Annotated in this window: 50 protein-coding genes and 1 pseudogene (1 of these 51 only partly in view); 21 read left to right on the plus strand and 30 right to left on the minus strand. The window is 60.5% G+C overall.

Translation table 11 applies throughout. From position 1 onward, the window contains the following. Positions 1–109 (minus strand): annotated as a pseudogene (locus PMI11_RS38070) (LysR family transcriptional regulator); the annotation flags it as partial. A gap of 97 nt (positions 110–206) precedes the next feature. On the opposite strand from PMI11_RS38070, the gene PMI11_RS13660 reads away from it, so the two are divergent. Further along, positions 207–416, plus strand: a complete 210-nt coding sequence (locus tag PMI11_RS13660) for a tautomerase family protein (RefSeq protein ID WP_007817881.1) — start codon at positions 207–209, stop codon at positions 414–416. 52 nt (positions 417–468) lie between these two features. On the opposite strand, the gene glyS is transcribed toward PMI11_RS13660, so the two are convergent. Then, on the minus strand, positions 469–2,646 hold the full coding sequence (gene glyS / locus PMI11_RS13665; protein WP_007817883.1) for a glycine--tRNA ligase subunit beta: 2,178 nt from the start codon (positions 2,644–2,646) through the stop codon (positions 469–471). 238 nt (positions 2,647–2,884) lie between these two features. Between glyS and PMI11_RS13675 the strand changes: the two genes are divergently transcribed. From PMI11_RS13675 to PMI11_RS13690, 4 genes are all read left to right on the plus strand, one after another. Continuing rightward, the gene (locus tag PMI11_RS13675; protein ID WP_007817884.1) at positions 2,885–5,194 is read left to right on the plus strand and encodes a Tex family protein; all 2,310 of its coding nucleotides are present in this window, start codon (positions 2,885–2,887) and stop codon (positions 5,192–5,194) included. A gap of 132 nt (positions 5,195–5,326) precedes the next feature. Continuing rightward, complete coding sequence (locus PMI11_RS13680) at positions 5,327–6,586, plus strand: class I SAM-dependent methyltransferase (protein ID WP_007817886.1); 1,260 nt, start codon at positions 5,327–5,329, stop codon at positions 6,584–6,586. A 47-nt stretch (positions 6,587–6,633) separates the two neighbouring features. Then, entirely contained in the window at positions 6,634–7,212 is a 579-nt protein-coding gene (locus PMI11_RS13685) for a histidine phosphatase family protein (RefSeq protein WP_007817888.1), read from the plus strand. A 117-nt stretch (positions 7,213–7,329) separates the two neighbouring features. Continuing rightward, positions 7,330–8,139 (plus strand): MipA/OmpV family protein, encoded by an 810-nt coding sequence (locus tag PMI11_RS13690; RefSeq protein ID WP_007817890.1) that lies wholly within the window; start codon positions 7,330–7,332, stop codon positions 8,137–8,139. 24 nt (positions 8,140–8,163) lie between these two features. Here the strand turns inward: PMI11_RS13690 and PMI11_RS13695 are convergent, their stop codons facing one another. Together PMI11_RS13695 and PMI11_RS35990 are read right to left on the minus strand one after the other, a co-directional pair. Next, a complete protein-coding gene (locus tag PMI11_RS13695) occupies positions 8,164–8,955 on the minus strand; it encodes an SDR family NAD(P)-dependent oxidoreductase (protein WP_007817891.1) in 792 nt (263 codons plus the stop codon). 159 nt (positions 8,956–9,114) lie between these two features. Further along, positions 9,115–11,016, minus strand: a complete 1,902-nt coding sequence (locus PMI11_RS35990) for an autotransporter outer membrane beta-barrel domain-containing protein (protein WP_007817893.1) — start codon at positions 11,014–11,016, stop codon at positions 9,115–9,117. Positions 11,017–11,547: 531 nt separating this feature from the next. Here PMI11_RS35990 and PMI11_RS13705 point away from each other — a divergent pair. Together PMI11_RS13705 and ubiA are read left to right on the plus strand one after the other, a co-directional pair. Next, positions 11,548–12,252: a FadR/GntR family transcriptional regulator gene (locus PMI11_RS13705; RefSeq protein WP_244430570.1), complete on the plus strand. Its 705-nt coding sequence runs from the start codon at positions 11,548–11,550 to the stop codon at positions 12,250–12,252. A 152-nt stretch (positions 12,253–12,404) separates the two neighbouring features. Further along, a complete protein-coding gene (ubiA, locus tag PMI11_RS13710) occupies positions 12,405–13,364 on the plus strand; it encodes a 4-hydroxybenzoate octaprenyltransferase (protein WP_007817897.1) in 960 nt (319 codons plus the stop codon). Positions 13,365–13,541: 177 nt separating this feature from the next. On the opposite strand, the gene PMI11_RS13715 is transcribed toward ubiA, so the two are convergent. Beyond that, a complete protein-coding gene (locus tag PMI11_RS13715) occupies positions 13,542–14,108 on the minus strand; it encodes a DUF6101 family protein (protein ID WP_007817899.1) in 567 nt (188 codons plus the stop codon). Positions 14,109–14,408: 300 nt separating this feature from the next. On the opposite strand from PMI11_RS13715, the gene PMI11_RS13720 reads away from it, so the two are divergent. Further along, the gene (locus PMI11_RS13720) at positions 14,409–18,113 is read left to right on the plus strand and encodes a DUF1217 domain-containing protein (RefSeq protein WP_007817901.1); all 3,705 of its coding nucleotides are present in this window, start codon (positions 14,409–14,411) and stop codon (positions 18,111–18,113) included. A 53-nt stretch (positions 18,114–18,166) separates the two neighbouring features. On the opposite strand, the gene PMI11_RS13725 is transcribed toward PMI11_RS13720, so the two are convergent. The 3 genes from PMI11_RS13725 to PMI11_RS13735 form a co-directional block, all read right to left on the minus strand. Beyond that, on the minus strand, positions 18,167–19,597 hold the full coding sequence (locus tag PMI11_RS13725) for an FAD-binding oxidoreductase (protein ID WP_007817903.1): 1,431 nt from the start codon (positions 19,595–19,597) through the stop codon (positions 18,167–18,169). Positions 19,598–19,616: 19 nt separating this feature from the next. Beyond that, a complete protein-coding gene (locus PMI11_RS13730) occupies positions 19,617–20,591 on the minus strand; it encodes an L-threonylcarbamoyladenylate synthase (protein WP_007817905.1) in 975 nt (324 codons plus the stop codon). Positions 20,592–20,681: 90 nt separating this feature from the next. After that, positions 20,682–21,290 (minus strand): DUF6656 family protein, encoded by a 609-nt coding sequence (locus PMI11_RS13735; protein ID WP_007817908.1) that lies wholly within the window; start codon positions 21,288–21,290, stop codon positions 20,682–20,684. Positions 21,291–21,684: 394 nt separating this feature from the next. Between PMI11_RS13735 and PMI11_RS13740 the strand changes: the two genes are divergently transcribed. Both PMI11_RS13740 and PMI11_RS13745 read left to right on the plus strand, forming a co-directional pair. After that, entirely contained in the window at positions 21,685–22,929 is a 1,245-nt protein-coding gene (locus PMI11_RS13740; protein ID WP_007817910.1) for an aromatic ring-hydroxylating oxygenase subunit alpha, read from the plus strand. A gap of 144 nt (positions 22,930–23,073) precedes the next feature. Further along, on the plus strand, positions 23,074–23,559 hold the full coding sequence (locus tag PMI11_RS13745) for a BA14K family protein (RefSeq protein WP_007817912.1): 486 nt from the start codon (positions 23,074–23,076) through the stop codon (positions 23,557–23,559). 52 nt (positions 23,560–23,611) lie between these two features. On the opposite strand, the gene PMI11_RS13750 is transcribed toward PMI11_RS13745, so the two are convergent. Next, on the minus strand, positions 23,612–24,604 hold the full coding sequence (locus PMI11_RS13750) for a transporter (RefSeq protein ID WP_007817914.1): 993 nt from the start codon (positions 24,602–24,604) through the stop codon (positions 23,612–23,614). Positions 24,605–24,915: 311 nt separating this feature from the next. Between PMI11_RS13750 and PMI11_RS13755 the strand changes: the two genes are divergently transcribed. Both PMI11_RS13755 and PMI11_RS13760 read left to right on the plus strand, forming a co-directional pair. Next, positions 24,916–26,694: an acyl-CoA dehydrogenase gene (locus tag PMI11_RS13755; RefSeq protein ID WP_007817917.1), complete on the plus strand. Its 1,779-nt coding sequence runs from the start codon at positions 24,916–24,918 to the stop codon at positions 26,692–26,694. Positions 26,695–26,704: 10 nt separating this feature from the next. Beyond that, entirely contained in the window at positions 26,705–27,457 is a 753-nt protein-coding gene (locus tag PMI11_RS13760) for a crotonase/enoyl-CoA hydratase family protein (protein ID WP_007817919.1), read from the plus strand. A 226-nt stretch (positions 27,458–27,683) separates the two neighbouring features. Here PMI11_RS13760 and PMI11_RS13765 read toward each other — a convergent pair whose 3' ends face one another. After that, on the minus strand, positions 27,684–28,934 hold the full coding sequence (locus PMI11_RS13765; protein WP_007817922.1) for a class I SAM-dependent RNA methyltransferase: 1,251 nt from the start codon (positions 28,932–28,934) through the stop codon (positions 27,684–27,686). Then, on the minus strand, positions 28,931–29,677 hold the full coding sequence (locus tag PMI11_RS13770; RefSeq protein WP_037071324.1) for a TlyA family RNA methyltransferase: 747 nt from the start codon (positions 29,675–29,677) through the stop codon (positions 28,931–28,933). The genes PMI11_RS13765 and PMI11_RS13770 overlap by 4 nt, the downstream gene beginning before the upstream one ends. A 313-nt stretch (positions 29,678–29,990) precedes the next feature. On the opposite strand from PMI11_RS13770, the gene PMI11_RS13775 reads away from it, so the two are divergent. Continuing rightward, on the plus strand, positions 29,991–31,934 hold the full coding sequence (locus PMI11_RS13775; protein WP_007817926.1) for a methyl-accepting chemotaxis protein: 1,944 nt from the start codon (positions 29,991–29,993) through the stop codon (positions 31,932–31,934). A gap of 64 nt (positions 31,935–31,998) precedes the next feature. Here the strand turns inward: PMI11_RS13775 and PMI11_RS13780 are convergent, their stop codons facing one another. After that, entirely contained in the window at positions 31,999–32,874 is an 876-nt protein-coding gene (locus PMI11_RS13780) for an AraC family transcriptional regulator (protein WP_037071325.1), read from the minus strand. 175 nt (positions 32,875–33,049) lie between these two features. On the opposite strand from PMI11_RS13780, the gene PMI11_RS13785 reads away from it, so the two are divergent. Together PMI11_RS13785 and PMI11_RS13790 are read left to right on the plus strand one after the other, a co-directional pair. Then, on the plus strand, positions 33,050–33,787 hold the full coding sequence (locus PMI11_RS13785) for an SDR family oxidoreductase (protein ID WP_007817929.1): 738 nt from the start codon (positions 33,050–33,052) through the stop codon (positions 33,785–33,787). A gap of 71 nt (positions 33,788–33,858) precedes the next feature. After that, complete coding sequence (locus tag PMI11_RS13790; RefSeq protein ID WP_081493244.1) at positions 33,859–34,116, plus strand: Atu4866 domain-containing protein; 258 nt, start codon at positions 33,859–33,861, stop codon at positions 34,114–34,116. A 22-nt stretch (positions 34,117–34,138) separates the two neighbouring features. On the opposite strand, the gene dxs is transcribed toward PMI11_RS13790, so the two are convergent. From dxs to PMI11_RS13815, 5 genes are all read right to left on the minus strand, one after another. Further along, positions 34,139–36,055, minus strand: a complete 1,917-nt coding sequence (dxs, locus tag PMI11_RS13795) for a 1-deoxy-D-xylulose-5-phosphate synthase (RefSeq protein WP_007817931.1) — start codon at positions 36,053–36,055, stop codon at positions 34,139–34,141. Between the two features lie 102 nt (positions 36,056–36,157). Next, positions 36,158–37,081 carry a pirin family protein gene (locus PMI11_RS13800; RefSeq protein WP_007817933.1) on the minus strand — a complete coding sequence of 308 codons (924 nt, stop codon included), beginning with the start codon at positions 37,079–37,081 and terminating at the stop codon, positions 36,158–36,160. An 88-nt stretch (positions 37,082–37,169) separates the two neighbouring features. Then, positions 37,170–37,937, minus strand: coding sequence for an SDR family NAD(P)-dependent oxidoreductase (locus PMI11_RS13805; protein WP_007817935.1), 768 nt, complete (start codon positions 37,935–37,937; stop codon positions 37,170–37,172). Positions 37,938–38,026: 89 nt separating this feature from the next. Continuing rightward, positions 38,027–38,278: an exodeoxyribonuclease VII small subunit gene (locus PMI11_RS13810; RefSeq protein ID WP_003545921.1), complete on the minus strand. Its 252-nt coding sequence runs from the start codon at positions 38,276–38,278 to the stop codon at positions 38,027–38,029. Positions 38,279–38,280: 2 nt separating this feature from the next. Beyond that, a complete protein-coding gene (locus tag PMI11_RS13815; RefSeq protein WP_007817938.1) occupies positions 38,281–39,216 on the minus strand; it encodes a histone deacetylase family protein in 936 nt (311 codons plus the stop codon). A gap of 186 nt (positions 39,217–39,402) precedes the next feature. Here PMI11_RS13815 and PMI11_RS13820 point away from each other — a divergent pair, with 186 nt between their 5' ends. Next, positions 39,403–39,804, plus strand: a complete 402-nt coding sequence (locus PMI11_RS13820) for an acyl-CoA thioesterase (protein WP_007817939.1) — start codon at positions 39,403–39,405, stop codon at positions 39,802–39,804. On the opposite strand, the gene PMI11_RS13825 is transcribed toward PMI11_RS13820, so the two are convergent. Genes PMI11_RS13825 through PMI11_RS13835 form a run of 3 tightly spaced genes read right to left on the minus strand, consistent with a single transcriptional unit; the run spans position 39,801 to position 41,670 of the window. Next, positions 39,801–40,364, minus strand: a complete 564-nt coding sequence (locus PMI11_RS13825; RefSeq protein ID WP_007817941.1) for a biotin transporter BioY — start codon at positions 40,362–40,364, stop codon at positions 39,801–39,803. The genes PMI11_RS13820 and PMI11_RS13825 overlap by 4 nt on opposite strands. 23 nt (positions 40,365–40,387) lie before the next feature. Further along, on the minus strand, positions 40,388–40,996 hold the full coding sequence (locus PMI11_RS13830; protein ID WP_007817942.1) for a CbiQ family ECF transporter T component: 609 nt from the start codon (positions 40,994–40,996) through the stop codon (positions 40,388–40,390). Continuing rightward, a complete protein-coding gene (locus PMI11_RS13835; protein WP_037071311.1) occupies positions 40,996–41,670 on the minus strand; it encodes an energy-coupling factor ABC transporter ATP-binding protein in 675 nt (224 codons plus the stop codon). The genes PMI11_RS13830 and PMI11_RS13835 overlap by 1 nt, the downstream gene beginning before the upstream one ends. Positions 41,671–41,795: 125 nt before the next feature. Here PMI11_RS13835 and PMI11_RS13840 point away from each other — a divergent pair, with 125 nt between their 5' ends. Next, positions 41,796–42,986: a winged helix-turn-helix domain-containing protein gene (locus PMI11_RS13840; protein WP_007817947.1), complete on the plus strand. Its 1,191-nt coding sequence runs from the start codon at positions 41,796–41,798 to the stop codon at positions 42,984–42,986. Positions 42,987–43,018: 32 nt separating this feature from the next. Here PMI11_RS13840 and ribB read toward each other — a convergent pair whose 3' ends face one another. From ribB to PMI11_RS13855, 3 genes are all read right to left on the minus strand, one after another. Then, positions 43,019–44,122: a 3,4-dihydroxy-2-butanone-4-phosphate synthase gene (ribB, locus tag PMI11_RS13845; RefSeq protein WP_007817949.1), complete on the minus strand. Its 1,104-nt coding sequence runs from the start codon at positions 44,120–44,122 to the stop codon at positions 43,019–43,021. A gap of 10 nt (positions 44,123–44,132) precedes the next feature. Next, positions 44,133–45,230, minus strand: a complete 1,098-nt coding sequence (aroC, locus tag PMI11_RS13850) for a chorismate synthase (RefSeq protein WP_007817950.1) — start codon at positions 45,228–45,230, stop codon at positions 44,133–44,135. A gap of 175 nt (positions 45,231–45,405) precedes the next feature. Continuing rightward, positions 45,406–48,579 (minus strand): bifunctional diguanylate cyclase/phosphodiesterase, encoded by a 3,174-nt coding sequence (locus PMI11_RS13855; protein WP_007817952.1) that lies wholly within the window; start codon positions 48,577–48,579, stop codon positions 45,406–45,408. Positions 48,580–48,825: 246 nt separating this feature from the next. Here PMI11_RS13855 and PMI11_RS13860 point away from each other — a divergent pair, with 246 nt between their 5' ends. Beyond that, a complete protein-coding gene (locus PMI11_RS13860) occupies positions 48,826–49,086 on the plus strand; it encodes a DUF1344 domain-containing protein (protein WP_037071313.1) in 261 nt (86 codons plus the stop codon). Positions 49,087–49,101: 15 nt separating this feature from the next. Here the strand turns inward: PMI11_RS13860 and PMI11_RS13865 are convergent, their stop codons facing one another. The 4 genes from PMI11_RS13865 to PMI11_RS13880 all read right to left on the minus strand — a co-directional run bounded on the left by PMI11_RS13865 (position 49,102) and on the right by PMI11_RS13880 (position 52,604). Next, positions 49,102–49,692, minus strand: coding sequence for a histidine phosphatase family protein (locus PMI11_RS13865; protein ID WP_007817956.1), 591 nt, complete (start codon positions 49,690–49,692; stop codon positions 49,102–49,104). Positions 49,693–49,723: 31 nt separating this feature from the next. Beyond that, entirely contained in the window at positions 49,724–50,542 is an 819-nt protein-coding gene (gene fabI, locus PMI11_RS13870; protein ID WP_007817957.1) for an enoyl-ACP reductase FabI, read from the minus strand. Positions 50,543–50,664: 122 nt separating this feature from the next. Beyond that, positions 50,665–51,858, minus strand: coding sequence for a DnaJ C-terminal domain-containing protein (locus tag PMI11_RS13875; RefSeq protein WP_007817959.1), 1,194 nt, complete (start codon positions 51,856–51,858; stop codon positions 50,665–50,667). 287 nt (positions 51,859–52,145) lie between these two features. Beyond that, complete coding sequence (locus tag PMI11_RS13880; RefSeq protein WP_007817961.1) at positions 52,146–52,604, minus strand: RT0821/Lpp0805 family surface protein; 459 nt, start codon at positions 52,602–52,604, stop codon at positions 52,146–52,148. A 64-nt stretch (positions 52,605–52,668) separates the two neighbouring features. Between PMI11_RS13880 and pdxH the strand changes: the two genes are divergently transcribed. Further along, positions 52,669–53,289 carry a pyridoxamine 5'-phosphate oxidase gene (gene pdxH, locus PMI11_RS13885; protein ID WP_007817963.1) on the plus strand — a complete coding sequence of 207 codons (621 nt, stop codon included), beginning with the start codon at positions 52,669–52,671 and terminating at the stop codon, positions 53,287–53,289. Between the two features lie 5 nt (positions 53,290–53,294). Here the strand turns inward: pdxH and PMI11_RS13890 are convergent, their stop codons facing one another. Further along, positions 53,295–54,329, minus strand: coding sequence for a polysaccharide deacetylase family protein (locus PMI11_RS13890; protein WP_007817966.1), 1,035 nt, complete (start codon positions 54,327–54,329; stop codon positions 53,295–53,297). A gap of 233 nt (positions 54,330–54,562) precedes the next feature. Between PMI11_RS13890 and PMI11_RS13895 the strand changes: the two genes are divergently transcribed. Continuing rightward, a complete protein-coding gene (locus PMI11_RS13895) occupies positions 54,563–55,849 on the plus strand; it encodes a D-alanyl-D-alanine carboxypeptidase family protein (protein ID WP_007817968.1) in 1,287 nt (428 codons plus the stop codon). A 63-nt stretch (positions 55,850–55,912) separates the two neighbouring features. Further along, positions 55,913–56,221: a MazG nucleotide pyrophosphohydrolase domain-containing protein gene (locus PMI11_RS13900; protein ID WP_007817969.1), complete on the plus strand. Its 309-nt coding sequence runs from the start codon at positions 55,913–55,915 to the stop codon at positions 56,219–56,221. On the opposite strand, the gene PMI11_RS13905 is transcribed toward PMI11_RS13900, so the two are convergent. Next, on the minus strand, positions 56,202–56,828 hold the full coding sequence (locus PMI11_RS13905; protein WP_157179629.1) for a hypothetical protein: 627 nt from the start codon (positions 56,826–56,828) through the stop codon (positions 56,202–56,204). The genes PMI11_RS13900 and PMI11_RS13905 overlap by 20 nt on opposite strands. A 42-nt stretch (positions 56,829–56,870) precedes the next feature. Beyond that, positions 56,871–57,123 carry the 3' portion of a GNAT family N-acetyltransferase gene (locus tag PMI11_RS13910; protein ID WP_007817975.1) on the minus strand. The gene runs 236 nt beyond the window's last position, so the window shows 253 of its 489 coding nt (coding positions 237–489); its start codon lies beyond the right edge, outside the window — the gene reads right to left on this strand; its stop codon occupies positions 56,871–56,873.

Genomic DNA, 57,123 nt, shown 5'->3' on the forward strand with positions numbered 1-57,123 from the left:
TGGCGGGTTGCGTGCGGCCGATGCGGATGCCCGCCTTCGTCACGCTCCGTTCCTTCATGAGGGCATCAAAGGCGACGAGCAGGTTGAGATCGATACCGTGCAAATCCATGGCATGGATGAATGCACATACTTCATATCAATTTCAAGCATGTTTCTGATGCCGCTAGGCTTGCCGGGTCACAACGCAAACCAGGCAGGAGTTCATCATGCCATTCGCAAACTACAAGTTTCCCGAGGGTACTCTGACCGCAGAGCAGAAGGAGGATATCATTCTCCGAACGACGGCCATGTTCGTCGACTTTTTCGGGGAGGGCGTTCGCCCCTATACCATGGTCCTCGTCGATGAGGTCGTCGACGGCGGTTATGGCCGCGCAGGCGAAACGCTGACCATCGCCAAGATGCAAAAGGGACGATGAGGGCAAAAGGTAAAATGGGGCCAAACGGCCCCATTTTTTGTTCGTCGGCCGTTTAGCCGGCGATCTTCGAAAAGTCCGCGACTGTCCCCGTCGCCGCACGGATCATCCGCAAGAGGGCGAGGCGGTTAGCGCGAATCGCGGCATCCTCGTCATTGACCAGCACATCGGTGAAGAAGCGGTCGACGGGAGCGCGCAGCTTCGACAGCGCTTCCATCGCCGAGCGGAAGTCTTCATGCGCAACCGCGCCGGCAGCTTCCGACGAAGCCTTGGTGATGGCGGTAAACAGTTCCTTCTCGGCATCAAGCTTCAGCAATGCCTCGGAAACGCCATCAGCAACCACGGTGCCCTTCTTCTCCTCGGCGGCCAGAAGCTGGGTGGCGCGTTTGGTACCGGCCAGCAGGTTGATGCCGTCTTCCGAGGTGATAAACGCCGTCAGCGCCTCCACGCGGCGGGCGACCATCAAGAGGTCGTCGGATTCAGGTGTCAGCACGGCATCGATGAGGTCGTGGCGAGCACCCTGCTCGCGCAGATAGACCTTCAGGCGGTCGTGGAAGAAGGAGAGCAGATCGAACTGCCGCGACAGGTCGTCGGTGGCAACATTGGCGCCGATATCCATATCAATACGCTGCATATGCGAGGTGATGCGCGGCAAGAGCGTCACACGGGCACGTTTTTCGAGCAGGATGCGGATGATGCCGAGCGCGGCACGGCGAAGTGCAAACGGGTCCTTCGAGCCGGTCGGCTTTTCATCGATTGCCCAGAAACCGATGAGCGTATCGAGCTTGTCGGCCAGCGCCACTGATATCGCCACCTTGTCGTCGGGCACGCGGTCGGACGGACCCTGCGGCTTGTAATGGTCTTCGATCGCGGTGGAAACGGAGGCGTCTTCGCCCTGCAGCGCCGCATATTTGCGGCCCATGACGCCCTGCAGTTCCGGGAATTCGCCGACGGCTTCGGTGCGCAGGTCCGCCTTGCAGAGAACCGCGGCGCGATCCACCACCTTGTAATCGGCGCCGACAGGCATGGCGATCTTGGCGGCCATCGCCCGGATGCGTTCGACGCGATCGCCCTGCGTACCAAGCTTGGCATGGAAGGTCACGTTCAACGCGTCGAGCTTGGCCATGCGCTGGTCGAGTGGCTTGGCAAGGTCGAGCCCGAATTTCTTGGCGGAAGCTTCCAGCGTTTCGAGATCCGGCAGGTTGCCCTGGTCGCGATTCCAGAAATGCAGCGCATCGGAGAGGCGGGCACGCACGACCTTGCCGTTGCCGTGAACGATTTCCTTGCCGCCATCCGTCGCCTGGATGTTGGAGACGAGAATGAACTTGTTCGAAAGCGTCTCTTCACCCTGTTTGCGGGTGACGAAGCATTTCTGGTTTGTCTTGATGGTCAGGCGGATGATCTCGGACGGGATCGAAAGGTAGTCCTCCTCGAAGGAACCCATCAGCACCTGCGGCCATTCGACGAGACCGGAAACCTCTTCCAGCAGGCCTTCGTCTTCCACCAGTTCCAGTCCGCTGGCGAACGCGATGTCACGGGCATCATGCAGGATGATGTCCTTGCGCCGCTCCGCATCGAGAATGACCTTCGCCTTTTCGAGGCTGGCGACGTAATCGTCGAAGCGCTTGACGGTGATGGCTTCAGGCGCGTGGAAGCGGTGGCCGTAGGTGACGTTGGAGGCGACGAGGCCGTCGATCTCGAAGGGGATGACGATGGTTTCTTCATGTTCGGTGCCGAAGGTGCAGACGATCGACTGCAGCGGGCGCACCCAGCGCAGCGAGCCGGGCTGCGAGGACGCCTTGCCCCAGCGCATCGACTTCGGCCAGGGGAAATCCTTGATAATGCCGGGCATGACTTCGGCGATGATTTCTTCGGCGCTGCGGCCCGGCTTGGAGATGACGGCGACGTAGAAATCGCCCTTCTTCGGATCGCTGACGACCTGCGCCTCGGAAACTGAAGAAAGGCCGGCGCCGCGCAGGAAGCCCTCGATCGCCTTTTCGTTGGCGTCGGTACGCGGCCCCTTGCGCTCCTCTCGGATATCGGCGGAGCGGGCCGTCAGACCGTGAATGTCGAGCGTCAGGCGACGCGGCGTCCAGTATTCGCGCGCGCCCTCATAGGTCAGTCCTGCTTCCACCAGCGCATCGGTCAGGAGCTTCTTGAGGTCACCGGCGGCCTTGCGCTGCATGCGGGCGGGGATCTCTTCGGAGCGAAGTTCGAGAAGCAGGTTCGGCATGGTACTCTTTTCCTGGCGCCTGCAGGGCAGGGGCAATCAAAAATGGTCGCCTCTGCTACCAAAGAATGCCGCATCTGCACAACCGCAAAAACAGGAGGCGAAAGGCTCAATTGCGCCTCAGATATATGGCTTAAACCGACAGGAGCGTTCCCTTCCGCTGTGGAAAGCGGCGGTAGGCATTGCCTTGCCGCTTTTCGTCGCTATGGTCCGCCAACCCTAATAAACTGCAGGAAATCTCATGGCCGCTGACCTTCGTTCGCTCGCAGCAAGCATCTCCGCCGAAATCAATGCCCGGCCCGATCAGGCCAAGGCGGCGATCGAGCTGCTGGACGAGGGTGCAACGGTGCCGTTCATCGCCCGCTACCGCAAGGAAGTGACGGGCGGGCTTGACGATACGCAGCTGCGTACGCTGGCCGAGCGGCTTGTCTATCTGCGCGAGCTTGAAGCGCGCCGCGATACGATCATCGAATCCATCACCAGCCAGGGCAAGATGAGTGACGAGCTGATGGCGAAGCTTTCGGGTGCCGCCACCAAGGCCGAGCTGGAAGACCTCTATCTGCCCTACAAGCCGAAGCGCCGCACCCGCGCCGAGATTGCCCGCGAGCGCGGCCTAGGCCCGCTTGCCGAAGCGATCCTCGCCGATCGCAGCAAGGAGCCGGCAGCAATGGCAGAGGCCTATATCACCGCCGATGTGCCTGACGTGAAGACGGCCCTCGAAGGCGCGCGCGATATCGTCGCCGAAGGTTTTGCCGAAAATGCCGATCTGCTCGGTAAACTGCGCGCCCATATGCGCAATGCCGCCCTTCTGAAGGCCAAGGTCGTGGACGGCAAGCAGGCGACTGGCGAAAAGTTCTCCGACTATTTCGACCATTCCGAACGTTGGGCGACTGCCCCCGGCCATCGCGCGCTTGCCATGCTGCGCGGCTGGAACGAGGAAGTGCTGACGCTGACAATCGAGGCCGATGCCGAGATCGCCTCACCGAACAAGCCGGTCGAGCGCATGATTGCTGCTGCCTACGAGATCGGTGCAACCCGCTCCGGCGATCGCTGGCTGATGGATGCCGTAAGCTGGACCTGGCGCGTGAAGCTCTCCATGTCGCTCTCGCTCGACCTCATGCGCGAACTGCGCGAAAGGGCTGAGGAAGAAGCGATCCACGTTTTTGCCCGTAACCTCAAGGATCTGTTGCTGGCCGCCCCCGCCGGCTCGCGCGCCACGATGGGTCTCGATCCGGGCATCCGTACCGGCGTCAAGGTTGCGATCATCGATGGCACCGGCAAGCTGCTCGACACAACGACGGTCTATCCTTTCCCGCCGAAGAATGACGTGCGCGGCACGCAGGCAGAGCTTGCCTCCCTCATCCGCAAGCACAATGTCGAACTGATCGCGATCGGCAACGGCACCGGCAGCCGCGAGACGGAAAAGCTTGTGGCCGATATGCTGGCTGCACTTCCTGCGCCCAAGCCCACCAAGGTCATCGTCTCTGAAGCCGGTGCCTCCGTCTATTCAGCCTCGGAAACCGCTGCTGCAGAATTCCCGCAGCTCGACGTGTCGCTGCGCGGCGCCGTCTCCATCGCGCGGCGCCTGCAGGATCCGCTCGCCGAACTCGTCAAGATCGAGCCGAAGTCGATCGGCGTCGGCCAGTATCAGCACGATGTCGATCAGACGAAGCTCTCCCGCTCGCTCGACGCGGTTGTCGAAGATGCCGTCAATGCCGTCGGCGTCGATCTCAACACGGCATCGGCGCCGCTGCTGTCGCGCGTGTCCGGCCTCGGCCGCTCGATCGCCGATGCGATCGTGCTGCATCGCGACCAGAATGGCGCCTTCGAAAGCCGCAAGGACCTGTTGAAGGTTGCCCGCCTCGGCCAGCGCACCTTCGAACAGGCGGCCGGCTTCCTGCGCATCCCTGATGGCAAGGAGCCGCTCGATGCGTCTTCCGTGCATCCGGAAGCCTATGGCGTGGCAAAGAAGATCGTCGCCGCCTGCGGCCGTGACCTTCGCTCGCTGATGGGCGACAGCGTTACCTTGAAGGCGCTCGATCCGCGCAAGTTCATCGACGAGAAGTTCGGCCTGCCGACCGTCAAGGACATCATCGCCGAGCTGGATAAGCCCGGCCGCGACCCGCGCCCGAGCTTCAAGACTGCGACTTTTGCGGAAGGCATCGACGAAATCAGCGACCTGAAACCGGGCATGGTGCTGGAAGGCACCGTCACCAATGTCGCGGCCTTCGGCGCCTTCGTCGATATCGGCGTGCACCAGGATGGTCTTGTCCACGTCTCTCAGCTCGCAGACCGGTTCATCAAGGATCCTCACGAAATCGTGAAGGCGGGCGATGTGGTCAAAGTGCGGGTCGTCGAGGTGGATGTGAAGCGCAAGCGCATCGGCCTTTCTATGCGCAAGGATGACGGCATTCCCGCCGGTTCTCCGCGTGGTGAGTCGCGTGGCAATACCGGCCAGCGCCCGCAGCAGGATCGCAAGCCCGCGCCGGCAAAGCCGCAGAGTCAAGGCGCCTTTGGCGCGGCATTGGCCGAAGCGATGAAGCGAAAATAAGGGCTTAGCCCAGTATTTGCAAAAATGTCACACTTTGGCAAATGAATCCAAAGAGTGCTAAATCCGGCGCTTGTAAGGCAGAAGAGAGCTATTAAGTTGATGTGACCATCCTGTCACATTTGCGAGGCGTCCATGGCGTCGGCATTCTTATCGATTGTCCATAAAATTGTCCGAAAGGGTTCCTTGACCCTTACTCTTGCCAATGGCGAGACCCACACGATTGGCGACGGCACCGGTGAACCGGTTGCCGTGCGTCTTGCCGATCAGGAAGCCGAGGATGCGATCCGTCGCGATCCGACGCTGAAGCTCGGCGAAATGTATATGGAAGGCCGGTTCATTCTCGAACAGGGCAACATCTACGACTTCCTAGTCCTGGTGAAGCAGAACACCACCAATGAAATCTTCGATTTCAAGATGGCTGCCCTGCTGATGGGCCGCATCGCCATGCAGCAGCTGAAGAGCCGCATGCCGGTCAACCATAATAAGCGTAATGTCGCCCACCATTACGACCTCTCCGAAAAGCTCTTCGAGCTCTTCCTCGATGAGGACTGGCAATATTCCTGCGCCTATTTCGATCCGCCGGGCATCGGCCTGGAGGAGGCGCAGGTTGCCAAGAAGCGCCACATCGCGGCCAAGCTCATGCCGCAGCCGGGCCAGCGGGTGCTGGAAATCGGTTCCGGCTGGGGCGGTATGGCCATGTATCTGGCGGAATCGACGCCCGGCCTCGATGTCACCGGCATTACGCTCAGCGAAGAGCAGTTGAAGATTTCGCGTGAACGGGCTGAGAAACGCGGTCTTGCCGATCGCGTGCGTTTCGAGCTGCAGGATTACCGCTATCTCACTGGCAGGAAGTTCGATCGTATCGTCTCGGTCGGCATGTTCGAGCATGTCGGCATCGGCAACTACGGTAACTTCTTCAAGAAGGTGCACGAGCTGCTGGATGACAACGGCATCATGCTGTTGCATTCGATCGCCCGTCCGAAGCCGAGCTTTGCGACCAACGCCTTCATCGAGAAATATATCTTTCCACAGGGCTATATTCCCTCGATCGCCGAAACGCTGGTGCCGCTCGAAAAAGCCGGGCTGCTGACCCGCGACGTCGAAGTGCTGCCGCTGCATTACGCCTACACGCTGCACCACTGGCGTGAGCGCTTCGTAGCCCGCAAGGCAGAGGCCGTCGCACTTTACGACGAGAACTTCTTTCGCATGTGGGAGTTCTATCTGGCCGGTTCCGAGATCGGCTTCCGCTGGGACGAACTCTTCATCGAGCAGATCCAGATCACCAAGAACCAATTCGCGACGCCGGATAGCCGGAATTATATTCCGGAGAACGAGGCGAAGCTTAGGGAGTTCGAGGCGACGCGTCCGCCATTGGAAAAGTTCACCTTCTGATATCGAAGCGCGGCCCGGCCGCGCTTTTTCTTTTTGGAGAGACGGATATGAGCGCACTTCCTGAAATCACCCTCGTGCGCCACGGCGAGACGGCATGGTCACTGTCGGGTCAGCACACCGGCCGCAGCGATATTCCGCTCACCGTCAATGGCGAGGCTGCCGCCCGCGCGCTCGTTCCGCGGCTAGCAGGTCTTTCCGTCTCCGCCGTCTGGTCCAGTCCCTCGCAGCGGGCGCGCAACACCTGCTCTCTTTCGGGTTTCGGGGAGGGGGCTGTCATCAAGCCCGATCTCGCCGAATGGGATTACGGTGCCTATGAAGGCATAACGACCAGGGAAATCCTCTCCAAGCGCCCCGGCTGGCAGCTTTTCCGCGATGGCTGCCCGGAGGGCGAAGCTGCCGCCGATATCGGCGCACGTGCCGATCGCATCATCGCGGAGCTTCGCCAGGTCAATGCGCCGATCTTGATCTTTTCGAGCTCGCATTTCCTGCGTGTGCTCGGCGCCCGCTGGCTCGGCCTGCCGCCGGAAGACGGCTCCCGTTTCATTCTGGATACGACGAGCATCAGCGTTCTCGGCTATGAGCACGATTTGACCGAACCGGTCATCCGCCGCTGGAACCAGAAGTAATTTCCCATCCCCTCGATCTTTCCGCCTTGGTTAAGATAGAGGTAACACCCTCGCTATAAATGTACCGATCGCCGCCGTCCGCGGCCGTTCTTGTATTGCGTTTTCTGGAGTGCGGATGTGTTTAATCGATCTGTCGTATCGATCTCTTTAGCTATTGCCCTTGCGTCTTTCAGCACCGCCTCTGCCCAGGAAGGCGGCCATTGGTGGTCCGGCGACTGGTATCTGAAAGTCGGCGTATCAGGCTTTTCCGCGCCGAAATTCGAAGGCGCCTCAAGCAACGAATTCAAGTTCAGCCCGCTGATTTCGGTCGGTCGTCAGGGCGCCGGTCCGCGCTTTTCCTCGCGTAACGACAATCCATCCTTCGCGCTCGTCGATAATAGCGGCTTCCGCGCCGGTATCGTCGGCCGCTATGTGCCTGAGCGTGACCAAGACGACGACAGCGATCTGCGCGGTCTGAAGAAGGTCAAGTGGGGTGCGGAAATCGGTGGTTTTGCCGAGGTTTACCCGACCGACTGGCTGCGTGCCCGCGCCGAAGTCCGCCAGGGCATCCGCTCCCATGATGGCCTCGTGGCCGACGTGGCGCTTGACGCCTTCACCGATATCGCGCCCGATCTACAACTGTCAGGCGGCCCGCGTGCCACCTTTGCGACAAGCGGCTACTTCCATTCCTATTACGGCGTCAACGAAGCGCAGTCAGCCGCAAGCGGACTAAAGCCTTATGACCCCTCGGGCGGCATCCAGTCTTATGGTGCTGGCACGGCACTCACCTGGAATGCGACGGAGAACCTGTCGACGAGCGCCTTCGCGGAATATAAGCGCCTTGCCGGTCCGGCCGCCGACAGCAGCCTTGTGCGCGAGAAAGGTTCGAAGAACCAGTTCCTGATCGGCTTGTCTGCGAGCTACAAGTTCAATTTCACGCTGAACTGATCCAGCCGCCCAAACACGCCCAAATCACACCCAGCCGCCGTCGACGATGAACTGCTGGCTGGTGCACATGGCGCTGTCGTCGGCGGCGAGAAACAGCGCCATGCGGGCGATGTCGGAAGGCTGCAGCCTGTCCGGCAGGCACTGGCGCTCGGCGATCTGCCGCTCACCGGCCTCATTCAGCCAGAGGCTCATCTGCCGTTCGGTCATCACCCAGCCGGGCACCATGCAATTGACACGGATGCGTTCCGGGCCGAATTCGCGGGCGAGTGCCCGCGTCATGCCCCAGATCGCCGCCTTCGCCGTGACATAGGCAGGGCAATCCGGATCGCCGACCATCCAGGTGATCGAGCCGAAATTGATGATCGAGCCGCCGCCGAGCACCTTCATGAAGGGCCGGGCGGCCTGCGCAGCGAAGAACTGGTGGCGCAGGTTGACCGCCATGCGGTCGTCCCAATAGGCGACGGTTACATCCTCCGTCTGGTGGCGGTCGTCATTGCCGGCATTGTTGCAGAGAACCTGAAGCGGGCCGTTCTGCGCGACGCCTTCAGCGATCGCGTGCTTCAGCGCCTCGATATCGCGCAGATCGCAGGGAATGAAGAGCGGCGCGGCGTGACCATCAGCGTCTATCGCAGCGGCAAGCTCGCGGCCGCTCTCCTCGGCGATATCGACGAAGGCGACCCGGCTGCCCTGGGCACAGAAGTGCCGCACCAGGCTTTCGCCAATGCCGCTTGCGCCGCCGGTAATGAACACACTTCGGCCTCGGAGGCTCGGATAGCTGGCGTAGGTCACAAGATTGTCGCTGGCATCTCGGCTCATCGGGAACTCCGGAAAGAAGGTCGTAAAGGCTGGTGGGTCGTGCGCGAATGTGGCGACCGACTGTATCAAACGGAAGACGCCGCAGGCACCCGGGAAGCGCTGCGGCGTCTTTTTTCAACGGTGTTCAGAACCGGGACCTGCGGCGGACTTCAGGCCGGTTCAGAAGCTCACGTTGAAATTAACCTTGAGAGCATGATCCTGGGTCTCTCCCGCGATCTGACCGGCATAGGATGCGCCGATCGTCGCGTTTTTCGCCAGATTGAAATCCAGGCCGGCTTCCATGGTCAGTGCATTCTTGGCAATTGGCGCACCGACGGAATCGAAGCTTGCGCCGGTATTGAAGGCGAGCTTGGAGCTCGGCGTGACATCGCCATAGGCGTGCCGCCAGCCAAGCATGCCGCGCACGGTCGCCTTGGTATCCTGCAGATCGATATCGGTGGAGGCGCGAATGCCGAACGTGGTGAAAGCGGTGTCCATGCTGGACGATCCGGTTGACAGTGCTGCGATCGTGCCGCCTTCCTCCGAGAAGGCATCGCTCTTCAGGCGGGCATAGGCGAGGTTGGCGAAGGGCTCGAAAGCGGTATCTTCAAAATCCATCCGGTAGGCCAGTTCCGCGAAGGCCTGGGTGGTGCGGGCGTCGTAGTCGGCCGATAGGGTCTCGTTGAAGGCCGGGAAGACGACATGGCGCTTGGTGCTGATATCGTGCGAGGTATAGAAGACGCCCGTGCGGAAGCCGAGCGCACCCCATTGCGTGCCGCCATAGATACCGAGATGGACGTTATCGCTCGAGCCGGATGAGGTGCGGGCATCGACGTCGAAACTGGTATTGCTGTAGCCGGCCATCGCACCGAAGCGCCATGTCCCGGCCGCCGCATCGGCGCCGAAGACGATGCCGCCGGTCGAGTGATCGAAATCGGCAACGTAGCCCGCTCCCTCGGTCGTGCTCTTGGCACCGATCGCCTGGCTCCAGATGGCGAGGCCTTCGGTGTTGCTGATCGCGCCCGTCAAACCGTTCTCATCATAGGAGGTGACCTCCGACATCGGCGTGCCCACTGCGCTGAACGCCGAGCGGAGGCGCTGGCCGACCGCGTCGTCGAGATAGAGGCTGTCCTGGATGAAGGCGCCCTTGACGCTGGAATGGATCTCGCCGGAGAGCGCATTGCCGTAGGGCCGCAGATAACGATAGAAGCCGATGGACTCGTCAATCAGCGGATCGGGCTGTTCGCGGTTGATGACATAAAGCGACCAGCCATCCTTGGTCCAGCCGAAGGAGAGACCCTCGACTTCCTGGTCGCCGGGAGTGTCGAGCTGGCCAATCTCTTCCACTTCGCCTGTCGTCAGATTGGCGCGGTAGAGCGATTTTGTATCGCTTTCCGTAGAGAAATACATCCAGCCATCAAGGATCTTGCCGCCCTGCGCCTGGTCGATCGTCCTCGAAAGGGGAATGTACTGCTTGAAGGAGCCGTCGGAGAGATTGTAGACCGCGATCTCGGTGGAGTTATCATAGGCCATGCCATAGAGGAGACCCTTCTTGGCATCCACGGCCACCCAGCTCGCGACGTCATGCTTGCCGTGCGGAGGGGTCAGTGCGAAATACTTGCCCGTATAGGTCATGTCGCTCGCATTGTAGATCGCAAAGACCGGCGTGTTGTATTTCTCGCCGGTGATGGGATCGCGGGTGCTGGTATCCAGCGAGATGTAGAGGTATCCGTCGGCGTAATCGATGTCGCCGATATGGTTGAGGCCTCTGGGCGCACCGGCAAACGGGTTTGCGAGGGCCGGATCGATCGCGCTGTTGTCGCGTGTTATCGTGTTGAAATTGCCGTCCGCCTTGTCCAGCGCGTTCGTGCCGGAAAAGTACCAGTTCTTGCCGTCGGTCGTCACACCCTGGCCGCGATAGGTGATGGGATCGTCGGTGAATGTAAACTTCTCGACCATGATCCAGGGCTCGACGGCATAAGCGGGCATGGCCGTCGCGCAGAGGAGAGCGGTCAGGATGAGCGGTCTTGCCGCTTGCGCCATGGGCGCCCTGGTTGAGGGACCTCTGGTCATGAATGGCATTTCAAGTTTCCTTTTCGTAGGGCAAAGGCTGCTTGGTCGCAGCCGAGAGGGACCGCCGACCTGATGGCAGGCAGCGGCGATGAAGGCGGCGTGACGAAAGCGCAGTGATCCGCTGACAGGCCTCGAAGGCCGGTCGGTCGCGATGCTTTTATGGAGAGTGTGGCGCGTGCCGGTTTAGCGCGCGCAGTCGAACCGATCGAAAATGCGATTATACATTTGCGATATTCGAGTTATAAGTCGCGTCATTTTCAATTTTATAAGATACCGACGCAGAAATATTAAATATAAATTGGGATATATGTTCGATGTACCAAAAATAAATCCATAATAAATCTTCCATTTTCGAGAATCTGATTCTACTTAAACATGAAAATACAGGATTATTCATACATTGCGAGTTGACGTCACTAAAGAGGCTGTTCTATGAGAGCGGTAATAGGGGAGCGATGTGACAATAGTATGAATAGTATGAAGAATACGAAGAATGCGAAAGCCCGTCTGGCTCTCGCGGCGCCCCTGCGCATGGAGGGGATGGCCGGCAGCAGCCTTCACACGAGGGTGCTCAACGAGATCGGCCCGAGCATCGTGCGAGGCGATCTCTTGCCCGGCGATCCGTTGCCGAACGCGGACGACTGGAGTGCCGCCCACGGGGTGAGCCGCACCGTGCTGCGTGAAGTGATCAAGGTCCTGGCCGGTAAGGGCATGGTGGAATCGCGTCCGAAGATCGGCACCCGCGTGCGTCCGCGCAGGGATTGGAATTTTCTCGATCCTGATGTGCTCTTGTGGCGCTACGGCGGCAGGACCACTGCCGAGGACGCCCGTTCGCTTTTCGAGTTGCGCCGCGCGATCGAGCCGACGGCCGGTGCGCTGGCGGCCGAACGCGCCACCGCAGCGGAGATCCAGCATTTGCGGGGTCTCCTGGCGGAGATGGAGCGGGCAGGCGATGACGGCGCGCGTTTTGCGGTGCCGGATCTTGCTTTCCATCAGGCCATCCTGCGCATGTCCGGTAATGAATTGATCGGTTCGCTGGCGGCACTGATCGAAACTGCGCTGGTGATCAGTTTCCGGCTTTCCGACGACAATCCGCAGGGACAGAGCCATTCGCTGCCGCTGCATCAGCAGGTCGTGGAGAGCATGGCAAATCGCGATTCCGCCGGCGCGAGCAAAGCCCTGGTTTCTTTGCTGGACGGGGCGGAGGAAGACGTGAAGCGTGCCCTGGCCGCGCGTCAGCGATAGATACGCCGGTCGGCCGGTGATCCGATGAACTTTCCTTCGTTCCGCAGGGCGGGCGCCTTATGGGGCGAAGCGGATTCCATCGAGCCGCAGATGGCAGAGCTCGCCGGCGATGGAGTCTTGACCATGGGCGCTGCCCATCGCTAGATGACCGTATGCAACAGATTGACGGTCTCAACGGGCGCGTTGCCGATGCGCCCTCGGATAATTGGGTTTATCGCATCCTGCCGCCCTGGCTGTGGCCCTATGCGCAGCTGGCGCGCTGGGACCGGCCGATCGGCTGGCAGCTCCTTATGTGGCCGTGCTTCTGGTCGGCCACGCTTGCCGCCAATGCGGCAATCGAGCCGCGCGTCTTCTCCGGTGCCCTGCTGCTCTACCATCTGTTCCTGTATTTTATCGGCTCCGTCGCCATGCGCGGCGCAGGCTGCACCTATAATGACCTTGTCGACCACGAGATCGACATGCAGGTGGCGCGCACCCGCTCGCGTCCGCTGCCCTCGGGTCGTGTGACGCGCCGGCAGGCAAAGATATTCATCGCATTGCAGGCGCTGGTCGGTCTGTTCGTGTTGTTGCAATTCAACTGGTTTGCCGTGCTTCTCGGCGTGCTGTCGCTCGGCGTCGTCGCCCTCTATCCCTTCGCCAAGAGCTTTACCGACTGGCCGCAATTCTTCCTCGGTCTTGCCTTTTCCTGGGGCGCGCTCATGGGCTGGGCAGGGATTTTCGGCAGCATCTCCTTCTCTGCCTTCCTGCTCTATCTTGCTTCTGTGGTCTGGACGATCGGCTACGACACGATCTATGCCCATCAGGACAAAGAGGATGACGAGCTGATCGGTGTTCGCTCCACCGCGCGCCTGTTCGGCGAGCGGACGCGTCTGGCGCTTGTCGGTCTCTACGGACTGACGCTGGTGCTGATGTTCCTGTCCTTTGCGCTTGCCGGTGTCGGCCTTCTGGCTTTTGTCGGTCTGTTGATAGCCGCCGGAATGTTCGCCTGGCAGATCAGGACGCTCGATATCAATGACGGCGCCCAGTGCCTCGCGCTCTTCAAATCAAACACCCGAGTCGGATTGATCATCTTTCTCGGCCTGTTCGTCTCGCTGCTTTTTGCCATTCCCTAGAGCATTCCGTTTTTCTCCGAGTCACGGAAATGCTCTATCTCTTTGGTTTCACGCAATTCCGGACGCAAAACCGCTGCGCGCTTTTGCTGGAATTGCTCTAATCTGAAATGAAAAATGACCCCGAAATGAAAAACCCGGCGCGACGGCCGGGTTTGAAATCGGTTCAGAGCGTATCGCTCAGCTGCGGGCGATAATTTCCTTGCCTTCAATCTTCATGATGACGCCGAGCTTGCCGGTCGTGCGGCGCACGAGGAAGCGCGGGCGGCGGTTTGCGAAATAGGAGTGACGACGGCGCGGCTTCATTTCGCTGGTGCGCAGTCCGCCGAGATGTTCTTCGAGGGGGCGGGCGACACCATCGGCTTCCACCATCAGCATGGGAATGCCGAAGGCTTCTGACCAGCTGCGCCAGTCGGCCGCGATATCGCCGAGGTCATGGGCGACGAGCAGCGGAATGCAGAGTTCCGGATCTTCGTGATGCAGCTCGAGCGTCACGGTGACTTCACCATTGCCATGGTCGATGGCGCGGGCTGCAACGCCTTTGAAGACGCGCCGCGGCAAGGCGATGGAGAGCGGCAGGCCGCTGGAGGGGAGAATCTTGCGCAGGACCGCGCCGCGTTCGTCGATCGTTATGCTGACGTCACTGGCATGGTCGTGGATGGCATAGCTTACCTGTTGCGGAAAGCGAGACGGATCAAGACGCAATGTCGTGCCAGCCCAGACGGGCTTCAGAACGGTATTCTTCATTTCATTTCTACCCTTGTCTTACCTGAGAGCCGGTTTCCGGTCTTCTCCTTGGGACTTTTCGTCCTCTATGGCCCGACAATAGGCGGCCCCCGTTCCGTACAGCTTAAAAATTGCGGTTAAAGAAATCCTGCCTCCGGGAATGGTTAGCAAAACTGAATATGGCAGGGTTTCCGGATGGTGAACGCGCTGGTGTCTTAAAGCGAGACAGCCTCAGGTAAGTCTCAGGTAAGCTCTGCATGGCAAAATACGCGCAACAATAGTCCGTCATTTTTAAAGACATTGCCGAAAAGGGTGCGCTTAATGATTACGGCATCTCTCGCGTATACGATCCTGTCTCGCGACATGACCAAGAGCCTGGACCGCGTCGCCAATCAGGCGCAGGTCAAGAAAGACGCCCAATATTACGCCGACAACATCAACAAGGTGAAGAACGTCGACGACTTCCTTGGCGACTACAAGCTCTATAGCTACGCTATGAAAGCTTACGGTCTCGACGACATGATCTATGCCAAGGCCTTCATGAAGAAGGTTCTGGAGAGCGATCTCACGAATGCCAACAGTTTTGCCAACAAGCTTTCCGACACGCGTTACAAGGAATTCGCCGCCGCCTTCAACTTCAATGCGCCGCCCAAGGATATTCAGACGGACGCACAGGAAGACGATCTGATCGGCCTCTACAAGCAGTCCTTTGCCGACGCGGCACAGCAGACTGCCACCGAAACGAAATATTACAGCGCGCAGATGGATGGCGTGAAGACCGTTCAGGACTTCGTCGGCAATTCCCGTCTGCTGAACTACGCGTTGAAGAGCGTCGGCATCGACCCGACCTACATGTCGAAGGACTACGTCGCCAATGTCCTGACCACTGACATCAGCAAGCTTGGCGGTAATGCGCCTGATCCGAGCGATCCGGCTTACGATCCGACCAAGACATATGTCGGTGACAAGCTCTATGCGCTCGCGCAGCAGTTCAACTTCAAGCCTGATAACGGCGACACCCAGTATTTCCGCAGCAATATCGGTTCGGTGCAGTCGGTCGACGACCTTCTGGCGGATCCGCGCCTGCGCACGGTGGCGCTCCAGTCCGTCGGCATCGATCCGGCAACAGCCGATAACGCTTTCATCAAGATGGTGCTGACAAGCGATCCGGCCACACTTGGCGGCGACGCGCCGCTCAACAACCCTAATCCGTCGCTCAACTATGTCGGCGACAAATACAAAGAACTTCGTTCTTACTTCAACTTCAACGCCGATGGTTCGGTCAATGGTTCGGCGCAGAATTCCGGCCAGACCGATGCGGTCGCAGAGCTATACGCGTTCCGCGCTCCCGCAGTTGGCGGCGCCGCCCAGACCGCGACACAGAAGAACAACGTCATCGAACAGTATAACATCAAGACTGCACCGCAGATCGTCGACCGCGACGGTACGGCGAGCGATGTGTACTATACCAGCCCGGCAATGTCGGATCTCAACAAGAGCTACTATGTGTCCAAGATCGGCACGATCACCAATGTCGATCAATTGGTCAACGACAAGCGGCTTGCGGATTACGTTCGGTCCGCATTCGGCATGGATCCGGGCTTTACGCAGCTGAAGAGCGTCCTGACAGATCCGGCCTATGCCCGTTCGGTCGATTTGGGAGATGCTTATAAGGCCTTCAATTTCAAGTCCGACGGTACGATCTCTCCGACGAAGCGCGCGCAGTCCTATGACCAGTTGACGGGTATGGTGAACGCAGCGTCGAACGTTTCCGGTTACTTCTCGAACAAGATGGTACCCGCGAGCGGTCCCAGCACGATCAACAATGTCGACGAACTGCTTTCCGACAAGACTCTGACCTCTTATATCAAGGATGCCTACGGCCTCGGTCAGGATTTCAGCAATGCCGAGCTGAAAAACATCCTCACGGATTCCGCCTACGCCGCGACGGCGGGCCACCAGGACATCCATGACGCCTTCAATTTCAACGCGGATGGTTCGGTCAACGGCACGATCCAGAGCGCCGCGCAGCTTAAGGGCATCAACCAGCTTGCTGCAAACAATGCGTCCTACTATCAGGCCAAGCTCGCGGATCTCTCGAACAACGGCTCGACCGCGGCTGTCGACGTTTTCCTCGCCGACAGCAAGCTGGTCAGCTTCCTGCGCACCAACCTGCAGATCAGCGATACCATCAGCGATGCCACGCTTCGCAGCATTCTGACCGATCCGACGGTCGCGGCGGCTCAAGGCTATAGCGACGTCTACCAGCTCTTCAACTTCCGTCAGGACGGCACGGTCGCTCAAAACACCCTTTCGCAGAGCGCCGACCAGGTTGCGGCATTGAACAAGAAGGCAGACGACGCAGCCGCCTATTACGGCAGAACGATGCCTTCGATCTCCAGCGTCGATCAGTTGCTCGGCGATCAGAAGCTCAACAATTACATCCGTTACGCCTTCAGTATTCCGACGAGCGTTTCGGATACAGATCTGCGCAGCATCCTCACCGATCAGAGCGGTACCGGCCCCTATGACAAGGTGAAGGCTGCGTTCAATTTCCAGGCGGACGGCACCGTTGTCCCCGGTCTTCCGGCGCAGACGACCACACAGATGGCCTCCTTGAACTCGGCTGCTAACATACGGGAGCAAGGCACTCTGGACCGGATGGGCGACATCAATGATGTCGATCAGCTGCTTGCCGATTCATCCCTGACTGACTATCTGAAAATGGCGTACGGCCTGGCCTACGACACGAGCAACGCCGAGCTGAAGAGTATTCTCACCGACCCTGCCTATGCCGCATCCGTCGGCCAGGCCGATCTCAACGCCGCCTTCAATTTCGCTGCGGACGGCTCGCTGCCGACCTCGACATCCCCCCAGACTGGCGAGCAGACGACGAACACGTCAGACAATTACGGCGCTCGCGCCAACAATCAGGGCAACGATCTCATCGACCGCATCGTCGCGAACTACAAGTCGCGAATGGATGACGCCAATGGCGTGAAGAATGTCAATGATTTCATGAAGACCAACAAGACCGCCGACACGCTCCTCGGTAACGACTCCTATCCCGATCTTTATCAGATGGCGCTGCAGGCTTACGGACTGACGACGAATGACGTCTCGCGCTCCACCATGCGCAAGCTGCTCGTCAGCGACCCCTATGATCCGAAGGGATATGTCGCGTCGTTCAAGGACGACCGCATCACCAAGATGGTCCGTGCTTTCAATTTTGGTGCCGATGGCAAAGCTGCCGAACCCATGGCGGCTCTCTCTGCTGCCACGATGGCGAAATATGCGACCGATTATAAGTCGCACGTGACCATGCTCATGAAGGACGGTCCCGCAAAGGACCGCGCTTCAAAGGATGCGACCAAGGAGGTGGATTATTTCGGCAAGACCATTCCCACCGTAACATCGCTCGACGATTTTCTGGGTGACAAGCGTCTGACGGATCTCGTGCTGAAAGCAAATGGCCTCGATCCGAAGAAGTACGACAAGGATACGCTGAAGAAGATCTTCACCTCCGATCCTGATGACAAGAAGAGCTATCTCAGCACTACGGCCGACGCGCGCTTCAAGGAGATCGTCGCATCCTTCAATTTCGGCAAGGACGGCAACCTGACACGCGCCAAGATGGGTACGGTCCAGGACAAGCAGGCCGAGGCGAATACGCAGCAGCAATATGTGCAGATGACCCTGGAAACCCAGGAGGGCGAAAAGAATGACGGCGTTCGCCTGGCGCTCTATTTCAAGCGCAAAGCCGGCGACGTTACCTCGCTTTACTCGATCCTCGGTGATAAGGCGCTCTATCAGGTCGTCCAGACGACCTATAGCCTGCCGGCGCAGATTTCGTCGATGGACGTCGCCAAGCAGGTCGATCTGCTCGGCCGTTTCGTGAAGCTAGAGGACCTGCAGGATCCCAAGAAGGTCGACAAGCTCGTCAAGCGCTTCGCGGCCATGTACGACATAAAGAACAACACGCAGCAGTCGCCGGCGCTCCAGCTTTTGACCGGCGGCACCGGCTAGGCGTCATCGTCGCTTTGATAATGGCGTGAGCTTCCCAGAGTCCAGGAAGGGTTCTAGAGGCTCACCACTTTGTCCGGGTTCATGATGCCGGCCGGATCAAAGGCGCGCTTGATGCGGCGCATCAGTTCCATCTCGATTGCCGGCCGGATCGACGCCAGTTCGTCACGCTTCAGCTGACCGATACCATGCTCGGCGGAAATCGAACCGCCGTGGGCAAGCACCAGCCCGTGCACGATATGGTTCATCTCGTGCCAGCGGGCGATGAAGGCATCCTTGTCAGCGCCGACAGGCTGCGAGATGTTGTAATGGATGTTGCCGTCGCCCATATGGCCGAAGGCGCAGATGCGCGCACCGGGCATGGCGGCCATCACCGCCTCTGCAGCCTCGTTCATGAAGTGCGGTATCTTCGAAACCGGCACGGAAACGTCGTGCTTGATCGAACCACCCTCGGGCTTCTGAGCATCCGACATGCTCTCGCGCATGTGCCAGAGCGCCTTCTGCTGCGCGACGGAGGAGGCGATTGCCGCATCCTCGACCAGTCCCGCCTCGAAACCCTGTTCCAGCACGGCATTCATCATCCGCTCGGCCGTCTCGGCCGAATCTGAGGTGGAGATATCGACTAGCACATACCAGTCATGCGGCGTTTCCAGCGGATCGCGCACGCCATCGATATTGCGCGCGGTGATTTCGACACCGAAACGCGGCATCAGTTCAAAGCCGGTGAGCGAGGCGCCGCAGAGGCTGGAAGCGAGGTTGAAGAAGGCGAGCGCATCCTCGACTGAAGAAAGCCCTGCAAAGGCCACCTGATGGCCGAGCGGCTGCGGGAAGAGCTTCAGTACCGCACCGGTGATGATGCCGAGCGTGCCTTCCGCGCCGATGAAGAGATCGCGCAGGTCATAGCCGGTATTGTCTTTCTTCAACCGGCGAAGCCCGTCCCAGATCTCGCCTGTCGGTAGCACGACTTCCAGGCCGAGGCAGAGCTGGCGCATGTTGCCGTAAGCGAGAACCGCCGTGCCGCCGGCATTGGTGGAAAGGTTGCCGCCGATGCGGCAGGAGCCTTCCGAGCCAAGCGACAGCGGAAACAGGCGGCCATGCGCCTCGGCCGCCTTCTGCACGTCGGCGAGGATTGCACCACCGTCGGCGACCAGAACGTTTGCGACCGGATCGACATCGCGGATCTTGTTCATGCGTTCGAGCGAAAGGATGATGTCCGCCTTGCCCTCGCGCGGCGTCTGCCCGCCGACGAGACCGGTGTTGCCGGTTTGCGGTACGATGGCCGTACCGGTTTCGGTGGCAAGCTTCATGATCGCGGAGACTTCCTCAACCGTACCGGGTTTCAGCAGGAGAGGGGAGGAGCCGTGATAGAGGCCGCGGTTTTCGATGAGGTGCGGCGCGAGATCAGCTTCGCTGCGCAGCGCATATTTCTCGCCGACGATAGCGGTGAAACGTTCGATGATCTCTGGCGAAATGCTTGTGCTGCTCATGGAGCCCGGTCCCTCTTCCTCACTCGCGCGGTGCTGCCGCTCGCCGCAGCCGGTCGTTGATCGCTTCTCCAAGCCCTTCATCGGGGATTGGCGAAAAGGCGATCGTGGCCGCGCCGCTGGCGTCGGCCTTCTTCATGTAGTCGAAAAGATTGGCGGCCGCTTCCGAGAGGTCGCCGCGCGGGCTGAGGTTCAGCACCATCGCCGCTTGCTCGGCGCCTGCCACCCCGTCCGGACCGAAGGCAATCAACGCTTCACCGGGTTCCAGTGCCGTGGCTTCGAGCCGGACGGCCGCGCCCGGCGCGTAATGCGAGGCGAGCATGCCCGGCGCTTCGATCGCCGCGGCTGCCTTCTTCGAACGCAGCAAATGCTTGCCGACAACCCGCTCGATCTCCTTGACCGGCAGTCCCCCGGGCCGCAGTAGTCGCAGTTCGCCGTTCTCGACTTTTACGATCGTCGATTCCACGCCGACAGCGCTGGCGCCAGCGTCAAGGATGAGAGGTATCTTTGCCCCGAGATCAACCTCGACATGGGCAGCGCTTGTGGCGCTCACCTTGCCGGACGTATTGGCGCTCGGAGCTGCAAGCGGTCGTCCGAAGGCACGGATCAGATCTCCGGTAAAACCCTTGGGTATGCGGATGCCGACGCTGTCTAGGCCCGCGGTCGCCAGCGCATGGATCGCGGTGCCTGATTTCAGTGGCAGTACCAGCGTCAGCGGGCCGGGCCAGAAGGTTTCTGCCAGGGCGCGGGAGATCGGATCGAATTCGGCATAGGTCTCTGCCATCGCAAGATCCGCCATGTGGCAGATCAGCGGATTGAAGCGTGGCCGCCCCTTGGTCTCGTAGATGCGGGTGATAGCAGCCGGATTGGTGGCATCGGCGGCTAGGCCATAGACGGTCTCGGTCGGAATGGCGATCGCAAAGCCTTCGGCAAGTGCCGCGCAGCCGGCTTCGAGTGCCGTCTGCCTGTCCGCCTTGATGTCGATTATTCTTGCCATGTCCTGCCCGGTTTTACTGCGGCAGTCATTAGGCCTTCCTTGCGGCGCGATCAATCCCGCCCGGAGTTGGTAGATCAACTGTCGGCGAACCTACAGTTGGCGGATGATCTGGCGAAGCTGCTCGTTGCGGGCGCCGAGCAAGAGGATGTTGCGGATGGCGATCTGTGGATCGTTGGTGCGGAAGAGCAGGCCGTTGCCGCGCACGGAGCGGTCGACCACCATCTTCTCCGGCGTGCTCTCGCCAGGCTTGATCGCCACGGCAAAATACATGCGGGAGCCCTGCACCGCGATATTGTCGAAGAAATTGTCGTTGTCGCCGATGTCGGAATAGAAGTTGGCGATATAGAAGGCCCAGGCGACTTCGTCGTAGCGGGCGAACTTGGTGCGCGAGGCGGTCACATGGCAGTAGCCGAGATGCGGGCTGTCCGCCAGCGTCCGGTGGAAGATCAGCTTCGGAAACTGGATCGAGCGGTGGAAGCCGTTGATGTTCTGGTGGGTCTTTTCGCCGGCGGCCTGCAGCTTGCGTGCCGTCTTTTCTGCGACTTCCTCATGCGTGAGGTAACGACGCTCGTCCGGCAGCCAGTCCTCGCGGCGGCGACTGATGCGGCCGGTGCGGAGGAATTCCGAATGCTTGGTTTGCAGCCGCGGTTCGATGAGCTTGGGCGCTTCCCGCGTGTCGAAATATCGGAGTTTGGCCATGGCTGTCGCAGTCTTCCGCTATGTGGGTCGTCTGCAAGGATAGGATTTCGTGCTTAACGCCCTGTTAAAATGACCGGAAGAAGGCGCGAGAGCTGGGTTTGAGTGCGACGTGTCGCAAATGCGACAGGAGGTTTAACTGCCACATTGGATTCACTCATGTCCGAAGGGTCATCAAATGTCGCAATTGATGATAATCAAAGGCGAGTGAATGTTTCTGGGGACCGCTCGACTCCCTGTCGTCAATTTCGAAGCGGATGTCGCTTTACAACCAAGCGGCCGGCATGCTCGGTGCTTAAATAACGCCATGACCAGTTCTCCGGAGGGAGAAGGAAGCGGGCGCGCTTCCGCTGCGGTGCTCGAAAAGAGTAGCAGCCACATGCACGAGGATAGGCAGATGGATATTCGCAGCAACGTTTTGCGCCAGCTCAAGAGCCGCCGCGAGGGTTTCAGTCTCGAACAGCCCTTCTACATTGACGAGGATTATTTCCGTCTGGACATGGAGATGATCTACTATCGCGACTGGCTGTTCATCGGCCATGATTGCGAACTGCCGAAGCCGGGCGCCTACTTTACCGTCCAGATCGGCGAGTATCCCGTCGTCATCGTGCGCGGCCGCGACAATGTCATTCGCGCCTTCCACAATAGCTGTCGCCATCGCGGCTCGCGCGTCTGCACCAAGGAGCACGGCTCGTCGGTACGCCTCGTCTGCCCCTATCACCAGTGGACCTATGATCTCGACGGCAAGCTCGCCTTCGCGCGCCATATGGGCGATGATTTCGACAAGAGCGGCTACGGGCTGAAACCGGTCCATTGCGAAATCGTCGCCGGTTACGTCTTCATCTGCCTCGCCAATGTCGCGCCGGACTTCCAGACCGTGCGCGACAAGGTCGAGCCCTATATGGCGCCCCACCACATCAGCGAGGCCAAGATCGCCTTCCAGAGCACCATCATCGAGAAGGGCAACTGGAAGCTGGTTTGGGAAAACAATCGCGAGTGCTATCACTGCGCCGCAAACCATCCCGAGCTCTGCCGCACCTATCCGGAAGCACCGAGCGTGACAGGCACGGACGGAGGCGCCGACGATCCGGAAATTGCCGGCCACTGGGCGCGCTGCGAGGCTGCCGGTCTGCCGAGCAAGTTCCAGATCTCGCCGGACGGGCAGTTCCGCACCGCCCGCATGCCGCTGATCGAGGATGCCGAAAGCTACACCATGTCCGGCAGGCCGGCCGTCAAGCGCCCGCTCTCCGACGACGTCAAGATCAGCCACATCGGCACCATGCTGCTCTTCCACTATCCGACGACGTGGAATCATCTGCTCGGCGACCACGCCATCTCCTTCCGCGTGCTGCCGCTCAGCGCCAATGAGACGGCTGTGACGACCAAATGGATTGTTCACAAGGATGCTGTCGAAGGTGTCGATTATAACCTCGAAGAGCTGACCCACGTCTGGACCGAAACCAACGACCAGGATCGCCGCATCGTCGAAGAGAACGCTTTCGGCATCCGTTCGCCGGCCTATGAGCCCGGTCCTTATTCGCAGGTCCACGAAGGTGGCGTCATGCAGTTCCTAGAATGGTATTCGAACTTCATGGTCAATCGCCTGCAGGGTGATCAGGCCAAGCTTTCGGTCGTTGCCTGAGGGCGATAATCACCGGTTAATGTCCGGTTCATTTCTCCTTCGGTAGAGATGGAGTGCAGATGCCGTAAGCGGGTCTTTCGGGAACAATTTTCCGTTTTATCCGTTACTCAACAGGCTTTTTTCGCTCTTGATCGGAGACATGTAATGTTTGGGCTGAGTAAGAAGGTCGCGACTGCGGTTATGGCCGCCGCCGCCGTTGTGACGAGCTTCGTGCCGTCGCAGGCAATCCAGATGCCGATCGCCCCGCAGGTGGAAAAATCTTCGCCTGTCGAAAACGTTCAATATCGCCGTTACTATCGTCCGGGTTATCGCCCCGGCTACTATCCGGGCTACCGCCCCGCCTATCGCTCTGGCTGGTATGGCGGCTATCGCGGCTACTCCTATTATCGTCCGGGCTACCGTCACTATAACGGCTACTGGTATCCGCTGGCAGCTTTCGGCGCCGGTGCCATCATCGGCGGCGCCGTCGTCGCTCAGCCGCGCTACTATGCGCCCGCACCGGCACCCTCGGGTATCAATCCGAGCCACGTCGCCTGGTGCGAAAACCGCTACCGTTCCTACAGGGTCTACGACAACACGTTCCAGCCCTATAACGGTCCGCGCCAGCAGTGCTATTCGCCCTATTACTGAGGCAAGCCACAGATTGGTACAAAACGCCCGGCCATCGCGCCGGGCGTTTCATTTAGAGAATACGCACCCGCTTCAAGAGCCACCAAGCAAAAGCGATGGAGGCGAGGATGAGCCCCACGGCATATTCCGTACCGTAGTCGCCGACGGCGAAGGGCAGGTTGGCCGTGTTCATGCCGAAGAAGCCGGTCACCAGTGTCGGCGGCAATAGGAATGCCGTCATGATCGACAGGATGTAGAGGTGGCGGTTCGTCTCCGAGGAGAGCTTGGAGTCGATTTCTTCATGCAGCAGCCTTGCCCGGTCCTGCAGCGCATAGACATCGTGGTCGACGGTCTCCAGGCGGCTCGTCAGCCGCCCGGCAATATCGTCAAAACCGAAGGGCATTTCGTCTTCGTCGGAGGCTGCGGCTCGCCGCATCAGCGCGAGAACTGTGCGCAGGTGGCGATGCAGACGGACGATCGTGCGGCGGACGGGAGCAAGCCTGCGGCGCTCGTCACGCGGCGCGTTGTCGTAGACGAAGTCCTCGATCAGGTTGAGCTCTTCGGTGAGCTCCATGACGACTGATATCAGCGTACGCTGGAACTCGGTCACCAGCAGCTCGAAGAGATCGACGGGGCGGGTGAACTTGCCCGGATTCTTCTCGATCATCACACGTGTCCGCTCCACGCTTCTCAGCGGCTGCAGGCGCGTGGTGATGATGAAACGGTCGGATATGGCGAAATGCAGCCAACCGAGATCGGCCGTGTCCTGATCGAATTCGCGCTGGCAGTCCACCAGTGTGCCGTAGAGCATCTGCTCATCGACGGTCAGGACCGCGTGCGTGTCGCGCGTGGTCAGCGCCGACTTGGCGTCATCCATCACGCCGAGCGTGTCGAGCAGGGCGGGCACACGGGCGTCGGCGAGGTTGAGATGCAGCCAATAGAAACCGTCGTCCGTGGTCAGCTCCGCGGCAGTCGCGCTGTTTTGCAGCCGCGCGGCTCTCCTGCTTTCCGGCGAGAAACGGTAGGCCCATACGAGGCCGGGTATATTGACGGGCAAGGTATCCATTATTGCCGATCCTCTCGCGAAAGCGATCAATCCTACTAAAGCATGTCGCGCAAAACTGTGTAGCGGTTTTGCGATAACGACATGCGTCAAAACAAAGGCCTAAAGCGTGGCGGCGGATCTGAAAGATCGCGACACGCTTAGAGATTCTCCATGACGTTTGTTTGTGCAAGTGCACAAGCGAAAAGGCGCTCTCGATCAAGGTTATAGACCGAAACCAAATTGACGTTTACGTAAAAATCAATTAGCTCTTCGAATGGAGGCGCTTGTGCACCGGCTTTGCCGTACGTGAGCTGAATGCGGAGGGAAATAAGATGTATAAGGCGCCTGTCGAGGAAATCGCGTTCACGCTGAAGCATGTCGCCGGCATGGCTGAGGCGATTGACGGCGGTCTTCTGGGCGATCTTAGCGAAGATCTCGTCGATGCTATCCTTGCCGAGGCGGGACGATTTGCCACGGAGGAAATCGCCCCTCTCGCCGATATCGGCGACCGCCAGGGCGCCCGGCTTGCGGATGGCGCGGTGAAAACGCCGGACGGCTGGCGCGACCTCTACCGCAATTGGGCCGCAGGCGGCTGGAACGGCTTGACCGCGCCGGAGGACTTCGGTGGCCAGGCTTTGCCGCACATGCTGAATGTCGCGGCCCTCGAAATGTGGAACTCCGGCTCCATGGCTTTCGCGCTCTGCCCGACGCTCACCATGGGTGCCGTCGAGGCGCTGAACGTGCATGGCAGTGCTGCTCTCAAGGAAAAATATCTGGCGCGCATGGTGTCCGGTGAATGGACCGGCACGATGAACCTCACGGAACCCCATGCCGGCTCCGATCTCGGCGTGCTGAAGGCGCGCGCCGAACGCCGCGACGACGGCAGCTACCGCATCTTCGGCCAGAAGATCTTCATCACCTGGGGCGAGCACGACGCGGCCGGCAACATCATCCATCTGGTGCTGGCTCGCCTGCCGGATGCACCCGCCGGTACGCGCGGCATCTCGCTCTTCCTCGTGCCGAAATTCCTCGTCAACGATGACGGCTCGCTCGGCGCCCGCAATGATCTTCATTGCCATTCGCTCGAGCATAAGCTCGGCATTCACGGCTCGCCCACCTGCACCATGATCTATGGCGACGGCAAGTTCGGCGACGAGAAGGGTGCGATCGGCTGGCTGATCGGCGAGGAGAACAAGGGTCTCGCCTGCATGTTCACGATGATGAATAACGCCCGCCTCGCCGTCGGCATGCAGGGTGTGGCGATCTGCGAGGCGGCGACGCAGAAGGCGATTGCCTATGCCAAGGAGCGCAAGCAGGGCAAGGCGCCCGGCTGGAGCGGCTCCGGAATGAGCCCGATCATCGACCATCCCGATGTCATCAGGATGCTGCTTACCATGAAGGCACTGACGCAAGGCTCACGCGCCATCGCCTATGCCTGCGCACACGCGATCGACATGGCGCACCGCGCCAATGAGCGACGCGAACACTGGCAGGAGCGCGCTGCGCTGCTTACGCCGATTGCCAAGTCCTTCGCGACGGATGCCGGCGTCGATGTCGCCTCCCTCGGTATCCAGGTCCATGGCGGCATGGGTTTCATCGAGGAGACGGGTGCCGCCCGCTATCTGCGCGATGCCCGCATCGCCCCGATCTATGAAGGCACGAACGGCATTCAGGCGATCGATCTCGTCACCCGCAAGCTGCCTTTGTCTGATGGCGAGCAGGTCAAGGGCTTCATTGCCGAACTGAAGGCGATCGCTGAGGCTGTCCGCAGTTCAAATCTCGACGGTTTCGGCTCGACGGCCAACAGGCTGGAGGCAGCACTTGCCGATCTGGCAGAGGCGACCGACTGGCTTCTCGCGCGCCTTGCAGAGGGCGAGTCCGCCGAGGCCCTGTCAGGAGCAACGCCCTATCAGCGTCTTTTCGGCCTTGCGCTCACCGGCTGCTATCTCGCCAAGGGCGGCCTTGCCCGCACCGCGGATGGGGCAAGCGAGGGCCGCATCGCGCTCTGCCGTTTCGCGGCCGAAAACCTTTTGTTCGAAACGGCGGCGCTGAGAGACCGTGTCGTCAACGGTGCCGACAGCCTTGCCGCTGCCCGCACCGTTCTTGCTTGAGGAGCTGAAAATGAGCGATCCCATCATCATCGAACGGTCTGCAGCTCATCCGGCCGTCCAGCTCATCCGTTTCAACCGACCGGAAAAGAAGAACGCCTTCACCCGGGCCATGTATCGCACCATGGCCGACGCGTTGAACGCCGCCAATGCCGATGCCGGTATCCGGGTGACGGTCTTTCTCGGCACCGAAGGCTGCTTCTCGGCCGGCAATGATATCGGCGATTTTCTCGCCGCGGCCATGGGCGGCAGCATGGGCCAGGAGCTGATCGATTTTCTCTATGCACTCGTCAATGCCGAAAAGCCGCTCGTCTCGGGCGTCGATGGCCTAGCGATCGGCATCGGCACGACGCTCAACCTGCATTGCGACCTGACTGTTGCTTCCGACCGCAGCCAGTTCCGCACTCCCTTCGTCGATCTGGCGCTGGTGCCTGAGGCGGGCTCGAGCCTGATCGTCCCGCGCATTATGGGCCATCAGCGTGCCTTCGCCATGCTCGTTGCCGGCGAGGCATTTACGGCTGAGGATGCGAAGGAAGCCGGCCTGATCTGGAAGGTGACGACGCCGGAAGGGGTGGAAAGCCAGACGATCGCTGCGGCCGCAAAGCTTGCCGCCAAACCGCCGGAAGCTTTGAAGATCGCCCGCGATCTCGTTCGCGGCCCGCGGGAGGAGATCATCGCGCGCATCGATGAAGAGGCCCGCCACTTCGCTACCCGCATGAGAAGTGACGAGGCGCGCGCTGCCTTCGAGGCTTTCATGCGTCGCTGAAACCCTAAAAATTAGTGGTTATTATCAGATGCGAATTTAAAGCCTCTCTTAAGCAGGCTCTAACTATTGAATGGGGGACGGATCCCCCAACCGTCCGGGCGCGTGACGTGTTTCGTACGACCCCCCTTGTCCGAATTTATCCACGGCTATCGCCCGTTCGCAGCGCGCTTAACCCCCGCGCTGCGAAACCATTTGAAGAGCGTATCGGCAGGCTGCCGACGGCCGCTCACTTCTCCAGCGTTGCCACCACCTCAACATGCGAGGTCCAGAGGAACTGGTCGATGGGCGTGACCGATGTAATTCGGTAGCCGCCCTCGACGAGGATGGCGAGGTCGCGGGCAAGCGTCAGCGGATTGCAGCTCACCGCCACCACCTTCTTGACGATCGAGCGCGCCAGTTCCTTGCACTGGAACTCCGCGCCCGCCCGTGGCGGATCGAAGACGACGGCGTCGAAGACTTTGAGTTCCGAGGTCATCAGCGGGCGGCGGAAGAGATCGCGTTTTTCGACGGTCACCGGTTTCAGGCCCTGCGTATTGCGCGCCGCGTAGTCGAGTGCTGCAATCGCCTTGCCGTCGCCTTCAACGGCATGCACGCGGCCGAGACGGGCAAGCTGCAGCGAAAAGGTGCCGGCGCCGGCAAAGAGATCGGCGATCCGCTTGGCCTTGCCGACATGCGCAAGCACCAGCTTTGCCATCGCCTCTTCGGCGGGCTTCGTCGCCTGCGTGAAGCCGCCGGCAGGCGGATAGACCTGGATACCGCCGAACTCGACGACCGGCTTGGCCGGCTCGATCAGGATTTCACCATCGAGCGAAACGCGGGCAATGCCGCGAAGGCCGAGTATGACCTCGACCGCCTTGCGACGCTGCTGGTCGGACAGCTTCTTGATGCCCTCTATTGCGAGATCGAGGCCGGAGAGCGTTTCGAGAACCGCGATGCGGAAGGCATCCGCGTTGGTTGCGACCGCCGCTCCAACCACCCTGATCGCCGGCAGCCGGGACATGATCCCCGCCGACGAGATGGGACATTCCTCGATGGCGACGATATGGTGACTTTCGGCCTGGTTAAAGCCGATGAGCATATCCTTCTCGGTCTTGCGCGCCGCAAAGACTACCCGCCGCCGCTCGCCAGGATGGGCGGCGACGATCTCGCCGACCTCCGGCGTCAGCCCTTTGGACTTCAGCGCATCGATGACGAGCTGCCGCTTGAAGGCGCGGTAGGGCGCATCTGCCATATGCTGCAGCGTGCAGCCGCCGCAGGTGCCGTTGACGCCGTCCGGCCCGAAATGCCGGCAGGGCGGCTCCTGCCTGTCGGCGGAGGCAGAGGCGATCGACATGACCGTGCCCTGGCTCTTGACGCGGGCGATCGCCACCGTCTCTCCCGGCAGCGTGAAAGGCACATAGACAGGTCCGTCCTTGCCGTTAGCAACACCGTCGCCCTGTGCGCCGAGCCTGTCGATGGTGATTGTTTCCGTGCTCACGCTTTTGTCCCTGCCAATAGAAATTCCTGATTGCCGTCTCCGCCCGAAATGGGCGAGGGGATGAGCCCGAAACTCTTCCAGCCCATGTCTTCAGTGAACCATCGCTCGAGTTCTGCCGCCACGGCAGGTCCGGAAGTTGGATCCTTGAGCAGCCCGCCCTTGCCGATAGCCTCCCGCCCTGCCTCGAATTGCGGCTTGACGAGGATTGCAGCAAGCGCTCCCGGCTCCGCAATATCGAGCGCCGGAGCAAGCGCCAGCTTCAGCGAGATGAACGAGACGTCGGAGACGATGAACTCCGCAGGGTGATCAATATCCTCAGCCGTCAGATTGCGGGCGTTCAGCCCCTCGACATTTGTCACGCGCGGATTGCCCGATATCCTCGGATGCATCTGCCCGTGGCCGACATCGATTGCCGTCACATGCGCAGCACCCCGTTCCAGCAGCACTTCGGTAAAGCCGCCGGTCGAAGCGCCGACGTCGAGACAGTGCCGTCCTGCCGGGTCGAGCCTGAAGTGGTCGAGCGCTGCCACCAGCTTCAACGCTGCGCGCGAAACATAATCCTGCGCCGGGTCGTCAATCTCGATTGTCGCATCGGCGCCGAAGACGGCGCCGGCCTTCGTCACTACCTTGCCGGCGACCTTCACCGTGCCGCGTGCCACGGCGTCTCGCGCCCGCGAGCGGCTCGCAAAGAGGCCGAGGGTGACGAGAAGCTGGTCGAGGCGCTGGCTGTTTTGATCTGACATCGGCTGTGAATGACCGTCAAAGCCGCCGGTTGCAAGCATTTTGTTGGCACCGCGGGCAGGCCAGCGCAGCCTCGCATCGCCGGAACTGCAATAAACTAAACCGACCTGTGCTGCGACGCACCAAATTTAAACAATTTTAAATCCTGCCCGCATAGGTTCCCTTTGATTGCAGCGGCTCGCTTTTGAATCGCTTCGTGCCATGAAGGCTCCCGCGTCCTCCCCGCCGATCATGTCCCTCATCAAGAAGTCTTGTGGCTGCGCATTTGCGTGGTCGCCCCTTGTCGCGCCTGATGTCGCCAGGAGAAATTGACCGATGTTCGCTCGAAACATATCCTTGAATGGTAAGCTTGCGGCCACTTTCGCAGCACTCATCCTTATTTTCGTATCCGTTTCCGCTTTCGTTTATTCCAAGGCAACGACGTCGGCGAGCGCTTCCGCCGAACAGGAAAAATCCGAGCTTCTCGTAAACCAGATCGATGACGCGCTGCAGGCCATGCTCGAGCAGGCCGTCAACCTGCGCGGCTTCATTCTCTTCCGCAGCGACAGCACCTATGGCGATATTTTTGCCAACCGCGAGCGCATGCTGAAGGCGATTGCCGCTGCAAAACAGACCGCCGCTTCCCAGCCTGAGGTCGTCTCGATGATCGACGACATGCAGAAGGCTGCAGACCTCTATTTCCACGAGCTCGCCGAGCCGCAGGCCAAGGCCCGCAAGGAAACAGAAACGCCGATCGCAGAGGTCGTCAAGATCGGTGTCAACGCCACCAAGGGCCAGCTCGACGGCTTCCGCGCCGCTTCCGCCAAGATCAAGTCTCTCGCCCGCGACAAGTCCGTAGCACTCGCCGCGGCTCAGGCGGACGCCAACAGCGATCTCAAGACGACGCTTCTGGTCGGCGGCATTGCCGCAGCTCTTGCCGCCGCTGCACTCGCCTGGGCCCTGTCACGCACCATCGTCCGCCCGATCGTCGGCATGACGGCCGCCATGGACCGGCTGGCCGGCGGCGACCACAATATCGAAGTTCCGGCAACCGGCCGTCAGGACGAAGTCGGCCGCATGGCCCAGTCCGTGCTGGTCTTCAAGGACGCTGCCATCGAAAAGCAGCAGCTTGCCGGTGAAACGGACCGCATGCGCGGCGAAGCCGAGCGCCAGCGCCAGATGAGCGACGAGCAGAAGGCCCGCGAAGAAGGCGAGATCCGTTTCGCCGTCGAAGCTTTGGCCGGCGGTCTTGCAGGCCTTGCCATTGGCGATGTCGCAGCCCGTATCCATACGCCGTTCGCGCCGCACTACGACAGCCTGCGCAACGACTTCAACAATGCCGTTGAGAAGCTGCAGGCCGCCCTGCAGTCCGTTGGCCGTAATGCTTCGGCCATCAACGCCGGCGCTGGTGAAATCCGCTCTGCCGCGGACGATCTCGCCCACCGCACCGAACAGCAGGCCGCTGCCGTCGAAGAGACCGCGGCCGCTCTCGAAGAGGTCACGACCACCGTTCGTGACTCCGCCAAGCGCGCCGAAGACGTCGGCAACCTCGTCGAGCGCACCCGCCTCGGCGCTGAAAAGTCCGGCGAAGTCGTCCGCAAGGCGGTTTCGGCCATGCAGCAGATCGAAAAGTCCTCGGGCGAGATCTCCAACATCATCGGCGTCATCGACGACATCGCCTTCCAGACCAACCTTCTGGCGCTGAATGCCGGCGTTGAAGCCGCACGTGCCGGTGAAGCCGGCAAGGGTTTTGCCGTCGTTGCGCAGGAAGTCCGTGAACTGGCCCAGCGTTCTGCAAACGCCGCCAAGGAAATCAAGGCGCTGATCAATACGTCGAGCGAACAGGTCAACTCCGGCGTTGGCCTCGTCGGCGAAACCGGCAAGGCGCTGGAAGCGATCGTCGCCGAAGTCCAGGAAATCAACCGTCACGTCGGTGCGATCGTCACGGCCACCCGCGAACAGTCGATTGGCCTGCAGGAGATCAATACCGCCGTCAACAATATGGACCAGGGCACCCAGCAGAACGCCGCCATGGTCGAAGAGCAGACGGCGGCCAGCCACGCGCTCGCCCAGGAAGCCTCCGCCCTCGACGACCTGCTGCGCCAGTTCAAGCTCGGTGCCCAGGCTGCCGCTCCGGTTCAGAGAGCCGCTGCCGCAACCCCGGTATCCCGCCCGGTCGCCTCTCCGGCCCGCGCACTTGCTGGCAAGGTCAGCAGGGCCTTCGGCGGCAAGCAGGCAACAGCAGCCGTCGTCGTCCAGGAAGATTGGACCGAGTTCTGAGAGCAATCTCCGGATAGATGAAAAGGGCAGGGCGGCATTCGGTGTCGCCCTTTCCATTTTGGAGTTAACCGGCGGACGCTCGCAGCCGCTCAATATCCCGCCGCGGCGGGATGCTATGTACCCGGACATAATCGCGGCTAAACTGCGAAGGGCTGTCATAACCGACGCGGAAACCCGCCTCGGCTGCGCTCAACCCCTCGGTCACCATCAGCCGCCGCGCCTCCTGCAGGCGAAGCTGGGTGCGAAACTGCAGCGGGCTCATCGCCATGACCGTCTTGAAATGCTCGTAGAAGGATGAGGCGCTCATGCCCGCGACCGAAGCCAGATGCTCGATGGCGAAGGGCTCGCTGAAATTCTTCCGCACGAAATCGATCGCCCGGCCGATCTGGTTGAGCCTGCTCTCGCCATTGGCGATCTGCCGCAAGAGAGCGCCCTGCGGCCCGCGGATCAGCCGGTAGAGAATTTCCTGCTCGATCAGCGGCGCCAGAACCTCCGCATCCTCAGGTGTGTCGAGCAGGCGCAACAGGCGCACGGCTGCGTCGATCATTTCAGGCGTCGTGGCGCTGACGCCAGCCGCAGGGCTTTCCGGCAGGCGCCCCTGCACGGCAGGCAGCATTTCGGCAAGCATGCTGCGGTCGAGCTGCAGCCGAAGGCACAAGTATGGCCGGTTGGCGCTCGCCTCGACGACGGCGCCAATGACGGGCAGGTCGACACCGACGACGAGATAATGCGCCGCATCATAGACATGCGCGATCTCGCCGATCACGGCCCGCTTGCGCCCCTGCGCCACGATGCAGAGCGAAGGCTCGTAGAGCGTATGGATCGGTTCGGTGCGGGCGGAGGATCGTATGATGCCGACCCGCGGCAGCACCGTGTCGAAATTACCATCCGTCTCGGTATGGCGGTCAATCAGATCTGCAAGTTCGGTAATCTTCTCCATGAAAGCAGCATGAACCCTGCTGCCGCAAATGCCAAGCGCCGGAAGAGGCTTTCGGAAGATCGTGCAAGAAATCCGGAAAAGCTTGCTATCGGTCTCCGCCTGCCCAAGCCCAATCTCATGCGCATGGATCGGCAGCATCCGGCTGCGGTCCCGATTGAAGCATGAGGAAAAGAACATGACGGGCATAAAAGGCAAGACAGTTCTCATCACCGGCGCCAGCAGCGGCATCGGTGCCGGCACCGCACGCGAACTGGGTGCCGCCGGCGCCAAGCTGATGATCGGCGCGCGCCGCACCGACCGGCTGGAAGAGTTGGCAAAGGAAATCCGCGCCGGTGGCGGCACAGTGGAATTCCGCGCGCTCGACGTTACCGACCGGGCCGATACCGAAGCTTTCGCCAAGGCGGCGGTCGAGGCCTTCGGCGGCATCGATGTTCTCGTTAACAATGCAGGCGTCATGCCGCTCTCGCTGATGTCCTCGCTCAAGGTCGAGGAATGGGACCGCATGATCGACGTCAATATCAAGGGCGTGCTCTACGGCGTCGCCGCCGTACTGCCGATCATGAATGCACAGGAGCGCGGCCAGATTATCAACATCTCCTCGGTCGGTGGTTTGGCTGTGGTGCCGACGGCTGCCGTCTACTGCGCCACGAAATATGCAGTGCGGGCGATCTCCGATGGCCTGCGCCAGGAAAACAGGAAGCTGCGGGTCACCTGCATCTATCCCGGTGTCGTCGAATCCGAATTGGCCGATACCATTACCGAACCTTTCTCAGCCGAGGCCATGGTCGCCTTCCGCGAGATCGCCTTGAAGCCGGACGCCATCGCGCGGGCGATCCGCTTCGCCATCGAGCAGCCCGAGGATGTCGATGTCAACGACATCACCGTGCGCCCGACGGCGAGCGTGGGACTGTGATCGCGCAGATCCGCGGGGCTCTCGTCGGGGCCGTGTTTTCGCTTGTGGCCTCATCCGCTCTTTCAGAGGAAATGCAAATGCGGAACCATCCTTATCTCGGCATGTGGATCACCGGAGATGGACATGTCCGCCAGGAACTGCTGCCGAACGGTCGTTACGACGAGGCGCGCGGCACCAGAAAGAGCGCCTATCAGGGACGTTATGAAGTGACCGGCGATCATATCGAATATTGGGACGATACCGGCTTCACGGCCGATGGCGACTTCATCGGTGACGTGCTCCATCACGGCGGAATGATCTTCTACCGTGATGGCAAAGAGCCTGAGTAAAAAAGCTGGTCGGCGTGCTGCCTTAACCGGCCACGCCGACGGCAACACCTCGCCCGAGCGCGTTGAACACCGTCGAGACGATACCGGCGCGGTCGAGACCGGCATGAGCGATCATCGCTTCCGGCTTGGCCTGTTCCATCCAGATATCGGGCATGACGAGCGAACGCACCTTCAGCCCGCGGTCGAGCAGCCCGTCCATAGCCATGAACTGCATGACCTGGCTGCCGAAGCCGCCGACGGAGCCTTCTTCCACGGTGATGAGGATCTCGTGATGGCGCGCAAGCTGGCGGATCAGGGCGTGGTCGAGCGGCTTTGCAAAGCGCGCATCGGCAACCGTCGTCGAGAGACCCGCGGCATCGAGGTCTTCGGCCGCCAGCAGACAGTCGGCAAGCCGCGTCCCGAAGGAAAGAAGCGCAACCTTGGTGCCTTCCTTGACGATACGCCCCTTGCCGATCTCAAGGATCTGGCCGCGCTCCGGCATGTCGACGCCGACACCTTCGCCGCGAGGATAACGGAACGAGATCGGGCCGGCATCATAGGCAACGGCAGTGCGCACCATATGCTTCAGCTCCGCCTCGTCCGCGGCCGCCATGACGACGAAGCCGGGCAGAGTGGCAAGGAAGGCCGTATCGAAGGAACCGGCATGCGTCGGACCATCGGCACCGACGAAACCGGCGCGGTCGATGGGGAAGCGCACGGGCAGGCCCTGGATCGCCACGTCATGCACGACCTGGTCATAGGCGCGCTGCAGGAAAGTGGAGTAGAGCGCCGCGAAAGGCTTGAAACCTTCGGCAGCAAGGCCGGCGGCGAAGGTCACGGCGTGCTGTTCGGCAATACCGACATCGAAACAGCGTGACGGGAAAATCTCGGCGAACTTGTCAAGGCCGGTGCCGGTCGGCATCGCGGCAGTGATGCCGACGACGCGGTCGTCGAGTGTTGCTTCCTGGACCAGCGTCTCGGCGAAGACATTGGTATAGCTCGGTGCATTCGGCTTCACCTTCGCCTGCGTGCCGGTGATGACATCGAACTTGTTGACGCCATGATACTTGTCGGCTGCAGCTTCCGCCGGCGCATAGCCCTTGCCCTTCTGCGTCACGACATGGATCAGCACCGGGCCATTGGCATTGTCGCGCACATTGCGCAGAACAGGCAGAAGGTGGTCGAAGGAATGACCGTCGATCGGCCCGATATGATAAAAGCCCATCTCCTCGAACATCGTCCCGCCGGTCACGTAGCCGCGGGCATGCTCGACAGCGCGGGTGATCGCCCGGTCGATGTTCTTGCCGAGATAGGCCGTCAGTTTCTTGCCGAAGTCGCGGAAGCCCATATAGGTGCGGCCAGAGGCAAGGCGGGCGAGATAGGCGCTCATCGCCCCGGTCGGTGGGGCGATCGACATGTCGTTGTCGTTGAGGATGACGATCAGGCGGGCATCGAGCGCGCCGGCATTGTTCAGCGCCTCATAGGCCATGCCGGCTGACAGTGCCCCATCGCCGATGACGGCGATGACACGGCGGTCCGTCTTGTCGATATCGGCAGCAACTGCCATGCCGAGGCCGGCGGAAATCGAGGTCGAGGAGTGCGCAGCACCAAAGGGGTCGTATTCGCTTTCGGCCCGGCGCGTGAAGCCCGAGAGGCCGTTTTCCTGGCGCAGCGTACGGATTCGGTCGCGGCGCCCGGTCAGGATCTTGTGCGGATAACATTGATGGCCGACATCGAAGATCAGCCGGTCGTCAGGCGTATTGAAGACATTGTGGATGGCGATCGTCAGTTCCACCACGCCGAGACCCGCGCCGAGATGCCCGCCGGTGCGGGAGACGGCATCGATCATTTCGTCCCTGACTTCGCGCGCAAGCTGCGGCAGATCGCGATCCTCGAGCTTGCGCAGGTCGGCAGGGTAGGTGACCTGATCGAGCAGCGGGGTCTTCGGGGATTGTGTCACGGGCGGGTGCTCTTCTTTGACTGATCGGCTTTGCTTTATTCGATTGAATTGCGGCAAAACAACTACATTTGTATAACCGCAAGATTTTCACCTTAGAGCACTTCAGCCCTCCGGCAAAGGCACGAATTCCTCTTCGTCGCCGGGAACGATATCGAAGCGGCCGGTGCGCCACTCCTCCTTGGCCTTCTCGATCCGCTCTTTCGAAGAGGACACGAAATTCCACCATATGTAGCGCTTGGAGTTGAGTGCGGCCCCCCCAAACAGCATGAGATGACAGCCCTGCACGCCCGCTTCGAGCGTGATGGCATCGCCCGGCCGGAAGACGAGAAGCTGGTCTGCCGCAAACCTGTCACCGGCAATGACGACTTCGCCTGACAGCACATAGACGGCGCGTTCCTCGTGAGCCGCACCGAAGGGAAATTTCGCGCCCGGCTGTAAGTCGAGATCGACATAAAGCGTATCGGTAAACACCTTCACCGGCGAGGCAAGACCCTCGAACGCGCCGATGACGACGCGCCCACGCACGCCGTTGGTCTCGATCAGCGGCATCTCTCCCTTCTCGGTATGGGCGAAGGAGGGGTCGATCTCCTCCTTGTCGTCAGGCAGTGCCAGCCACGTTTGCAGTCCGGACATCAGAAGCGGGTGGCCGCGCAGATTGTCCGGCGTGCGCTCCGAATGCACGATGCCGCGTCCGGCCGTCATCAGGTTGATATCGCCGGGCCGGATGACCTTCTCGGTGCCGAGACTGTCGAGATGGCGGATTTCGCCGTCGAAGAGATAGGTGACCGTCGAAAGCCCGATATGCGGATGCGGCTTCACATCCAAAGCCTCATCCGGCTTGAGTATCGCCGGTCCCATGCGGTCAAAGAAGATGAACGGCCCGACAAGCCGGCGCTGGCGCGTCGGCAGGGCGCGGCGCACCTGGAAGCCGCCGATATCGCTGGTGCGCGGAATGATCAGGTTCTCGATCGCGTCACAGGCGAAGGCATCGCCGGGCAGGGGATCTTTACCGGGGAAAAAGGACATGGCGCACTCCGATCACAAAGACTCCCGCCACAGATAGCGTCTGCAGGTCCGTGGCGAAAGGGCCAGTTTGTCAGATCGCGGCGAAGCCTCAGATCGCAGTGAAGCCGTTATCGACGAAAAGATGCGCCCCGTTGACGAAGATCGATTCATCGCTGGCAAGATAGAGTGCGGCACGAGCAACATCTTCCGGCTCGCCGATCCGGCCCTGCTGCGCGGCGATCGCTGCATCCGAGACATCGACGCCATGCGCCTGCAATTCCGTCACTTCGCGCAGGCCATGTGGCGTGCGGATGAAGCCGGGGCAGACGGCATTGCAGCGGATGTTGCGGTCGCGGAATTCGACGGCGATGGCGCGAGCAAACATATGCACCGCGCCCTTGGTCGTGTCGTAGAGCACTTCCATCGGCGTGGCGGCGACCGCCGAGATCGACGAGGTGCAGACGATCGATCCGCCGCCGGCTTCGATCATCTTCGGCAGCACCGCCTTGGTCATCAGGAACATGGAGCGCACGTTGACGGCATGCAGCCAGTCCCATTCCTGCAGCGTGGTCTCCAGGAACGGCTTAATGACGATCGTGCCGGCATGGTTGAAGAGCACGGTGACCGGCCCATATCGCTCTTCGACGCCTGCCACCGCGGTATTGACCGCTGTTTCGTCCGAGACATCGGCCGTCCAGTACTCGGCATCGCCGCCGGCATCGCGGATTTCATTGACGGTTTTCGCCGCCGTCTCGCCATTGCGGTCGATGATCGCGACACGCGCGCCCTCGGCCGCAAAGAGCTTCGATGCAGCGCCGCCCATGCCGGTCGCGCCACCCGAGATAATGGCAACCTTGTCCTTCAATCTGTCCGTCATCAGTCAGTCCCCTTCTTGTCTTGAGAGGGGATCATAGATCGGTCGGAAGCTGGTCGCCAAGCGCCTTGGGGGAGAGTTTCAGTATGCTTTTAGGCGCCGTCGAGCGGCTCGACGCCCTGCGGCTTGCCGGCGCGGTCGAGGCGAATCTTCTCGATACGGTTTTCGGCGGCCGAAAGCAGCGTTTCGCAATGCTTCTTCAGGGCTTCGCCGCGCTCGTAGATCTCGATCGATTCATCCAGCGCCACGTCGCCGCGTTCCAGCCGCGCAACGATGCTTTCGAGTTCGGCAACCGCCTTTTCGAAGGAAAGACCGGAAACCTCCGGCTTGGCGCTGTCAGTCATTCTCAACCCTTCATCATTCTGAGGATATGCATACCCGCCGACTCGGCGAGTCCCTCCAGATCATACCCGCCTTCCAGCAGGCTGACGACCCGGTTATTGGCGCTGCGGTCGGCAACCTCAAGAAGACGTCCCGTCGCCCAATCGAAATCCTCGCCGGTCAGGTTGATCTGCGCCAGCGGATCGCGGTGATGGGCGTCAAATCCGGCAGAGATAATGATGATATCGGGCCGGAAATCGTTGAGCGCCGGCAGCACGCGCGATTTGAACGCCTCGCGGAAATGGTCGCTGCCGACATTGGGAGACAGCGGGGCATTGACGATCGTGCCATGCGCGCCGTTTTCATCCTTGGCCCCGGTGCCGGGATAAAGCGGCATCTGATGGGTGGAGCAGAAAAGCACGGAGGGATCGTCCCAGAAAATATCCTGCGTGCCATTGCCGTGATGGACGTCCCAATCGACGATGGCGACGCGCTCGGCGCCGTGAGCCTTCTGCGCATGGCGGGCAGCGATCGCCGCGTTGTTGAAGAAGCAGAAGCCCATCGCCGTCATCTTTTCCGCGTGGTGTCCCGGCGGGCGTGCGGCAACGAACACATTGTCCGCCTTGCCGCGAAAGACGTCATCGACAGCCGCCATTGCCCCGCCGATACCGGTCAGTGCGGCCTGCAGGCTCTTCTGGCTGGCATAGGTATCGGCCTCGAGCTGGTTGATCTTGTCTTCTTCTTCCGGGATTTGCCGCATGACGGCGATCAGATGTTCTTCCGGATGGGCAAGCAACACGGCGTCTTCATTCGCCTGCGGCGCTTCCTTTCGGTCGAGACGCTCGAAATTCGGATGCTCCAGCGCGACATTGAGCGCACGGATGCGGTCGGAGCGCTCGGGATGGCCTGACGGCGTCACGTGCTCGAGAAAGATGGGATGTTCGTAAAGGCGGGTGCTCATGCCGGCACTCTATCGATCGCAAATGTCATGATCCACAGCAGATGGAGCGCTGTGCGTCGATTTCAACAAGCCACGTCGTCGCGGTTAACGCTCAGCATCCTCCGTTTACGCTATTTTAATTGTTTCGTTTACTTCGACGGACCCCATGCTAGGGTCGAGCTGATAACTTGCAAGGCAGACCTGTAAATGAGTAAGACGAACCGCCCGGACGTGGTGGAATTGCGCATACCGTTTCGTGATGTGGACATGAACGGCCAGATGTTTCTGGCCTCCTATATTTCCTATGCCGAATCCGTACTTGCAGGTTTCTGGTCATTGAGACCTGATGTGGAGGACGAGCCTGCCTATACTCCCGCCAAGGTGTCCTGCATCCTTCACCGGCCATTGCACTATCACGAAGCGGTGACCTTCACCGCCGGCGTCGACAAGATCGGCGTGCGCTCCATCGGCTTTCTCATCGCCGCCGAGATTGATGACGAGCGTGCCGCCGAGGTCGAAATCACCTGGCAGGCGCGCAGCCGCGACGACGGCTCACCAGTCGCGCTTCCCGAAGAGACGCGCGACTGGCTCTATGGCTTTCTGGATTAAGCGCGAATCCGCAAGAGCGGATAGCCGGCCATGACGGCCCGGCCGACGAGCGCTGCGACGAAGGCCTTTATGACATCACCTGGTATGAAGGCCATGCTGCCCACAAAGGCCTGCTTCAGGCCGATATTGGCGGCAAGGGCCAGATAGGCGATGCCGAAAGCGTAGAGCACGACGATACCGCCGATCATGGCGGCAAGGAAAAAGCTTACCGTCTGGACGAGGCCGGACTGATTGCCGCGCACGAGCCGTTCACTGAGGAAGCCCGTAACAAAAGCAGCAAAAGCCCAACCGAACAGGAAGCCTGACGTCGGAGCCACGAAAGCCGCAAATCCGCCGCGGCCGCCCGAAAGTACAGGCAGGCCGATGGCTACGAGCACGAGCACGATCAGCACGGCAATCGTGGCGCGTCTTGCGCCAAGCACGACGCCTGCCATCATGACGCCGAGTGATTGCGCGGTGATCGGCACTGGAATGAAGCCCAGATAGATAGGCGGCAGCAGGCCGAGAGCCACGATGATCGCGGCGAAAAGAGCGGCAAGAACGAGGTCGCGCGTGCTCATCGTGATCTCCAATTCATAAATCGTTAACTGACATGCCGCCGAATGCCACGCGCGTCAATCGCCGCGGCAATGTTATCCGCATCCCTGAGCGTTAAAATGATGAGCGGGGTAAGGACTGTCACCGGTCGTACCTTCAGTCCGCGCGCCGCATGCGCTTCGCTGATCGCATGGTAGCGGGCAATGATTTCGGGCACGAAACGCAGCACGAGACCGACCGCCAGCCCGATATCGTCGGCCTTCACCCAGCCTGTCCGTTCCAGCGGCCGTGCAAGCACCGTTATCTCATCCATGAATTGCGTGATCGTCGTCGTCGCGGTCACGGCAGCAGCAAACATCATCAGCGCCGTCAGCCGGAGCAGCGTCGCAAGCGCCACGTGCCACGGACTGACGATGAGAGTGAAAAGCGCCACGATCACGATCGTCAGCAAGATTGGCCGCAGCCGGACGGCCGATTCCTTTAGCGACAAGCCGATGCTGCGATAGGTCAGTGCCGTCAGCAGCGTGACGATGGCAAGCAGCGGAAGATTGTCGCCGAGGAACAACACGACGCCAAGCAGGAAGAGGGAAAAGATCTTTGCCCGCGGCGAAAGCCGGTGCAGGGCACTGTTACCTTCGACATAAAGCGACTGCATCAGACGGCAAGCTCCCTGTATCGGGTGATCGCTTCCGCCGCCGGCGCGTCGGCCGCCAGCCTGCCTCCATGGAACAATAGCACCCGCTCGAAACCCGATATCAGCTCGAGATCATGAGTGATGACGACGACATTTTCTTCGAGCCCATCGATGGTCTTCTGCACCAGCGCACGGTTGCGCAGGTCAAGCTGATTGGTTGGCTCGTCGAGGATCAGGATATTGGGACCGGTCGCCAGCACGGAGCAGAGGGCCGCGATCTGCAGCTCGCCGCCCGAAAGCTCGTGCGCACGGCGAGTGGCGAGTTCCTCGGCATTGAAGCGGGCGAGCACCATCTCGACCTTTCGATCGATCTCCGCCTTGGTAAAGCCGCGGCCCTTCAGCCCGAACGCGATGTCGTCCCTGACGATCGGCAGGATTATCTGGTTCTGCGGCGACTGGAAGATGAAGCCGACATCAGCATGCGCCGTCTTCTCGTCGCATGTGTCCCGCCCATTGACGATAACCTTGCCGGTGGTGGGTTTCATGAGCCCGTTGATCATCCGCGCAAAGGTCGTCTTGCCCGAACCGTTGAGCCCGATGATGCCGAGACGATTTTCGGTGAGAGACAGTGTCAGCGGCTCGACCACTACCCTTGCTCCGAAACTGGCGCCCGCGCTCTCGAAACGAATATCCAACTACGGTCCCCTTGTTTGAATTCCTGCTTCTATAAGGCGGTGACGACACGATAAAGGATCAAAATCAAATCGGCTCGAATATGGTATCGGGTAGCTAGGAAGATTTTCCGCGCTATGATGGCGGCATGACGAATCTGCTCTCCAATTCCGATGCCCGCCGTGTCTTTCTCGCCAAGCAGGGGCTGAGCGCGCCTCCGAATCGTGCATTGACCAAGACCGGCCTGCTGGACCTCATTCATGACCTCGGCTTCGTGCAGGTGGACAGCATCCAGACGGTGGAACGCGCCCATCATCAGATCCTCTTTTCCCGCAACCAGACATACCGGCGCGAACACTTGACCGCGCTTCTGGAAAAGGATGGTGCGCTCTTCGAACACTGGACGCATGATGCCTCCATCCTGCCGAGCGCCTTCTTCAAATACTGGAAGCACAAATTCCGCGACGAGGAACTGGCGCTCGTCGAGCGCTGGCGCAGATGGCGCGGCGAGGGCTTCGAAGCTTCCTTCGAGGAGACCTATGATCGGGTGGTCAAGGATGGGGCGATCCTGGCGCGTGACATGAAGGCGGATGGCCACGTCTCCGGCGGCTGGTGGAACTGGCACCCCAACAAGACGGCGCTCGAATATTTCTGGCGCACCGGCAAATTCGCCATCGCCGGCCGCTCCAATTTCCAGAAGATCTATGATCTCGTCGAGCGCGTCATCCCCGCCGAATTCCATGAGCCTGAGGTCAGCCGCGAGGATTTCGTGGATTGGGCCTGCCGAAGCGCGCTTGCCCGTCTGGGCTTTGCCACCCACGGCGAAATCGCCGCCTTCTGGGATCTGCTGTCCCCGGACGAAGCCAAGGCCTGGGTTGCCGAAAACAGGGATGAGCTGATCGAAGTGATGATCGAACCGGCGCTTGGCGGCAAACCGCGTGCCTCTTGGGCTTTCGCCGATTTCCTTGGCACGACAGATACTTATCCGGAAGCGCCACCGCGAATCCGGGTACTCAGCCCCTTTGATCCGATGATCCGGGACAGAAACCGGACGGAGCGTCTTTTCGGCTTCTTCTACCGGATCGAGATTTTCGTCCCGGAGCCGAAGCGTGAATATGGCTATTATGTCTTCCCGCTCCTGGAAGGCGACAGGCTCATCGGCCGTATCGACATGAAGGCCGACCGGAAGAAGGGTACGCTGGATGTGAAGCGGCTATGGATGGAACCACGCGTCAAGGCATCCGCAGGGCGACTCGAAAAGCTGGAAGCCGAGTTGGAGCGCTTAGCGCGCTTCGCCGGCGTGGAGAACGTCGTCTATCTGGATGGCTGGAAAGGCTAATCCTTCTCCTCGAGGGGAGAAGGGATAGCTAGTCAGCAGATCTCCGTCGTCGAAATCTTGATCCCGAAGCCTTCCAGGCCGACATAGTGGCGTTCGCGGCTGGTCAAAAGCTTGATTGAGCTGATGCCGAGATCCTTGAGGATCTGCGCACCGAGGCCGATTTCCAGCCATTCGCTGTCGCGTGTCTGTGCTTCCGCATGCGCCTCGCGACCTTGATTGCGCGCCTTGCGGCCATTGTCGTAGTGGCCGACGCCGACAGAGCCTTCACGCAGGTAGACGATGATGCCGCGTCCCTCTTCGGCGATTTTCTGCATATAGAAATCGACTGGCTTGCGCTTGCCGAAGAGATCGTCGGCTACGTTTTCCGGGTGCAGGCGCACCGGAATATCGACACCGTCCCTGATATCGCCGAAGACGACGGCGAGATGCTGCATCGGATCCCACGGCAGCGAATAGGTATGCGCCTTGGCCTTGCCGAATGGCGTCTCGATATCGAAGCTCGAGCCGAGCTCGATCAGCGTTTCCTTGCGTTGGCGATAGGCGATGAGGTCGGCAACCGACAGAAGCTTCAGTCCGTGCTGTTCGGCGAAATCCACGACCTGCGGGCCGCGCGTCACCGTGCCATCGTCATTGACGAGTTCGGAGATGACGCCGATCAGCGGCAGGCCGGCAAGCTTGCAGAGATCGACGGCCGCTTCCGTATGGCCGGAACGCATCAGGACACCGCCTTCGCGGGAGACCAGCGGGAAGATGTGGCCCGGCCGGACGAAATCTGATGCACCCACATTCGGATTTGCGAGATTGCGCACCGTGAGCGTGCGGTCGTCGGCGGAAATGCCCGTCGTTGTGCCGTGCTTGAAGTCGACGGAAACGGTAAAGGCGGTCGTGTGGGCGGAATCGTTTTCCGCCACCATGGCGTTGAGGTTCAGCCGCTTGGCCTCCTCCTTCGGCATCGGCGCGCAGACGATGCCTGACGTGTGGCGCACGATGAAGGCCATCTTTTCGGGCGTCGCATGCACGGCGGCGACGATCAGGTCACCCTCGTTTTCACGATCATTGTCATCCATGACGACGACGATCTCGCCGGCTTCGAAAGCCCTGATGGCATCAACAACGCGCTTCTGATCATAAGGCATGGGACAATTCCTATTTCAGCCGGCCGGTCTGGCCGCGGTCGCGAAGATAATGATCGGCAACGGCGCAGGCGACCATCGCCTCGCCGATCGGCACGGCGCGGATACCGACGCAGGGGTCATGACGGCCCTTGGTGCGGATATCGACATTCTTGCCGTCGGCATCGATCGACTGCCGTTCGGTGAGAATGGAAGAGGTCGGCTTGACAGCGAAGCGGGCGACGACCGGCTGGCCAGTCGAAATGCCGCCCAGGATACCACCGGCATTGTTGGACAGGAAGATCGGCTGGCCGTCATTGCCCATGCGCATCTCGTCAGCATTGTCTTCGCCGCTCGTCTCTGCGGCGGCAAAACCGTTGCCGATCTCGACGCCTTTGACGGCATTGATCGACATAAGCAGCGAAGCGATATCCTGGTCGAGCTTGCCGTAGATCGGTGCACCGAGGCCTGCCGGGACGCCCTCGGCGATCACCTCGATGACGGCGCCGATGGAGGAACCGGCCTTGCGGATACCGTCGAGATACTCTTCCCAGACGGGCACGATCTCGGCATCAGGGGAGAAGAACGGGTTCTGGCCGACCTGATCCCAGTCCCAGTTGGCGCGATTGATCTTGTGCCTGCCGATCTGCACCAGTGCACCGCGGATGGTGACACCGGGCACGACGAGCCGGGCGATGCCGCCGGCAGCAACGCGCGCTGCCGTCTCGCGGGCAGACGAACGGCCGCCCCCGCGATAGTCGCGGATGCCGTATTTCGTGTCATAGGTATAGTCGGCATGGCCGGGGCGATATTGCCGGGCGATCTCGCCATAGTCCTTGGAACGCTGGTCGGTATTTTCGATCAGCATCGAGATCGGCGTGCCGGTCGAAATCATCGTCTCGCCGTCGGCGTCCATCATCACGCCCGAGAGAACTTTCACCAGATCGTCTTCGCGCCGCTGGGTGACGAAACGGCTCTGGCCGGGCTTGCGCTTGTCGAGCCAGACCTGCAGGTCCTCGAGCTTGAAGCGCAGCCCCGGAGGGCAGCCGTCGACAACGGCGCCGAGCGCCGGCCCGTGGCTTTCGCCCCAGGTAGTTACACGGAAGAGATGACCGAATGTATTGTGCGACATGTGTTCCCGCCGGATGCGCGGAACCAGTCGTCACCGGCCGCGCCATTACTTAAAAAGGCGCGACACTCATAGGCCAAAAAACCGTTCAGGCAAAAGCCTTTCTTTGCGCCTGATGGTGCGATCAGGGAAATGGTATTTCCCGTATTTGCGACCGATAGCAGCCTCGGCTTCAGCGCTAGGACGCCAGCAGCCAGGCTGTGCCGCGCGCCTCGATGGCGAAGTCGTCGAAGGAGAGGGGGCGTGCGAAGGCGTAACCCTGCAGGAGATCGCAGCCGAGGTCGCGCAGCAGTTCGGCATGTGCCAGCGTCTCGACACCCTCGGCCACGGTTTCTACACCGAGCGAGCGGGCGATCTCAATGATGGAGCTGACGAGCGCGCGCTCCTGCGAGGAGGCGACGATCGGCTGGACGAGCTGCCGGTCGATCTTCAGCCGCTTCGGCTTGAGCTTCAGCAGCGAGACGATCGAGGTGTGGCCGGTACCGAAATCGTCGATCTCGATATCGATGCCGAGCGCCTTGATCCGTTCGAGGTTTTGCGAAACCACGTCCTCGCTTTCGTCGAGAAAGATGGATTCCACCAGTTCGAAGGAAATTTCGCCAGGGCGGATGTGCAGGTCACCAAGCGATTCCAGAAGGCTGCCGTCATGCAGGCGTCGCGCCGAAACGTTGACGGAGACCTTCGGAACATAGATGCCCTGCGCCGCCCAGCGCATCTTGTCGCGCAGCGCAGTTTCCAGAACGATGCGGTCGAGTGTCTGCACGACATTGATCTCGTCGGCGATGCGCAGGAACTTGTCCGGTGTGAGCAAGCCCTTGGAGGGATGGCGCCAGCGCACCAGCGCCTCGACGCCCGTCAGCTTCATCGAGCGTGCGCAAAACTGCGGCTGGTACCAGGCCGTGAACTCGCCATTGTCGATGCCAGCGAGGATCTCATCAGCCGTGCGTTTATTGTTGATGATGTCGGCCTGCAGATTGTGGTTGAAGAATTCGAAGCGGTTGCGGCCGAGGCTCTTGGCGCGATAGAGCGCAATGTCGGCATTGATCAGCACCTTGCGGGCATCGACATGAATGCCGTTCGCCAGCGCAATACCGATCGACACGCCGCAGCGGCAGGGAAAGCCCTGGAAATCGACGGGCTGGCGCATTTCCTCAATGACGCGGCCTGCAAGCTCCGCCATCTCCTTGTCGCCCACGTCGAAGGAGAGGATGACGAACTCGTCGCCGCCGATACGCGCAACGACATCACTGTCACGCAGATTCCTGGAAAGCACGCGTGAAGCATGGACCAGCATCGCGTCGCCGGCTGCATGTCCCAGCGTGTCGTTGATTTCCTTGAAGCGGTCGAGGTCGATATGCAGGATCGCGAATTTCTGCCGCTCGCCGCGGCCGGCATCCGTCAGGTTTTCCAGCGCGATATCGAGCTTGCGACGGTTGGCGAGCGAGGTCAGCGGGTCGTGCAGGGAATTGTGCTCGATCCTGTTCTTGGCGAGCTCGAGCTCGATGTTCTTGGTGATCGCCTCATCCTTCGCGGCCTTGAGGCGCAGCGTCATCAATGCATCCTCGGTCGAATCGAAGGCGATGCCGATGATCTTCATCTCGCCGGTCGGCGTGCGGTGGACCTTGCCGACGGAACGCACGTAGCGAAAGCCGCCATTTTCGTCCGGCACGCGGCAGACGAGCGTATGCGTGTCTCCGAGCTGCTTGAAATGCCGGGCGCTTTCGAGCGCCAGCCCGCGGTCATCGGGGTAGATGCAGGAAAGCCATGCGTCTTCGGTCACGAAGGCATTGCTCTGCTTCAATCCATAGAGCTCGTGCATGCGCTCGTCCCAGATCGAGCCGCTCTTGCCGAGAATTGCCTCCCAGATGCCGCATTGATAGGAATCGAGGGCCAGATCGAGCTTGCCGGAGAGTTCGGAAAGCTCCGCCTCGCGACTTGAAAGTTCTTCCAGCGCGAGTTCCAGCTCGGCATTCTTGAGCTCGCTCGTTTCCTTGGCAAGGCGAAGCGTGTTGGTGACTTCCGCATCGGCTGTCACGTCCCAGACGATACCGATCGTCTTTCCCGCGCCGCCGGCATCCGTATAGAAGGCGCCGATGGAACGCAGATGGCGGATGCGCCCATCTTCCCGCATCACCCTGTATTGTGCGGTGCAGGCTTCTCCAGCGATGCTGCAACCGAAGAAATGAACCTCGGCGATTTCGCGGTCTTCGGGCACGATCGTCGAAAGCCACACTTCCAGTGACCGGCTGCCTTCGATCGCTTTGAGGCCGTGAAGGGTGGATGCGCGTGCATCCCAGGCAAGGTTGGTGGCGTTCTCCTGCAACTCCCATATGCCGATCCGGGAAGATTCCAGCGCCAGGTTGAGGCGCTGCGACAGTTCCAGAAGTTTGGCTTCGCGAGCCTCAAGCTGCGTGATGTTGCGGTTGCGTTCGCCGAGCAGCAACGTGGCAAAGAAGATCGGGATGATGATTACGCAGCCTGCGGCGACGATGATCAATCGCAGTTCACGCTGATTATTGGGAACCGCATCCCAGCCGGAGTTCGGCACCGCCGCCAGTTCCCATCGCCCGCCCGCGAAGTTGATTTTGCGGCGGAGCGGATCTTTCTCGTAGATATTGGAAGGGCCGAAGAAGGGCGCGGCCGTTTCGTTTGGAATGCCGATGTCGCGCACCGCGATCGACAGATGGTCGAGATGCGGATAGCGCTCCTGGTTTTCGCTGTTGCGCGCGGGCTTTAGGCCGGTCGCCTCGTAGAACATGTTCTGGTCGATGACGACCTCGACCGCGCCCCAGATGCGGCGCTGGCCGTTCTGCTTGACGAATACAGGGAAGAAGATCGCGAAGGCGTTTTCTGCATCTGCCGTCTTGAAGGGACCGTAGAAGCGCGCCGACTGGTCGCCGGTATTGCGGCTGATCGACATGCGCTCCATCAGCCGCTCGCGCACATCCTTGCCGATCCTGTCTCTGCCGGATTGCGCCGGATAGACCGACTTGACGATGAAATCGGGCGCGACCGCAATATGGATGAATTGTGGGTTCTGGATCAGCAGCCAGTTGATCTGCCGCTCCATCTCCACCTCGTTCGTCTGCGTGCTGAGCGAGATCAGGTTGGAAAGGTCGCGGACGGCGGTAATGTCCATATTGATCTGCGCCATCATGCGGGCACGGATCAGGTTCGTCTCGTTTTCAGTACGGATTTGCAGCTCGCGCAGATAGGCGGCAGTATTTGCACTGTCGAGTGCAAAGCCGACGGCAACAACGACGACGGCCACGAGGGCGGAAACCAGCAGCGAGACACGCGTATTCTTCAGAACACGCCGCAGCTGGTTGCCGTTGCTCAGCCGGAATTGCAAATCACACACCCCTACATTCGCGCCGACTTTAGGGTGCAGGGGTTAATTTACGATTGCGCGCATTCGCGGCCGCTAAATCGCGTAAACAGAGAGAAAAAGACGGTTAATCGAGCCTCTTGATTATCCGTAAAATCCTATTCATCAATTGGGCGCCGAAAGCCATTCTTCCGGGCAATTTTCGCCATATTCAGGAGTTTATCTGTGGCCACTCGATATCAATGGCAGCGTTTCAAAGGGATTGCCGACATGCGTTTCGTTATTGCTACGCTTCTGGCCACGGCAAATTTTCTTTCGCCCATGAGCAGTTTTGCCGAGAGCGCTGATGTCGAGGCGACGATCAAGAAGGTCGATACGGCCAATCTCGTGCTGACGCTCGATGATGGCAAGACCTATCAGGCGCCCGAGGAGTTCGATTTCGAAGGCCTGAAGGCAGGCGTCAAGGTGGTGATTTTCTATACGGAAGTCGACGGCAAGCGCGTCATCAACGATCTCGACATCGTCAAGTAAGCGGCCCCATCTGGGCTAGATCCAGCCGATCAGGCTCTGCGACGTCTCGATCTTCAAAATCCGGTCCTGCGGGATTTCGCCTTCAGAGGCGACGTCCTTCGGCAGGTTGGAGATTATCTTGAACAGGCTTCTGATGACGCCGCCATGGGTGACGCAGACGGTCGGCCGGTCGACCGAATTTAGCCATGCGCCTGTTCGCCACGACATGATCTCGTAGCTTTCCGCATCCTCGCCCGGCGGAATGAAATCCCACTTGTTGATGTTGCGTTCTGTCACTCGCTCGGCCTGCGAGGCCCTGAGCTGCTTGAGCGTGTAGCCTTCCCAGTCGCCAAAGGAGACTTCGACCAGACGTTCGTCGGTCCGGTAATCCTTGGGCGGGAGCCCCATGGCTGATCGCATGATCTCCATGGTCTCGCGCGTACGTCCGAGCGGGCTTGCGACGAAATCGAATTCCGTATCTTCGCCCTTCAGGACCGCCGCAAGGGCGATCCCGTTCTGTTTTGCCTGTTCGCGGCCGATCGCATTGATCGGAATATCCTTCTGCCCCTGCAGGCGGCGTTCCGCATTCCAGTCGGTCTGGCCGTGTCTGATCACATAGATGAGCACGGGGATCGGCTCCGCTTGGGGGGAGGACGCCTCAGTCCTTGATGACGGAAATATCAGGTGCGTCCACAGCCTTCATGCCGATGACATGATAGCCGCTGTCGGCATGATGCACTTCACCCGTCACCGAACGGGACAGGTCCGAGAGAAGGTAGAGGCCGACATCGCCCACTTCCTCGATGGTCACGGTACGGCGCAGCGGCGCATTATACTCGTTCCACTTGAGGATGTAGCGGAAATCGCCGATGCCGGAGGCAGCAAGCGTCTTGATCGGGCCTGCCGAAACAGCGTTGACGCGGATGTTTTTCGGTCCGAGATCGACGGCGAGATACTTCACGCTGGCTTCGAGAGCCGCCTTGGCGACGCCCATGACATTGTAGTTCGGCATCACCTTTTCAGCACCGTAATAGGTGAGGGTGAGCATCGAACCGCCTTCTGTCATCAGCTTCTCGGCGCGGCGAGCGACCGAGGTGAAGGAGTAGACGGAGATCTGCATGGTCTTTGCGAAGTTGTCGGCCGACGTATCGACGTAACGGCCCGTCAGCTCGTCCTTGTCGGAAAAGCCGATCGCGTGCACGATGAAATCGATCTTGCCCCACAGCTTCTCGACGTTTTCGAAAACGGCATCGATCGTGGATTCATCGCTGACATCGCAATGGCCGACCATGACGGCGCCGATTTCGGCAGCCAGCGGCTCCACGCGCTTCTTCAAGGCATCGCCCTGGTAAGTGAAGGCAACTTCTCCGCCCTGCGCATGAATGGCCTTGGCAATACCCCACGCAATCGAACGATTGTTGGCGACACCCATGATGACGCCGCGTTTGCCTGCCATGAGGCCGGATGCTTGAGCCATATTTCGCTTCCCTAGGAATTCTGATGATCCTGCCTATGGCATAGGCCGTTAATCGGTTCAAGCAGGCCCAAGATCATCAACTGTTAGGGATCGTAACAAAGGGTGCGATTGTCACCGAAATTTCATAAAAACAGCCCTTCACGCATGCTCCGCATGAGATCAGTGACTTTAGCGTCGGGTTTTTCCCACAACATAATACGCAATTCGACGACGAGATCGCCTTTCCCGCCGCTGTCGTTAGGCAGCCCTTGGTCGGGAATGCGGATAGTCTTGTCGGAGCCGGACCAGGCAGGGACCGTCACATTGAGTGGTCCTTGCGGACCGTCAACGCGCGCCTCGGTGCCGAGCACTGCGTTTTCGATGTTGAGCGGCAGCACGGCATGCACGTCGAAGCCATCGACGGTGAAGCGCGGATCGGGCGCGATGTGGATGTTGATGACGGCGTCGCCGCGTTGCATGCCCGGCAGCTTGAATCCCTGACCCTTGAGCCGGACCTGATGGCCTTCGGTCGTGCCGGCCGGAAGGGCGAAGCCGACTTCGCGGCCTTCCGGAAGGGAAACTGTCGTCCAGCTTCCTTTCATGATGTCCTCGATCGTCACGGTCGCGGTCGCCACTTCATCCGGGGCCTTCTCAAGGCCTGGCTGGCCGGCGCCGGTGAAGCGGCGCACAAGCGAGGTCAGCAGGCTGAGCGGCAGCGACATGTTGGCGCCAGTGCCGGTGGTGGACTCGGTCTGCTCGTCCTCCGCCCTGGCGGTTTCGGATTCCGCTGTCTCCTGTTCCGGCTGCTTGGCCGTCTCTGCTGCATGCGGCCTAGCCTGTGCTTGCTGAGAATGCGCCTGCTGGGCGTGCGGTTGCGCCTGCGCGCCGGCGGTGCGGGTCGTCTGCGCGCCGAAGATGCGCTCAACCATCTCTTCTGCGGCTTCGGTTGTGCCTGCCTGCTGCTGTTTGGCACCTGCTGCTGCGGCCTTCTGCGCATTGGCGTTGGCGCGCGCAAGTTCTTCCATCACGCGCTCGGCGTTAGCCTGCGCGGCCTTGGCGCGGGCGGCGGCCTCACGGGCTGCGTGCCGCTGCTGCATGATCGTCTGTTCCTGCTTCTTGGTTTCTGCCATGCGTACGGCGCTGTCGAAGAGATTACGCTTCCTCGGATCTTTCAGCGTTTCATAGGCGCGGCCGATCTCCGCGAAACGGGCGGTCGCCGTCGGGTCGCCCTGATTGTGATCGGGATGCACGGCCTTGGCCATGTTGCGCCAGGCAGTCTTGATTTCGTCTGCTCCTGCGTCGCGCTTGACGCCCAGCACCTTGTATGGATCACGCATTGTTCGCACCACCGCTGTCGCAATCCGGGAGGCATGTTCCTCGTGGCCGTTCCCGGAAACCGAATCTCAACTTATGACGCACCGTCCGGTTCGCTCTCGCGACAGGAAAGCCCGCTCGTTGGGCGATCGTGCGGGAGAGTTGCTAATCACTTCTTATTTCCGACGTTGGATATGGGGTGTTTTGCCGCGAATGGTTAGCCTTTCACTAAACATTGAGGCGAATCGGCACGGCGCATTAACCCTGACGTGTCAGGGGCGCATCGTGCCGAAACAGGTGGGCAGTGGGATCAGCTTTCCGGCTGGAAGCTCAGAAGCTGCCAGTTGCCACCACCGACGAGGCAGGTCTTGCCATAGAATTTGGCGATGCCGACATAGGAATGCCGCGTCGTGCGGAACTGGCGGCAAACTTGGCCGGCGTCATTATTCTCGACGATCGTGTCGATGATGCCGGCGCTGCCGGTGGACGCATTGGCCCAAGGAAGCGGCTGTCCCTCGAGCTTCTGGATATCGGCAGACGTCACGGCGTTGCGCACCGTCATCTCGTCGGAAAGCGTATCGGTGCTGGGAGCTGGCTGCGGCACCGTGCCGGTCGCAACCGAACGATCCACCTTTGACGAACTCAGGAAATCGAACCCTCCGGCCACGCAGCCGGAAAGTGACAGAATCGCGATACCGACGATGGAGAGCCTGAAGCTGCGGCGCAGCGAACCCTTTGTATGGCGATGTGTCTTTGCTATGACTTCCACCCTGTATCCTTCCCCAGCTTCGAAAGCTGGGTCAGTTTTCATAAACCGCGGGATTTGAATTAATATGTCGGCAAACGGGTTAACAGCTGGTGACTTTACCGAAAGTGAAGAGCCCTTCAAGCTCTTTGGGGAATGGCTGAAGGAGGCGGAGGCTTCCGAAGTCAACGACCCCAATGCTGTCGCGCTCGCGACGGTCGATGAAGATGGGCTGCCCAATGTCCGCATGGTTCTCCTGAAGGGTTTCGATACCGACGGATTCGTCTTCTACACGAATTTCGAGAGCCGGAAAGGTCGCGAAATCTTGGGGCAGAGGAAAGCCGCCATGTGTTTCCACTGGAAAACGCTGCGCCGCCAGGTGCGCATTCGCGGCCCTGTCGAATTGGTCGCCGATGCCGAGGCCGACGCTTATTTTGCGACCCGCGCCCGCGGCAGCCGTATCGGCGCCTGGGCTTCCAAGCAGTCGCGACCGCTCGAAAGCCGTTTCGCGCTGGAGAAGGCCGTTGCCGAATATACGGCGCGTTATGCCATCGGCGACATTCCGCGCCCGTCTTACTGGTCTGGCTTCCGGATCCGTCCGACCTCGATCGAGTTCTGGAAAGACCAGAAGTTCCGACTGCACGACCGCATCGAGTTTCGCCGACCGACGCCTGAGGGGGCTTGGGACAAGGTGCGAATGTACCCGTAAAGGGCTTATTTCCCGAGCAGTTTCAATGGAATGCCTGATGCCAGCGCCGAAACATGGCGTGGCTTCTGGTAAAAGCCGTTGAGTGAGATGCGCGGCATATAGGTGGGCAAGCTTGCGGTCGGAAAGCCTGGCTGCGTTGTTACCGCGATGGCAAATCCGAGCTTTGCCGCAAGGTCCGCTTCGCGGCCCGTTGCTGCCTCCGGCGTGCCGTAGGGAAAAGCGATCGTCCGGGGGCGAGTGCCGGTGATCGACTCGAGATAATCGGCCGAGATTTCCATCTCGATCCGAGCTTCCGCATGCGGCAGCCGGGCAAGCGCCCGGTGGCTGATCGTATGGGCGCCGAGACTGGCGAGCGGGCTTGCGGTGAGCTCGCGCAGTTCCTGTGGCTCCATGACCAGTTCCCGCGTGATGTCGACCGGCTCTATACCGTGGCGCCGCGCCAGTGCATCCACCTCCGAGATGGCGCGACTTTCGTCCTGCCTGTGGATAAACTCGGCAAGCCGGTCGAAGGCGTCCCATTTCCGGACGGGCGTATCGAGCGCCAGCCTCTCTCTGCCGCGGCCGAAATTGAACTCGATGCTGTTCTCCCTGCCGAGCAGCAGCGCCAGCGTCTCCCACCAGATGCTGTGCGAACCTTCGGCAAAGCCTTGCGTAATGAAAACCGTAAAGGGTGCGCCATGCCGTTCGAAAACGGGCAGGGCATGGACGAGATTGTTGCGATACCCATCATCCAGCGTGAAGGCGGCGAACAGGCGATCGTCCTGCGGGTCCGCCAAGAGGGAGGGCACCGCATCGAGCGGCACGAAACGATAGCCGCTCTGCTTCAGCCGCCGAAGCGCCGCGTCCAGAAATTCCGGCGTGATTTCAAGATGTTGGTTTGGCTCGAACGGTTGGGCGATATGCGGGCGTACATGATGGAGCGTGAAGATGACGACGCGTCCGCGGGCCTCTTTCATGAGCCCGGCGGCATTCGCCAGCCAGGCCGCTTCCAGCCCGCCGCCGATCGCGATGCGCTTCAGACGCCGCTTCCACTGCCCCATTTTTTCCGTGACCCCGCTTTGTAATCGTGTCACACAGACTATCCATGCCGCCGTTAAACCTTGCTGAATCCCGGTTGGAAAGCGGTTTATTTACCGGCCTTTAACCAAGCGAAACAAAAGCTTGGAAAAAACTTGGGCGTTGCCTCAAAGTCGCGCCAGATTGTGGGCATCTGTCACAATACGGGACATAATTCCGGTTGTAGCGACTCGCCGGATATAATGAGGGGAAGTGCATGAGAAGGCTTTTGGCTGTCATTTTGACCGCGACGCTGGCAATTACTGCACCCGTTGCGGCCTTTGCCGGAAGCGCCTCCCTCGTGCTCGATGCCCGCACCGGCAAGGTCCTTGCGTCCGAAAATGGTGACACGCTGAACCACCCGGCCTCGCTGACGAAGATGATGACGCTCTATCTCACCTTCGAGGCGCTCAATCGCGGTAAGATCACCTGGGATACACCGATCATCATGTCGAAATATGCGGCCTCCCGTCCGCCGACGAAGCTCGGCGTGAAAGCGGGCGGTACGATCACCGTGCGTGAGGCGGTCTATGGCATGATCGTCAAGTCGGCCAACGATGCTGCTGCTGCCGTCGGTGAAAAGCTCGGCGGTTCGGAAAGCAATTTCGCCCGGCTCATGACCGAGAAGGCCCGCCAGCTCGGCATGAGCCGCACGGTCTTCGTCAATGCATCTGGCCTGCCGGACGCGCGCCAGATCACGACTGCGCGCGACATGTCCACGCTCGCCGTGGCGCTGCTGAACAATTATCCCAACGAATATCGTCTCTTCTCCATCGCAAGCTTCAATTTCCGTGGCCAGACCATCCGCGGCCACAACAATCTCATGTATCGCTATCAGGGCATGGACGGCATCAAGACCGGTTATACCAATGCCTCCGGCTTCAACATCGTCAGCGCCGTGAAGGACGGCAACCGCCGCGTGGTTGGCGTGGTGCTCGGTGGTCGCACGGCCCGCAGCCGCGACGCCAAGATGGCCGGATTGTTCGACCGCTATATGGGACGTGCCTCCTCCGGCAACGCCAAGCTGACCGCCAGCATTAATGCAAAACAGCAGGTCGAAGTCGCCTCGGCTGCTGATGATACCGATGTTCCCGCGCCGGCGAGCGCGCCGCGCGTTGCGGACGAGGCAGCAACACCCGCACCGAAGGCGCTCGGCTTTGCCAATGATGGAGTTATCCCGCTTGAGCGCCCGGCGGCAATGGACGAGATAATGAATGCCGGCAAGGCGCCGAAAGCGCCGGCAGGCAAGGCAGGTGGCTGGCAAATCCAGATCTCGGCCGCCCCGAGCGCCGATGCTGCCCGCGCGCTTCTTGCGCAGGCCCAATCCGAGGCAGGTGCGCCGCTCGTTTCCGCTTCGCCCTACACCGAAGCTGTGGGGAAGGGGCCCAACACGATTTACCGCGCCCGTTTCGTCGGCTTCCAGAGCAAGGAAGATGCGACCTCCGCTTGTGATGCTCTGAAGAAGCGCTCATATGACTGCATGCTTCTGCCGAACCAGGGCTGAGCTGGCTACTCTGGACAATTTCCGGGAATCGGCGCTCTCCTCATAAACAAAAGGAGAACGTCCATGCTGCAACGGCTCGCCGATCAGTTCGAAACATCATCCTCCGCCTACGCCGCCGCCAACGACATCGAGCGTGATGCCGACTGGTTTCTGCTGAAACTGCAGGAGGAGATGGGTGAACTGACCCAGGCCTGGAACCGGCTGACCGGCCGCGGCCGTGCCAAAGGCCGCTCACCCGAGGAGATGGAGCGCGACCTCGCGGACGAAACCGCCGATATCCTCGGCCATGTCCTGCTCTTTGCCCGTCGCCATGACATCGATCTCGCCGCTGCGATCGAGCGGAAATGGAAATTCAGGCCTTCGGCGCAGTAACGTTTCGTGCTTCGCGTCTTTGCGCGATCCACCATTGGCATTGTTCTTCTGTATAGCCGAGCAGTCGCCCCAGGCGATACTCGCTTTCGTCCGTCCAATGCCTTTCGCTCATCAGCTCGGTGTAGGCATCGAACCGCCATTCTTCTTTCGGCAGCGCGTAGAGAATGCGAACCAGGTGAAGCTTGCCCTCAACGAATGGCTCGACCCGTTCGATGATTGCACCTTTGTCGACGTAGGGCCGAAAGTAGGCTCGGATCTCCTTCGGGATCCACGAGCTTTCTTCGTCCGAAAACATAGCGAATGGCTTGCGGCCATCCAGCATCAGCGCGAGCTCGAAGTTAGTATGGACCAGATAGGGCACGCTATCGATCCATTGCGGCCGCGTGAGCACAACCTCGCCATCCGGTTCGGGAAAGGGGAGGGCCAGCATCAAAGACAGCCCATCCAGTTCGCCTTTCTCAAGGTAGAAGAGATGCTCCGTCAGCTCGGACGTTTCTACGTCGAGAATGGCGGCAACAGCCTCCATCGGGGCCTCGAAGCGCATCTCATGCGCCGAGCAACCCGTCTCGGGTGACAGGAATTTCAGCAGAAATGTCTCCGTCGCCAAGCAACGCCCCATCGGCTCGATGTTCTATTGCTTGAGGCTAACCTAAATTGTCCGCCGATAGAACTTGCTGTCGACGGCCATCCGCGGGAATGCTCGCGGCAGGTCTTTGCTGGTGATCTCGGAGAAACCGTTCTTTTCATAGAACCGGTGCGCAGCAAGAAACTTCTCGGTCGTGCCGAGGAATATGTCGGTTACGCCGACTTCACCGGCATGGGCAAGGAGCGCCTCGAGCAGCCGGGTGGCCACACCATGTTCGCGGCCTCGCACCTCGGCGGCCACGAACATCTTCCGAAGA

The sequence above is a fragment of the Rhizobium sp. CF142 genome (assembly GCF_000281145.1).
In the GTDB taxonomy this organism is placed as follows: Bacteria; Pseudomonadota; Alphaproteobacteria; order Rhizobiales; family Rhizobiaceae; genus Rhizobium.

Coding starts and splice junctions, on each gene's coding strand:
- glyS (WP_007817883.1), bottom strand. CDS start 2,646: ATGCCGAACCTGCTTCTCGAACTTCGCTCCGAAGAGATCCCCGCCCGC.
- PMI11_RS13875 (WP_007817959.1), bottom strand. CDS start 51,858: ATGCGTGATCCATACAAGGTGCTGGGCGTCAAGCGCGACGCAGGAGCA.
- PMI11_RS13695 (WP_007817891.1), bottom strand. CDS start 8,955: ATGAGCCGAGATGCCAGCGACAATCTTGTGACCTACGCCAGCTATCCG.
- PMI11_RS35990 (WP_007817893.1), bottom strand. CDS start 11,016: ATGCCATTCATGACCAGAGGTCCCTCAACCAGGGCGCCCATGGCGCAA.
- PMI11_RS13680 (WP_007817886.1), top strand. CDS start 5,327: ATGGCGTCGGCATTCTTATCGATTGTCCATAAAATTGTCCGAAAGGGT.
- ubiA (WP_007817897.1), top strand. CDS start 12,405: ATGCAACAGATTGACGGTCTCAACGGGCGCGTTGCCGATGCGCCCTCG.
- ribB (WP_007817949.1), bottom strand. CDS start 44,122: ATGCCTTATGATCAGAAGCGCGTTGTTGATGCCATCAGGGCTTTCGAA.
- PMI11_RS13715 (WP_007817899.1), bottom strand. CDS start 14,108: ATGAAGAATACCGTTCTGAAGCCCGTCTGGGCTGGCACGACATTGCGT.
- PMI11_RS13775 (WP_007817926.1), top strand. CDS start 29,991: ATGTTCGCTCGAAACATATCCTTGAATGGTAAGCTTGCGGCCACTTTC.
- PMI11_RS13660 (WP_007817881.1), top strand. CDS start 207: ATGCCATTCGCAAACTACAAGTTTCCCGAGGGTACTCTGACCGCAGAG.
- PMI11_RS13725 (WP_007817903.1), bottom strand. CDS start 19,597: ATGAGCAGCACAAGCATTTCGCCAGAGATCATCGAACGTTTCACCGCT.
- PMI11_RS13730 (WP_007817905.1), bottom strand. CDS start 20,591: ATGGCAAGAATAATCGACATCAAGGCGGACAGGCAGACGGCACTCGAA.
- PMI11_RS13675 (WP_007817884.1), top strand. CDS start 2,885: ATGGCCGCTGACCTTCGTTCGCTCGCAGCAAGCATCTCCGCCGAAATC.
- fabI (WP_007817957.1), bottom strand. CDS start 50,542: ATGGCTCAAGCATCCGGCCTCATGGCAGGCAAACGCGGCGTCATCATG.
- PMI11_RS13900 (WP_007817969.1), top strand. CDS start 55,913: ATGCTGCAACGGCTCGCCGATCAGTTCGAAACATCATCCTCCGCCTAC.
- PMI11_RS13815 (WP_007817938.1), bottom strand. CDS start 39,216: ATGAGCACCCGCCTTTACGAACATCCCATCTTTCTCGAGCACGTGACG.
- PMI11_RS13750 (WP_007817914.1), bottom strand. CDS start 24,604: ATGGATACCTTGCCCGTCAATATACCCGGCCTCGTATGGGCCTACCGT.
- PMI11_RS13785 (WP_007817929.1), top strand. CDS start 33,050: ATGACGGGCATAAAAGGCAAGACAGTTCTCATCACCGGCGCCAGCAGC.
- PMI11_RS13755 (WP_007817917.1), top strand. CDS start 24,916: ATGTATAAGGCGCCTGTCGAGGAAATCGCGTTCACGCTGAAGCATGTC.
- PMI11_RS13800 (WP_007817933.1), bottom strand. CDS start 37,081: ATGTCCTTTTTCCCCGGTAAAGATCCCCTGCCCGGCGATGCCTTCGCC.
- PMI11_RS13805 (WP_007817935.1), bottom strand. CDS start 37,937: ATGACGGACAGATTGAAGGACAAGGTTGCCATTATCTCGGGTGGCGCG.
- PMI11_RS13895 (WP_007817968.1), top strand. CDS start 54,563: ATGAGAAGGCTTTTGGCTGTCATTTTGACCGCGACGCTGGCAATTACT.
- PMI11_RS13830 (WP_007817942.1), bottom strand. CDS start 40,996: ATGCAGTCGCTTTATGTCGAAGGTAACAGTGCCCTGCACCGGCTTTCG.
- PMI11_RS13840 (WP_007817947.1), top strand. CDS start 41,796: ATGACGAATCTGCTCTCCAATTCCGATGCCCGCCGTGTCTTTCTCGCC.
- PMI11_RS13720 (WP_007817901.1), top strand. CDS start 14,409: ATGATTACGGCATCTCTCGCGTATACGATCCTGTCTCGCGACATGACC.
- PMI11_RS13860 (WP_037071313.1), top strand. CDS start 48,826: ATGCGTTTCGTTATTGCTACGCTTCTGGCCACGGCAAATTTTCTTTCG.
- PMI11_RS13770 (WP_037071324.1), bottom strand. CDS start 29,677: ATGTCAGATCAAAACAGCCAGCGCCTCGACCAGCTTCTCGTCACCCTC.
- aroC (WP_007817950.1), bottom strand. CDS start 45,230: ATGTCGCACAATACATTCGGTCATCTCTTCCGTGTAACTACCTGGGGC.
- PMI11_RS13745 (WP_007817912.1), top strand. CDS start 23,074: ATGTTTGGGCTGAGTAAGAAGGTCGCGACTGCGGTTATGGCCGCCGCC.
- PMI11_RS13825 (WP_007817941.1), bottom strand. CDS start 40,364: ATGAGCACGCGCGACCTCGTTCTTGCCGCTCTTTTCGCCGCGATCATC.
- PMI11_RS13705 (WP_244430570.1), top strand. CDS start 11,548: ATGGCCGGCAGCAGCCTTCACACGAGGGTGCTCAACGAGATCGGCCCG.
- PMI11_RS13890 (WP_007817966.1), bottom strand. CDS start 54,329: ATGGGGCAGTGGAAGCGGCGTCTGAAGCGCATCGCGATCGGCGGCGGG.
- PMI11_RS13760 (WP_007817919.1), top strand. CDS start 26,705: ATGAGCGATCCCATCATCATCGAACGGTCTGCAGCTCATCCGGCCGTC.
- pdxH (WP_007817963.1), top strand. CDS start 52,669: ATGTCGGCAAACGGGTTAACAGCTGGTGACTTTACCGAAAGTGAAGAG.
- PMI11_RS13685 (WP_007817888.1), top strand. CDS start 6,634: ATGAGCGCACTTCCTGAAATCACCCTCGTGCGCCACGGCGAGACGGCA.
- PMI11_RS13810 (WP_003545921.1), bottom strand. CDS start 38,278: ATGACTGACAGCGCCAAGCCGGAGGTTTCCGGTCTTTCCTTCGAAAAG.
- PMI11_RS13790 (WP_081493244.1), top strand. CDS start 33,859: ATGCAAATGCGGAACCATCCTTATCTCGGCATGTGGATCACCGGAGAT.
- PMI11_RS13780 (WP_037071325.1), bottom strand. CDS start 32,874: ATGGAGAAGATTACCGAACTTGCAGATCTGATTGACCGCCATACCGAG.
- PMI11_RS13735 (WP_007817908.1), bottom strand. CDS start 21,290: ATGGCCAAACTCCGATATTTCGACACGCGGGAAGCGCCCAAGCTCATC.
- PMI11_RS13820 (WP_007817939.1), top strand. CDS start 39,403: ATGAGTAAGACGAACCGCCCGGACGTGGTGGAATTGCGCATACCGTTT.
- PMI11_RS13740 (WP_007817910.1), top strand. CDS start 21,685: ATGGATATTCGCAGCAACGTTTTGCGCCAGCTCAAGAGCCGCCGCGAG.